Source organism: Natronorubrum halophilum (assembly GCF_003670115.1).
Taxonomy (GTDB): Archaea; Halobacteriota; Halobacteria; order Halobacteriales; family Natrialbaceae; genus Natronorubrum; species Natronorubrum halophilum.
In genome coordinates, this window is sequence record NZ_QQTY01000002.1 from 952,960 (window position 1) to 1,009,637 (window position 56,678).

Sequence of the window (56,678 nt, forward strand, 5' to 3'; positions counted from 1 at the left end):
CAGATGGCTCGCGGCCTGCGTCAGCGCCTCGCGGTCGCGGACGAACCCGGCGTTGGAGACAAGGTGACTCCCCTGAACGTCGCGGTTGGCGATGGCCTCGGCGAGGACGTCCAGCGTCTCGGGGGACATCGACGGCGACTCGACCTGCTCTAAGGTGTCGTGGTTCGCGAACGGGTAGAGATACGCCGCGGCGGTGAGATCTGCGGGGGTAGTATCGCGTTTGAAATCCAGCGTCTCAGCCCGTATACCGTAGAGGAGTGCGGTTGCCACTTCCTCGGAGACGTTCATATCGAACTCCTGGATGTACTTCGTCATGATCGTCGACGTCGACGACATGTTGGGGCGGATGTCGACGAACTCGGGTTCGTACTCCACCTCGGGTTCGTGGTGGTCGACGATGATGTCGACCGGGAGATCCATCTCGCCCGACGTCGCGTGATCGACCAGCGCGACCGTGTCGTACACCGAGAAATCGTCAATCTCGTCCCACTGGACCAGATCGATTCCCAGCAGGTTGACGAACGCGCGGTTTTCCTGGTGGCCCACGTCGCCGAGATAGATGATATCCGACTCGATGCCGAGATGCTCGGCGATGGCCTGCAGCGCCGCCGCGCTGGCGATCGAGTCCGGGTCGGGACTGTCCTGGGTGACGATCGCCAGACGTTCGGACGTCTCCTCTAACAGTTGGGCGAGTTTCCCCGCGTTGTACTCGAGCTCGCCCGACTCGAGCGCGCGGAGTGCGGATTCGGCGATCACCGACGACGGATTGATGACGATATCCGCGCCGAGTGCCTCGAGTTCGTCCCCGGAGACGGGGTCGCTCGCGCGGGCGACGACGAACTGGGTGTCGTCGACGGCCCGAATGTGTTCGACGGCCTGCTTGTTGGATTCGACGTCCGAGGCCAGGATGAGGACGACGTCGCGGTCGGCGACGAGTTCCGCGGCCTTGGGTTCGCGGATATCGGAGGTGCGGGCGTCGAGGTCCTGGTCGCGAAGCGACTCGACGCGGCTCTCATCGCGGTCGATGATCAACACGTCCTTGCCCTGTTCAACGAGTTCCTCCGCAACGGCGTAGCCGACGCTCCCACAACCCAGAATAGCGTAGTCAGAGATCGACGAGATAGTAACTCCCGTACTCATTGACTGTGTGGTCGGACCGACCACACTTAACGCTCCCGAAGATTGGAACGTTTCGAAAGACCATCCGCTCGGTGGAGGTGTCGATCTGTGAGACGACGGAGGTATGACCGTCGCTGTCACGACGCCGGCCAAGGGAAACGTATTTGACCGTTCATCGAAAAGTCGCAGGTACAGGGCCGGTAGCTCAGTCCGGCAGAGCGTCTGACTCTTAATCAGACGGTCGCGTGTTCAAATCGCGCCCGGCCCGCTTTTGCCACGAGCAAATCCGCGAGCAGCAGGTCGTGCCCGGCCCGCTCACGGACCGCTCGAGCGCCTCGGCTTTCGTTCCGCCACGGAGCCCACTCGTTATCGCACCATTCTCGAGTCGTCCCGTATCGGAGAGAGGCTGGGACCGGCCGGCAGCGTACTTCCAGCGCGGTAGACGGAGAGCGTGACCGCTGACGGATCGTATCCAGTAGGATCAAGCGTACGGAACTGCATTCTCCACACAGAGGGATATCGAATGGAAATCTCTGAACAACTCCGTTGTCTGTTCTCTGGGCGAGTCGAAGAGCGAGACGAGTCGTACGTGATCGAGGTTCCGGAACGAGAGATCCGGCTCGATGAGATCGAGGAGGGCGGGATCTACCAGATCGCGCTGTTGTCTACTCCCACCGAATCGGCCGAGGAGTCGGACCAGAAACAGGATCGGACTCGAGAACGAGGTCGGGAACGAGACCGCAAATCCGAGCGAGAGCACGACTCGCTGAAGCCGCCCGTCGACGAGGGTGAAACGCGGACGGTGGAAATCGAGAGCGTCGGTGACCAGGGTGACGGGATCACGCGCGTCGAGCGCGGGTTCGTCGTCATCGTGCCGGATACGGACAAGGGAGAACGAGTCCGGATCGAAATCAGCCAGGTGCGAGACACCGTCGCGTTCGCCGATGTAGTAGAGCGGATCGATTACTACGAGTAACGATCGACACCGGTGTGACGTCCGGTTTTCTCGCGTTCCGTCGACCGCCGGAAACCGACAACTGGACAGGGTTCGCTGTACCGGCGTTCGAACCGCAGCTACCCGGAGCGCTGGGCGAGTACTGCACCGCCCCGGACGAATCCCGTTACGTCACCGATCGTCGCGCACGCCGTCGGGAAACTCGTTGTCAGCGAGGGAGACGGACCCGGAGTCGCCGATGATGCGAAGGGAGTAGCCGTCACCAGTGGACCGCCCGTAACAGTCCTCGATTCTGACGTCGTCCGCGCCGTTGACCACGATCGGTGTGTGCGTCGTCTCGAACTCGCTGTCGGAGACCACGTAGTCCTCGCCGCGGAGCTCGAGACCGCGCCGTTTGTCGGGACCCGGCTGATCGACGGAGAGGTCCGTGAACTGACAGCCGTTTCGCTCGCAGTAGATCGCGTGACGAAGGCGAGTTCCGGCCGCGTCGCCGGTGATTCGAACGTCCTCCAGATCGACCGCACCGGCGTCATCGCCGAGAATTCGAACTGCGTTGGCACTCCCGTTGATCTCGATATCGACGTTTTCGATGGACGTTGGCCCCGCGCCAGAGTCGATCTTAATTCCGTTGTTCGGACGGTTGCCGACGGAGATCTGTGAATCCGTGATCGAGGCGCTCTCGACGTCGTTCATGATCCTGATCGCGTCACCGTTCGGATCGGGAGTGGCGACGGTGACGCCGTCGATTTCGATCTGATCCCCGCCATCGAGGCGAATCGCGTGCTGTCCGTTCGAATCGTGCGGATCGTCGTTGACGACAGCGACTGCGTCCGTGATCGTCCCGCTCGCTCCGTTGAGGCGGATCGAGGCGGTACCGCTGTTTTGGTACCAGCCACGCTCGACGTCGACCCGACCCATCTCGCTCGACACGTACAACCCGTTGTCCGGGAATCCGCCCAGGCTGCAGTTCCTGAAGACGAGCGACCCACGGTGGTTCGGGTTGACGACGATGCCGGTTGCGCCGCGCCACATGCTCCCCTCGTTCGGCGTCTCGTCGATGTGGGCGGCACCGTCGGATGCGCGGAAGCACGTGACGAGACCCTGTCCATCAGCGTCGAGAATGTTGAACAGAGCTGGCCCCCACGTCCCGCTGTCGTGGACGCCGCGAACAGTAACGTTCCGGACGACGAGACCGTCCTCGACCTCGGCGTTGATGACCCGGATGCCCGTGTGCGTGGCGGTTTGATCGATGTCGAAGTTCTCGAACCGGAGGTCGCGACCGGGGTTGTCGCTGGTCCCCAGTCGGAACAGACGATACTGCGGTCCATCGAAATCGTAGTAGTTCGCCGGAACCAGGGTCGCATCCTCGCCGACGAACCCGACGTTCTCGAACCCGGTAAATCGCAGCTGTTCGTCCATGTAGTACCGTCCCGGCGGGAACTTCAGAAGCGTGTTGTCGTCTACGTTCGCTTGCAACACCGGGGTGATGGATTCGTTCCCTTCGGGATCTGCACCGGCTTCGACTACGTCGATCACGGTCTCGTATTGTCCGTTACCTTCATCCGCTGCGGCCGCACCAGCGGCGCTCAGCGTCGCTCCGAGTCCGACGAGACAGCCTTTCATGTACGATCGTCGACCGAACCGCCGACTGTGTGAATCGTTCGAAGTCACGTACGTCGTTCAACAACGGGGGTGTTTACGTATATTCGACGTAATCCGTTCCGAAACCGTCGCAGTGTTTCAACGATCCACGCAACCCGTCCTGTCGCGGTAACGGACGGATGTGATCGGTATCGCTACGACGGCTGTTCGAGCACTTAGCGGACCGTTAAGCGACTCGTTCGATAGAATCGGCGAGTGAAACAGTTGTATTGACGCGGAGTGCGTCTTCGAATCGATTCTACTGAACGATATCGCTCTCGAGAGAGGGTCAGCGCGGATGTGTCGCTCGTTTCGGTGGTTCTGTAGCCTGGTCTACAAGTCGATCTGCAGCGTACCCTCGAGCGACCATGACGATCACCTACGAGGGGCTCACATTCGAGCGACTCGGCCACGCGAGCAAACGACTCGAGACCGCGGACGGTCTCGTCATCTACGTCGACCCCTGGGGCGAAGTTCTCGAGGACGAACTGTGCGACGGCGATATCGTGCTCGTTACGCACGACGACTTCGACCACTACGACCCGGACGCGATCGAAGCCGTTGCGGGACCGGACGCCACCGTCGCGGCCTATGAGGCCGTCGATACCAGCGACCTCGCGTTCGACGTCGTCGGGCTTCCCCACGAGGGCGAGACGACCGTCGCCGGAATCGACGTGTGGACGGTTCCCGCGCACAACGACCCCGAAGGCGACCACGTCGACGACGCGAGGGATCCGTTCCACGCCGAGGGCGAGGTAATCGGGCTGGTGCTGACGCTCGAGGGAACGACGATTTTCTTCCCGTCGGATACGGACTTCCTCGAGCACCACGAATCGATCGGTGCTGACGTGTTCGTCCCGCCGATCGGCGGGCACTACACGATGGATCGCCACGAGGCCGCCGACTTCGCCCGGAGCGTAGATCCCGACCTCGTACTGCCGGAACACTACGACACGTTCGAGGCGATCGAGACTGACGCTGCGGCCTTCGCCGAGGACCTCGAGGACGACGGAATCCGCGTCGAACTGTTCTGAAACACGCGACTCGGGACGGCGGTGGATGTGCAAATCGCCGATGATGGGCTGATAGCTACCGAATTACGAGAATCGATTCCGGAATCTCTACCAATTTGTGTTGGAACAAGTCTCTTCCCCGGACAGTCGTACACGGTAATATGGTCCACCACAACCACAGCCGTCGGAGCGGCGACGACCGTGTGGAGATTCGGACCGTGCGTGGCGAATCGGAGTCGGTGACACACACGATCCTGCGGGGACTGGCGACCATCGAGGACGTCCCCGTTACCGAACTCGATCCCCTGTACGAACAGGTCGAGACGGAGGCGTTAGACGCCCTCCTCGCCCACGCGAACGAATCCGATGCCGCAGTCAGCGTCGAGTTCACGACCCCCAAATACACAGTCGTTGTCACTCACGGTGACCGCGTCTGTATTCACGACGGAGAGTCAGCCGTCTCCACGGTGGGCGGGGTGTGTTAACAGGCCTTCTTCCAGACGATCTCACCGCCGACGGAACCGGCATCGGCTTCGAAACGACACGTGTCAGGCGCTCAGTACCCGAGTTTCAGTTTGACGTGTTCGAAACCAATTTCAGTTATTTCCAGTTGCATTAGGAACGGGTAACAGTTATATCGTTGCCGTGGGTCGAATGCGTATGCGCAGTCACGACGGCACGTCCGATGGATGGCGTGGAAGCCGTCGATCGTTTCTCGCCGTTGCAGGCGTCGTGACGGGCGGCGTCGTCGGAGCGGCGGGCTGTCTCGGCGCGGGAGACCGCGTTCGAGTCCTCTCAGCCGGAAGCCTCGCCGTCGCCCTCGAGGAGTACGTCGGTCCCGCGTTCGAGTCCGAGACGGGGATCAGTTACGAGGGGGAGTATCACGGGTCGAACGTCGTGGTGCGAATGATCGAAGAGGGAACCAAACATCCGGACGTCGTCGTCAGCGCCGACGTCGAGTTGGTACGCGACCAGCTCTACCCCGACCACGCTGAGTGGGACGTCGAGTTTGCGGCGAACGAGGTCGGGATCGCCTATGCACCCGAAACCGAACTCGGCGCGCGCCTCGCGGCCGACGAGCCGTGGTACGAGGTCTTCGCCGACGCCGAAGCTAACGAGATCGCGATCAGCGATCCCAACCTGGACCCGCTCGGCTATCGAGCCGTCCACCTGTTCGAACTCGCCGAACGACGGTACGATCTCGAGGGATTTTGCGAGACGCTGCTCGAACGGGCGTACCGGGAGCCCGACGAGCCGAAGTTACTCGCCGGCGTCGAGGCGGGAAATCGGGCCTGTGCGGTCGCCTACCGCAACATGGCTCTCGACCACGACGTCCCGTTTCTCGCGTTACCCGACGCGTACAACTTTGGGAACCCGACCTACGCCGACGAATACGCGACCGCGAGCTACACCACCGAAGCTGGATATTCGACCGAGGGAACGCCGGCCGTCTACAACACGACGGTTCGGACTGCTGCCGACAACGCCGACGCCGGTCGGGCGTTCGTCGACTTCCTGCTGGAGCGGCCATCGCTGCTCGAGGACCGCGGCTTGCGCGTCGACGACCCGTTTCCGCGGGAGCACGGACTCGTACCGGAGGCGATCGAAGCGTGACCGAAGCCGAGACGGATACCGATTCGAACGGTTTCGGTGTCGGACTCGAGCGCCTGACGGGCGGCATAGCCGTGCCGGTACTGCTGGGAGGCGTGTTGGTCACTTACTTCGTCGTTCCGTTCGCGTTCTTTTTCGGCCAGATCGGATCAGTCGGGATATTCGACGGGCTCGCCGACTCGGCGACGCAGGATGCGATCAGCACGTCGCTGTTGACGGCCCCCGTCTCGACGGTCATCGCGACGGTGTTTGGCGTCCCACTCGCGTACGTCCTGTCGCGGGCGTCCTTTCGCGGAAAACGACTCGTCGAGGCGGCCGTGTTGTTGCCGCTGGTGTTGCCGCCGATCGTCGGCGGCGTCATGTTGTTGACCGTCGTCGGCCGCTACTCGCCGATCGGATCTGCGGCCGCGAGCCTAGGAATTCCATTGACCGATAGCCACGCTGGCGTGATCCTCGCCCAGACGTTCGTCGCCGCGCCGTTTCTGGTCGTTACCGCTCGAGCAGGGTTCGACGGCGTCGACGAACGGCTCGAGGAGGCGGCTCGGACGATGGGCTACACTCGCCTCGAGACGATCCGACTGGTCTCGTTGCCGCTCGCGCGAAACGCCATCGCAGCCGGCGTCGTCCTGACCTTCGTGCGGGCGATCGGCGAGTTCGGCGCGACGACGATGGTCGCGTACAACCCGCGAACGATGCCGACCCGAATCGAGGTGTTACGGATCTCCCGCGGTCTCGAGTCGATCGTCCCGATCGCGCTGGCCCTGCTGGGTATGACGATCGTCGTGGTCGTCGCCGTGCAGTTACTGATCGGGACGCCTCGTCGTCACTGACGGCACTCAACCGGACCCGTACGTATTGGCTAACGCGAGAAAATTATCAGTACCTGTGTAATACCCTACTGTCAATGCTAATCTCTTTGGAAGTGGGGTTATTGGGATCCTCGTTCTACCATTGTTTGAGAATCATGACATCGATCGCAGACATCGAAATTCAGGCCGACGGAACCGGAACCGGCGAGCTATTCGAGGCCGTTCCCTCCCTCACCTGCGAGATGGAGCGAGTGATCGCCTCGAGCGGGCACGGACTCTGGCTGTCGGGTCCCTCGAAGGACGCGATCGAAACCGCGCTCGGGGACGCTTCCGCAGTCGGTGCCTACTCCCTGATCAACAGCGACGAGGATCGCTGGCTGTACGATATCGAATTCAAACCCGATATCCTGGACTTCTTCGAGGTGGTTATCGAAGAGGGCGGAACGGTACTGAGCGCCTCGGCCTCGAGTGGCACGTGGCTGTTGAGTATTCGATTCGTCGACCGGGAGAGCGTCAGCACCCTGTACGATCGACTCGACGACGAGGGAGCCACGCCGACGATCGTTCGACTGTTCGATCTGGCCGAGGAGACTCAGTCCCAGTGCGGGCTCACCGCCCGACAGTACGAGACCCTCGTTGCAGCGATCGACCACGGATACTTCGAGATCCCGCGCGAAGTCTCGATGCAGGAGCTCTCGGAGGAACTTGGAATCTCCCATCAGGCCCTCTCGGAGCGACTCCGTCGGGCCTACCGCGCCCTCGTCACGGCGGAGTTGAACGTCTCCGAAGAGGAGACCGTCGCACCACCGGTTCCGTCCAGTTGAGCCGACGCGATCGTGACCGAATCGAAACCGAACTCCGGTACCGTCTCTCCGACGGAGTACGCGTTTTCACGCTGTGCTATCCTGCTATTCAATCGTCGTCGGAGTGAGACACGCGTGGCCGCATTGTTCGCTGAAGAGGCCAGTGTAGAATCGGTAGTGGCCCGTCTGAGATGTACTGGATGGGGAGATTCGATCGAGTTGAACGCGGATTCGCAAACCATCTCGGTACGAATCGAGTACTGAGTCGATGCGTACGTTCTTCCCGTCCGAGACTCGAGGGGACGATAACACAGTCATGGCTCCGAAGTCGACGACGCGCGATTCGGCGATCTCCCTCCCGCCAGTCGTCGGGTTCGGTCTGATCGTTGCGATCACGCTGACGGCAGGGATCGCTATCGGCCTTCTCGCAGTAACGATCGTCGGGTGAACGAGGCGATTCTGTTCGACGCCACCGTGTTAGAGCACCTCGAGAGCGTTACTCGGGACGACACGAAGCGGGAACGAGTATCGTTATGTGTCGTGCCAGTAACCGTTACTGCATGAACATCGACACCGAGGACGGCGTTCTTCGGGTTGCGTTCGACCGACCCGACGCGCTCAACGCCATCACCGAAGAGACCGTCGTGGAGTTGGCCGAGACGATCGAGAACGCCTCCGTCGACCGGCACGACGCGATCGTGATCACCGGCGAGGGCGACGCCTTCAGCGCCGGCGGCGACCTCGAGTCGCTGGCCGACTCTCCCGACACGACGCGGGAGGCCTACGAATCGGTCACCGACAGCTTCGGCCGCGTCGTCGAGGCGATGCTCGAGTGTCCCGTACCGATCGTCGCGAAGGTCAACGGCGACGCAATCGGCGCCGGACTGGCGATCGTTGCGCTCGCGGACATCGCGTACGCCGCCGAGGACGCGACCTTCTCCTGTGCGTTCGTTCGGATCGGCCTGATTCCGGACACCGGCGGCACGTTCATGCTGCCGCGCATCGTCGGGCTGCGAGCCGCGAAGAAACTCGCGTTTACCGGCGAGTTTTTCGACGCCGAGCGAGCGGCCGACCTCGAACTCGTCAACGAGGCGGTTCCCGCCGACGAACTCGACGACCAGGTCGAGGAGACCGTCGGCAAACTGCGCACGCACCCGACCGAGATCATCGGAACGATGAAACAGGCCATGCACGAAAACATGGCCCGTCCGTGGTCCGAGGCGCTGGACTACGAGAACCTGTTGCAAGTACAGGCGCTTACCTCCGACGCCCACGAGGAAGGCGTTACCGCCTTCCTCGAGAACCGGGAACCCGAATTCGAGACGTAACGGCCGCCGGTCACTCGCTCACACGTCGGTTTCGAATACCGGCGCGACCATCGCAAGCCAACGCAAGCACCACCGTCTTGCTTTTCTTCGGTGCTAGTTATATTGCAATGTCCCAAGAGTTTACCGACGACGACATCGGCAAGAAAGTTGTCAACGCAAACGACGAAGAGGTCGGCATCATCGTGGACGTCGAACACGGAACCGCTCACGTCGAGCCGGATCCCGGAATCGCGGACACGATCAAAGCCAAACTCGGCTGGGGGGGTACCGACGACGACACCTACCCGCTCCAGGAGGGCTCGGTAGCTCGGGTGACGAACGATCAGGTCCACCTCGAGAGCGACCTCGCCGGGAGCTCCGGCGGTGGGTCGACCAGTGCCGGTGGCACCAGAGATCTGGACGCGGAGACGGGTACGACGACCGGAGCCGGTTCGGGTGCCGGGACGGCAACCGACGCTGGAACCGGCCGTGGCACCGATACGGGTACTGACGACGATCTGATCGGTGACGACGATACCGGCAGAGGTGACGATAGCGGGCTGATGGATGACAACGACGATGATGGTCTGATCGGTGACGACAGTAGCAACGATGACGGTCTGATGGATGACAGCGACGATGACGGCCTGACGAACGACGATAACGACGATGACGGCCTGCTCGGAGACAACGATGACGACGACGACGATATCGTTGGCAACGACAACCGGTAACCACGGTTGTCGTTCGGGCTCGAGCCGACGGCTGTCGGTCAATTCCCGAATTTCTATCGCAACGGTGCGATTATCCGGCAGTGTCGGGAGACGTTACACGACCGGTACAGCCGAGAGTACGGCACTCCGTCCGTCAGCACGATAGGAGATGGTCGAAGGGGACTGAATCGACGCCGTTACTCGGAGTGATCGTCGTCGGTGTCGTCCGACGTTTCCTGCGATCGTTCGGATGACGTATCCGTATCGTCTTGTGATATCTCGTCGTGGTCGTCTGGGGAGTCTCGTTCGGATCCGTCGGTCCGTTCGGAATCCCGTGGAGCGGATTCACCGCGACCGCTCCGTTCCTGCGTGATCGGCTGGCGCTGTTGGCGTTGCTCGTGCCCGCGCTGTTCGGTGCCGATCCGCTGTGAGTACTGGTCGTGCGAACGTCGCTGTTCGGAGTGGGACTGTGGCGTCTGTCCTCCCTGAGTCGGCTGACCGGACTCCCGACCGCGGTTGCGCTGTTCCCGCTGTCGGTCTCCCGCCGGTCGGTCGGACCCCTGTTGGTCCCACTGTGGCCGGGACTGGCCGTGCTGGTGGGGCCGCTGGTGCTGTGGCTGCGACTGGGAGTGGCCCTGCTCTGGGCCGCGCCCGAACTGCGATCGTGGCGATCGTTCCTCCCCGATCGAACCGGACGCTTCGCCACCGTACCCGCTCGCCTGTGAAACCCACTCGCCGGTCTGTGAGTACCGTTGTGTCGGCTGTCGGGTCCGCGATTGGGACTGCTGGGATCCCGTTTGCTGGCCCTGGCCGGACTGGGGCTGTGACGCAGCCCGCATTCCGTTCTCCATCGCGCGTTCCATCTCCGGCGCGACGGCCTCGAGACCCTGCAGATAGCTCCGCATCATCGACTCCGTGAACTGCTGGCCCGGGACGCCCTGCAGCATCGACTTCGTGATCTCGAGTCCCTGTTTCTGGGCCGTGTCTTGCCACTGCATCGCGCTCAGGGTCATCTGCACGATGTTTCGCTGTAGATCGATCGCCTGCTCGAACGCTTCCCGTCCCTGATCGATCGTCGTCTGTTGGATCTGTGCGGTCGGCTCTTGCGGCGGTTGCTGTTGGTCCGTCATTGGATTCACTCGAGGATGCGTCCGCTATCCTCGTCATCACGCACGGTTACGGAGAGTACAATAAACGCCGTCGTCAGTTGCACTCGGAAGGGAATGATCAACTCCGGAAACGACGACGCGGCGCGACCGACGCCGTAGAACGACCGACCGTAGCTGGACTCGCGCACCGTTCGTGTCCGTCTGCGCGCGAGATCGAGATCGAACCTGCCGTCGCCCGAGTAATCAGCCGCCGAATCGTCCACGAATAGGTAACACGCTGTTAGCGGTGCGGTTCGTGACGCCTCAGGACCCCGGTTCCGGGTCGCCGTGAGTCACGCCCTCGCGTTCGTCCGCCCGCATGCGACGCAGCGCCCCTCGAGCGTTGCTCGCCTCGTAGCCGAAGAACACGTCCTTCCCGTAGGCCTCGGCGACCTCGGTGGCGTGGATCAGGTTGTCGATATCGATGTTTACCGCGTACAATTCGATATTAAACGGCGTCTCGAGCGCGCTCTCGAACCCTCGAGCGATGATCTCGAGCCAGTAGGTCGTTTCGTACGCCGTGTCGTACAGCGGAACGACGAACTCGTCGACGTGTTCCTCGACGGCCTCGAGGTCGATGCCGGCCCGTTCGTAGAGGTGACCGGGATAGGGATCCGGATAGAGCGTCATGTAGACCCGTCCCGGAATGCGATCGACGGCGTCGGCGACGAAGTCGGTGATGACGCTGGCGCGCCACTCGTAGCGGTCCTCGTACTCGCTGGCTTTGAACGATTCCTCGCAGACGCCACAGCGACAGTACTCGGCCCGAGGAAAGCCGATATCGTCGAGCCGAACGTCCTCGTTCGCGTCGACGCAGTCGTCGATAACGTCGAACAGGCCCTCGCGGTAGTCTTCGCGGGAGGGGCAGACGTAGGCCCAGTCGAAGTACGACCGGTCTCGAGTCGCCGGTCGGCCGAGGTCGTCGACGGGAACGAGCGACGGGTCGGCGTCCGCTGCGGCGTTATCTCCGAAACAGGACACCATGTTCACGCCGTCTTCGATCGGTTCGGCGGACCGGCCGGTCACGTCTTTGACCTCGTAGAATCCGCGATCGAACTCCGGCCACCGGACTTCTTCAGCGTTACGCGTGACGACGCCGTACATAGCTTACAGTACGGCGCCGTCTCCGTAAGCCGTTCGGAATCGGACGTTGCCGTTGGAGGACCGTCAGCGAGCACCCGACCAGCGGCGAGGGCTGTCACCGGCGACAGCAACTGAAGCGCGGTCGCGCGCACCGTCGCTAACAGTTGATTATTCGGTCGGTTCGTACTCGACCTCTTCGATATCGACGTCCGAGGAGCCGCTGAGTACGACTTTCCAGAGGACGGCGATGACGAACAGGCCAATCAGGATTTTGACTGTACGTGACATGTACGTATGAAGGGTACATCGGCGACCACTTAGATATTCTGGATACTCCTCTAGGAACGAAGAACGGATTTTCGGTTTTACCGGCTCGCAATTCCCACGCCGATCAGGTGTCGATCAGCGACGCGATCTCCTCGCGGACGATCGTATCGCAGTACGAACACCGAACGCCGTCGTCGAGCACCTCGAACTGAGACGTGACCGGTTCTCCGCCGGTCGTGATACACTCCGCGTTCGGGCAGGACAACACGCCTTCGACGACGTCGGGACGCTCGACGCGGTGTTTCTCGACCACCTCGTACTCGCGAACGATGTTGATCGACGCGTCCGGCGCGATCAACGAGAGCACGTCGACTTCGTCCTGACTGAGTTCGCGACCCTCGACTTTGACGATGTCCTTGCGGGCGAGTCGATCCGACGGCACGTTCATCCCGACGGAGACCTCCTCGCCGTCGCTGCCGTCGATTCCGAGAATCGCCAGGACGTTCAGCGCCTGCCCGCCGCGAACGTGGTCGATGACCGTCCCGCTGCGGATCTTGCTGACCCGCAGTTCGTGGTCGTCGTGACCGTCGTGGTGGTCGTGATCGTCACTCATCGTGGTCACCTCCGTTCTCGCTCAACAACAGATCGAGCAACGCCATTCGAACCGGGACCCCGTTGTGCGCCTGCTCGAAGTACGCCGCGTGGTCGGTCTCGTCGATCTCCGGGGAGATCTCGTCGACCCGTGGCAGCGGGTGCATCACGGTCAACTCGTCGCTCGCGTCCTCGAGCGTCTCGAGATCGATCTGGTACTCCCCGGCGATCTTCTGGTACTCGTTCTCGTCGGGGAAGCGCTCGCGCTGGATCCGGGTCACGTAGAGGACGTCCAGCGACGGCAGGATCTCCTCGAGCGAATCGTGTTCGCGAACCCTCACGCCGTCGTCGGCCTGATGAAGATCGTAGACGACCTCTCGGGGCAGTTGCAGGCTCTCCGGGCTGATGAAGTGCTGGTGTGCATCGAAGTTCGTCAACGCGTGGGCCAGCGAGTGGACGGTCCGGCCGTACTTCAGGTCGCCCATGATCCCGATGGTGAGGTCGTCGAGCCCGGCATTTTCCCGGATCGTGTAGAGATCGAGCAGCGTCTGGGTCGGATGGTGGCCCGCACCGTCGCCGGCGTTCAACAGCGGCACGTCGACTAGCTCGTTGGCCATCGTCGCCGACCCCTGTCTGGGGTGGCGCAAGACGAGCGCGTCGGCGTATCCCTCGATAACGCGGACGGTGTCCGCGAGCGTCTCGCCTTTGGTGACGCTCGAGGACTCGACCGAGCCCATGTCGATGACGGTGCCGCCGAGTCGTTTCATCGCGGTTTCGAAGCTCATCTTCGTTCGCGTGCTCGGTTCGAAAAAGAGGAGGCCGAGCACCGCGTTCGCGTGGCGGTCGGCGACCGCGGCGGGATCGGCGTCGATCTCGGCCGCTCGATCGAGGACGGTCTCGATGTCCGCCCGCGAGAGTTGTTTGCTCGTGATGAGGTGATCGTGACGCATTCGTTCGTGTTGGCTCTTGCCGGCCCCTTGAATCTCTCCATTCGAAGTCGAGGGGCCGATCCGGTCTCCGCTCCGGCTCGACCGGGTCGGGATGGAGCCGTAGCTGATCGCCTATCCCGAAGCCGTGATTATCTTTTATTCAAACTAGTTCGAAGCCAAAGAGTTATGCGGGCGCTGCGGTAACTTGTCACAATTATATGGCCGGCCGGCTAGATACTGGGATCGACGTGCTGGATCGAAAGCTCGACGGCGGGCTCCCGCCGGGGTGTATCGTCGCGTACACCGCTGAGGCGGCCAGCCAGTCCGAGCTACTCCTGTACGAGTTGACGGCCGCCCGCGGAACCCTGTATCTCACGACCGAACGCTCCGACGACGCCGTCCGTCACGCGATCGAATCCTCCCCGTCGGAGGTCGGCAGCCCGACCGTTAGACACGTCAGCGGGGACGACCCGCTCGAGGAAGCGACCCGACTCATCGGCGCGTTACCCGACGGCGCGAACCTCATCGTCGACACGGTGGACGTCCTGGAGCGCACGGACACCGACGAGTACATCGAATTCTGTAACGAGCTCAAATCCCACATGCTCGAGACCGGGTCCATCGGGGTGCTACACTGCCTCAAAGGCAAGGGCGTGCCCACCAACCGGTCGCGGACCTTCCACGCCGCCGACGCCGTCTTCGACCTCCGGACCAAAATCACCGGGTCGGAACTCGAGAACCACCTCACGATCCCCAAGTTCCGCGGCGGCGCGCAGCCGACCGAGGCGATCAAACTCGAGCTCACGGAGGAAGTGGCGATCGACACGAGCCGGGACATCGCCTGAGTACCGTTCTCCGCTTTGCCCCCGTACGGCGGTGCCCCGCCAACGGCCGGCGGGACCGACGTTCCTCGATCGTTGGGGAGCGTTCCGCTGAACACCCCTCAGTTGACGGCCAAAAAACGCACGCGATCGAGTCGGTCTCGAGTTACTCTTCCGCGCCTTCGAGCTCTTCGACGATCTCGTCGGCGTCGACGTCGGCGTCCTCGAGGGCTTCCTCGATGTCGCCGCCGCCCATGCCACCCATACCGCCCATCATGCCGCCCATTCCGCCCATGCCCATCCCGTCGATGGTCTCCTGGACGATGACGCGGTCGACGCCGATCTTGTCGATGATGTCCTGGCCGATCTGCTGTTTGCCCATCATCCACTGCTGGTTCATGGTCATCTGGGGCGTCGCCTCGAGGTAGACCGTCTCCTTCTCGACGGTTTCGGTCTCGAACTCGGGCTCGGCATCCTCGTCGTCTTCGTCAGGTTCGACGGGAACCTCCTCTTCGACCTCGTCCGTCTGGATCCAGAGTTCGGGTTCCATCCCGAGGTACATCTCGAATAGGCCGGCGGCCTGCTGTTCGCGGTCGTCGACTTCCTCGAGAATCTCGTACTCGTACTCGACGTCCTCGCCGGCCAGCGGGTGGTTGAAGTCGACGCGGGCGCGGCCGCCGATGATCGTGCTGATGTAGCCCTGCTGGCCGTCGATCTGCACGTTCGCACCGGGGTAGCGGTCGTCCTCGTCGATCTTCTCGGCGCTGACGGTCTGGACGTCGTCGGGGTCGTGCTCGCCGAAGGCCTCCTCGGCGGGAATCGTCACGCTACCGGAGTCGCCGGGTTCGCTGCCGGTGAGTGCGTCTTCGACGCCCTCGAAGATGTGGCCCTCGCCCAGCACGATCGTCCGCGGCTTGAACTCCTGACCTTGGTCGTCGACACCCTCCTCCTCGGCGACGTCGGGGTCGGTCGTGTCGACCAGCTGGTCACCGTCCGCGGTGTAGGCGGTGTAGTCGATCTCGACGAAGTCGCCGTGTTGAAGCCCCTCGGCTTCCTCGGCGCTCTCGTCTCCTTCTGCGTCGGCGTCATCGGCCTGCTCCTCGAGCTCGGCCTCCTGTTCCTCGGTCATACGTTGTACGTCCCGCCGTCTACATTTAAGGTACACGTTTTCACGCGAGACGGAGAGCGACCGATACTTACGACCGGTTCCCGTGGCCTCGGCCATGTACGAAGTCGAAGTGAAGGTTCCCGCCGCCCTCGAAGCCGTCAGGACGCGACTCGAGGCCCTCGACGCGGACCGAGAGCGGGTCATCAGTCAAGAAGACACGTACTACGACGCGCCCCACCGCTCGTTCGTCGAGACCGACGAAGCGTTGCGAATCCGCCGAGAGTCGGAACCCGAATCGGGCGACGACGAGACCCGAATCACCTACAAGGGTCCGCTGCTCGACGACGAGTCCAAGAGCCGCGAGGAGTTCGAAACCGCGGTCGAAGACGATGCGACGATGGACGCCATCCTGACGAACCTCGGCTTCGAGCCCGCCGCGACGGTCCGGAAAGAGCGCGAGCGATTCGGTCTCGAGGGCTACACGATCACGCTCGACGCCGTCGACGGCGTCGGCGAGTACGTCGAGGTCGAAACGGCGGTCGAGGCGGAATCCGACCTCGAGTCGGCCCGCAACGGTGCCTACGAGGTCCTCGAGCGGTTGAACCTCGACCCGAACGATCAGCTCCGAACCTCGTATCTGGGGCTGTTGCTCGAGTCCTGAACCGCGCTTGTCGTCGCGAGTCGGATCCGGTTCGTCGACTCGAGAGAGCGATCTATCGCGCGTATTACTAACGGGTATTTTTCGCTCGAGTTCTGTTTCCGCAAGTTATAGAACCACGGTCCGCCAACGTCCGGTAATGAGCGAGCGGAACATCCGGGTCGAGCCGATCGACCGTCAGGCAGTCGAAGATCAGGAAGTCGAAATCGTCGAACGAAAAGGAATCGGACATCCCGACTCGATCAGCGACGGGATCGCGGAGGCCGTCGCCGGCGCACTCGCCCGAACGTACCTCGACCGCGTCGGCAAAGTCCTGCACTTCAACACCGACGAAACGCAACTCGTGGCCGGCGAGGCCGCACCCGCGTTCGGCGGCGGCGAGGTCGTCGACCCTATCTATCTGCTGATCGTCGGCCGCGCGACCAAACACTACGAGGGACAGACCATCCCCACCGAAACCATCGCGTTGCGCGCCGCCCGCGAGTATCTCGAGACGACCATTCCGCAACTCACGTTCGGCGAGGACATCATCGTCGACGTCAAACTCGGCGAGGGCAGCGGCGACTTACAGGAGGTCTTCGGCGAGGACGGCGAGGCGTCCGATACGGACGCCTCGAATTCGGCGGACGGCTCGTCGCCGTCCGCCCCAGTGAGCGTCCCGATGGCCAACGACACGAGTTTCGGCGTCGGCCACGCGCCCCTGACCGAAACCGAGCGGATCGTCCTCGAGGCCGAACGCCGCCTGAACGGCGAGTACTCCGTCGAGCATCCGGAGCTGGGAACGGACGTCAAGATCATGGGCAAACGCGAGGGCGACGAGATCGACGTCACCGTCGCGGCGGCGATGGTCGACGAACACATCGCCGATCTCGACGAGTACGCCGATGCCGTCGACTCCGTCCAGGCGTTCGTCGAAGACGTCGCGAACGACCACACCGACCGCGCGGTAACCGTCCACGTCAACACGGCCGACGACTACGAGGAGGGCTCGATCTACCTGACGGTGACCGGCACGTCCGCCGAGCAGGGCGACGACGGCTCCGTCGGCCGGGGAAATCGTGCGAACGGACTCATCACGCCCAATCGCTCGATGTCGATGGAAGCCACGAGCGGCAAGAACCCGGTCAACCACATCGGAAAGATCTACAACCTGCTCTCGACCGAGATCGCCCAGGAGGTCGTAAGCGAGGTCGACGGCATCCGCGACATGCGCGTGCGCCTGCTCTCCCAGATCGGTCGTCCGATCGACCAGCCACACGTCGCCGACGTTCACGTCGTCACCGAGGAGGGCGTCGCGCTGGGCGACGTCGAGGACGAGGTCGAAGCCATCGTCGACGCGGAACTCGCGGACGTCACCGGGATCACGCGACGCGTGATCGACGGCGAGCTCTCGACGTTCTGACTGTCGAACCGATGGGACGGGTCTCGTATCCCTACTCGAACAACCAGTCGTATCCCTCGAGAACGGCCGCTTTTCCTCCCGAGTCGACGATCTCGCCGTGGCCCGGGACGACGCGGTCGAAGTCCCACGCGAGGACGTCCCGGATCGACCGCCGGAACGACGCCTCGTTTGCGATCGTGAGCCGCAGTTCGATCGGCGGGCCGATCCGCTCGTAGATTCGCAGGGCGCGAGCCACGAGGCGGGTCGTCAGCGGGCTGTGCTCGCCGATGTGGAAACCGACGTCGCCGAGGATCAGGGTCCGACTCGGTCGGTGAAAGTAGGCGATTTCGGTGAGCCATCGGTGGCCGACGACCGCGACCTGATCGATATCGGTCCCCCACCGCGGATCGGGCGTGTCGCCTAGCAGGTGATCGAATTGTAAATCGGTCCGACGTGCGGCGAGACCGGGGGCGGCCAGCAGTTCGACGTCGGGGTAGGCGGCCGCATACTGCTCCATGTACACGTGTCCGTGAAGCTTGCTCGCCGGCGCGACGAATCGGACCTCCCCGAGGTCGTCCAGCGCCGATTTCAGTTCGGGGGTCAACTCGGCCGGCGACTGGACGAACAGACCGCCGCTCGAGAGCCTCATCACGGACATGATCCGGCCGATATCGATGCCGAAAAACCGGAGCGATTCTTCGTGCGTCCAGAGTCGCTCTCCGCGCTGTCTGAGCATGGGCGGTTCCGTCAACGCACGGAACCATATACCCGACAGTCGAGTCCGAGTCCCCGAGAGCGGACGCGTCGAACGACCCGGCGTGTCACGTCGCGTCGCAAGCGGTACGGAGCGAGTGCGTCGACTCGCTACCTTCGAATCACCGCTTTCGATAGACCCTTTAGCCACACTCCTATGCTAGCAACCTAGCGAGTTGCGAATCGAACTCCCCTCGAGATCGATCGTCAGTGAATCTTCCCTCAGCCGGTTCGAATCGGATCGTCCTCGCCGTCGTCGCGAGCACCTTCTTCGTCGGATTCGGCGGCGGCGTCATCTTTCCGATCCTGCCGAACCTGGGCGAAGTGCTCGGCATCTCGGCGTTCATGGTCGGCCTGATTCTGAGCGCCAATCGCTTTACCCGGCTCGTCGCCAACGCGCCGGCCGGCATCCTCGTCGACCGGATCGGGACCCGGAAGCCGTTCATCGCGGGACTGGCGATCGAGGGCGTGGCGACGTTCATGTACGTCGTCGCGATGCTCTCGTCGATCCCCGAGTTCTGGTTCATGGTCGCCCGCATCCTCTGGGGGGTCGGTAGCGCGCTCGTCTTCGCGACCGCGTACACGATCACCGCCGACGTGAGCGAGGCCGACTCGAGGGGAACGAGTATGGGTATCGTTCGGGCCGGCATCACGTTCGGCTTCCCCGCCGGTCTCGTCCTCGGCGGGATCGTCAGCGACGTCTGGTCGAACACCGCGGCGTTCGCCCTCGCCGCGGCGTTCGCCGGACTCGCGAGCGTCATCGCCTCCCTGATCGTGCCGGAAACCCACGTCGAGGGCGAACAGGACTCGGTCAAACCGTGGGATCTCGAGACGAGCGTCCCCGCCCTGACGATCGGTCTCGTCAACTTCGGGCTCTACTTCGCGTACATCGGCGTGCTCTTCTCGACGCTGGTCCTCCTGCTGGGCGAGCGAAGTATTTCGATCTTCGGGCTCGACGCGCAGGGTTCCTCGGGGATGTTGATGGCCGTGACGGTGCTCTCGGGCGCGGTGTTCACGCTCGGTGGCGGCGCGCTGAGCGACTCGGTCGGCGCGCGCGTTCCCGTCATGATCGCCTTCCTGACGACCTCGTGTCTCGGGTTCGTCGTCCTCGCTTTCGGCTCGAGGTTCGAAGTACTGGTCCTCGCGTGCGTGCTGATCGGCGCCGGACAGGGCGGCGTCGGCGGCCCGCTGACGGCGCTGCTCGCGGACCTCACGGCCGAGGAGCGCGTCGGCCGCGCCATGGGGACGAACAACGTGCTCGGCGACGTCGGCGGCGGGCTCGGCCCGCTCGTTTCGCTCCCGCTGGTCGACGCGCTCGGTTTCGAGTTCATATACGCGGCCAGCGCGATCGTGCCGATGCTCGCCGGCGTCGTGCTCGTCGTCGGAATCTACGCCCACACCGGACGCGTGAGTCCGACGATCAGCGAGTCGATCAACTGACACGGTCCGTTGTGATTCTTTACCGGTGATCGCTAGCCCGATCGAGCGACCACCGGTAAAACGTTACAACGATCCGTATGACGGCGGCCGTCCTCCTCGAGTCTCGAGCGCGCCCCTCGTAATCCCCTTATAGCTCCGACCGTCTATCCCCGTTCATGCACCCGCCAGGAGCTGATACCGTCCTCCTCCGTCACGGGGACGTCAATACCAAGAGCAACACCGTCAAGCGGTACATGGAGGGGATCCTCGTGGAGAATATCGAGGCGCTCCTCGCGGACCGCTCGGTTCCCGGCGAGGTCGAACGCCGCTGGAATCGACCGCTGATTCACACCTCCGAAGCGGCTATCGAGGAGGCGACTGCGGCTGCGACGGACGCCTTCGGCGTCGTCTCCGCGAGTCCCGCCCTGATCGTCAGCACCGAGAAGGAACGAATTCTCGAGGCGCTCGTCGAGACCGCCCGCGAGCACTACGACGGCGGCACGTTCGCGGTCGACGCCCGTCGGGCGGACAAAACGCTCGCCTACGACAGCGAGGACCTGGCTCGCGAGGCCGGAACCGCCATCTGGGAGGCCGTCGAGGACGCGTTCGATCCCGAGGTCGATCTCGACGACCCCGATATCACCTTCGGCGTCGAGGTTCGCGAGGATCTCGCGTTCGTCTACCTCGAGTCCATCCCGGGTCCGGGCGGTCTGCCGCTCGGTGCGCAGGACCCGGTCATCGCGCTGATCAGCGGCGGGATCGACTCGCCGGTCGCGGCCTACGAGATGATGACGCGCGGAAGCCCGGTTGTTCCGGCTTACGTCGATCTCGGTGCCTACGGCGGTATCGATCACGAGGCGCGCGCGATGGAGACGGTTCGAACCCTCTCGCGGTACGCGCCGAACTTCGACATGCAGGTGTACAAGATCCCCGGCGGCGAAACCGTCGACGTGCTCGTCGAGGAGATGGAACAGGGCCGGATGCTCTCGCTGCGGCGATTCTTCTACCGCGCCGGCGAGATACTGGCCGAGCGCGTCGATGCCAACGGGATCGTCACCGGCGAAGCGATCGGCCAGAAGTCGAGCCAGACCGTCCGGAACCTCGGGGTCACCAGCCGCGCCGCTCGCCTGCCGATTCACCGGCCGCTGCTCACCTGGGACAAAAAGGATATCGTCGCCGAGGCCCGCGAGATCGATACCTACACCGATTCGACGATCAACGCCGGCTGCAACCGCGTGGCTCCTGATCGGGTCGAAACGAACGCTCGACTCGAGCCCCTGCTCGCGGCCGAGCCCGACGACCTGCTCGAGCGCGCCGAAGCGGCCGCGAAGAACGCGGAACTGGTCGACCCCTGATCGTAACCCACATTACACCGACGCACCGACCACAGACTAGTGACCCGCGTCTGCCTCATCGGGAAGCCTGACTGTAACCTCCAGTACGAACTCCTCTCCCGGGAGACGTCCCGCGAGGCCCTCGCGACGTACGACCTCGAGCGCCCGTTCGAGAACTCGCTTTCGCTCCACACGGTCAGCGTCGGCGCTGCCGTCTCGCTGCTGAACGACCTGAACTGGTACCTGACGCGATTCGTCGACGAGGCGCTCGTCCAGGAGCCGAGCGTCAGCGAGGACGAGTGGCTCTCGCGCTCGCTCGCTCGAGCGCTCCGCAACGGGTCCGTCGAACCGGACGAGACCGCCGAGTTCTGCAAGATCTACGGCCTCGAGCGGGTCGGTGCGGATTCGGCCGACAGTGAACAGTCGAACACAAACACGAACGAAAACGCGAACGGGCCCGGAAACGAGGGACGCGTGAACGAGCCCGGTTCGGCGACACCGCCGAGTCGGCCGGACGGCTCGGGACGTGTGACCGACTCGAGCGGTGCGGACGGGTCGGACGACGGAACCGAGTCGGGGCGTAACGCCGAGACGACCGTGCGACTCGTCGAACCGCTGTACGTCCGCCGGACCGACGGTGATCTCCCCGGCTACGATCTCAGGGACGTCGAGGAAACGCTCGTCGTTCGACTCACGGAAGCCGAACACTCTCCCTGAGAGGTCCCGAGGGCGCTTTCAGCTCTCGTCGTTCTGGTTGGCGTCGGACGCCGATTCGCTCTCGCTATCGGCGGCCACTCCCACGCTGTGTTCCTGTCCATCGCTGTCAACGATCGTCACGGACGCGCTGGTCACCGGCTCGCTCTCGAACGTGGCCCGCACGAGCTGGCCGACGGTGATTACCTGCGTTCCGCCCACACTATCTGACTCCGCCGACGTCTCGCGTACTGCCGCTTCGACGACGAGCTGTGGATCGCTGTCGTCCTCCTGTTCGACGGTCACAGTCTCGAGATCTAGCTCGTAATCGAGGCGCGGCGCTTCGGCCTCGAGTGCGAACAGGGCGCTTTCCTCGAACAACGTTTCGTCGACGAACTCGGCCAGCGTCTCGTCGTCGAATTCGCGGTCGTCGAGCCAGCTTTCGGTGCGGTCGGCGCTCACGAAGAGCGTTACGTCCGGCTCTTCCAGAACGCCGGAATGGCTGAACGAGACGGTCTCGGGCGTTTCGTCCGTCTCGTCGGTCGTGCTCTCGGGATCGCTATCGTCGTCATCGGAACCGTCTGCTCCGAGATCGCCGTCGTCGTCCTCGTTGTCGCCGTCATCCGCACCGGTTTCGTCGAGACAGCCGGCGCTCAGAGCGAGCAGTCCGGCGGTACCATACAGGATCGTTCGTCTGGAGGGGTCGCTCATCACGCGACACAAACACGACACTGGATAAAGATCGTTGCCAAGCTAAAAGAACGATTTTCCCCACCGAAACAATTGAAACGGCGTCCGTCCATCACGCAGCCGTCGTGTGATCAGGCGCGCAGTGCGGTCGGTGGCTCCGATAGCCGTCAATCGAACAGCCCCGTCGAGAGGTACCGTTCGCCGCTGTCCCAGAAGACGGTGACCACGAGCGGACAGTCGTCGACCGTCTCTCCGCCGTCCGGTTCGGGCGTCGCTATCGGTTCGTCGAACGCGCCGGGGACCTCCGGGCACTCGAGCGTCGGTTCCGCGATTTCGGTGGCGATCCGCTGTGAGACCAGGCTCGTCGCGCCGCTCGATTGGCCCACGAGGACGCCCTCCTCGCGGGCGAGACGACGACACTCGTCCTCGGCGTCCTCGAGCGTCACCGTTTCGACGCGGTCGATCAGGTCCAGATCCAGGTTGTCGCTGACGAAGCCGGGACCCATCCCCTGGAACTCGTCGGTTCCGGATTCGCCGGTCGAGAGGACGGCGTTTCGCGCCGGCTCGACGGCGATGACGTCCATCTCCGGAAACTCCTCGCGGAGTCGGCGGCCGGTTCCCGAGATCGTGCCGCCGGTTCCGACCCCGGCGACGAAGGCGTCGATCTCGCGGTCGCCGACCTGTTCGAGGATCTCCGGCCCGGTCGTTCGGTAGTGCGCCTCGGGGTTGGCCGGATTCTCGAACTGGCCCAGTTGGATCGCCCCCGCGTCCTCGAGTTCGTCGGCGCGGGCGCGGGCGGTCTCCATGTCGCCGTCGACCAACTCGAGTTCCGCGCCGTAGGCCGCCATGATCCGACGGCGTTCCTCGGACTTGTCCGAGGGCATGACGATGGTCAGGTCGTAGTCTCGGGCCGCACAGACCAGCGAGAGACCGATACCGGTGTTTCCGCTGGTCGGTTCGACGAGCCAGTCGCCGGGTTCGATCGCGCCCTCGCGTTCGGCTGCGCGGATCATCTGGAGGGCCGGCCGGTCCTTGGCCGAGCCGCCGGGATTGAAGGATTCGACCTTTGCGGCGACGGTCGCGCCCTCCGGCGAGTCGACCTGGACGAGCGGCGAGCCGATCGTGTCCAGGATGCTCCCTTTCATTGACAACCCCTAGTGAGTCGAGCCATATACTGTTTGTTGTACCGAGTGATACGAATCCGCCGGTGTGTAAGTTCGTTCACCGACGTACCGTAATCGGCGTTAAATCGGTAGTTACGACGGAACAGTCGGCGTCCGCTTGCCAGCCTCGATGCGACGTTCGGCGTACGCGTCGGCGGCTTCGAGCACCGTCGTGTCCCGTTCGTCGGCAAGTTCGATCATCTCGAGCAGCCGGTCACCGACCGCGGCCGCCTCCTCGAAGGCTTCCGCCCGCGTGCCGCCGAGGTACTCCTTTGCGACCGTGATCAGACCGGCACCATTGATCACGTAGTCCGGAGCGTACAGGACGTCCCGCTCGCGGAGGGCGGCCGCGTGTCGACGGTCGGCGAGGACGTTGTTCGCCCCGCCCGCGACGATATCGCAGTCGAGTTGTGGAATCGTGTCGTCGTTGATCAGCCCGCCGACGGCACAGGGTGCGAAGGCGTCGCAGGATTGGCTGTAGACCGCATCCGGTCGGACGGTTTCGACGTCGTACTCCTCAGCGAACGCATCGACAGCATCCCGGTCGACGTCGGAGACCGTCACCGAGGCCCCGTCGGCGAGCAGTTCTTCGGCGAGCGATCGGCCGACCTTGCCGAGCCCCTGAATCACGACGTCGCGACCGTCCATCGACGGCGCTCCGTAAACGGACTCCGCACAGGCCCGAATCCCGTGAAAGACGCCGTGGGCTGTGATCGGTGACGGATCGCCCAGCCCGCCGCTCGTACCGACGACGTGGTCGGTTTCTCGAGCGATGACGTCCATATCCTCGACGCCGGAGTTGACGTCGACCGACGTGATGTACCGGCCCGCGAGACAGTCGACGGCCCGGCCGTACGCCTCGAACAGCGCTTCGCGTTTGATCTCGTCGGGATCACCGAGGACGACCGCTTTTCCGCCGCCCAGCGGGAGGTCGGCCGCTGCCGCCTTGTACGTCATGGCGTGGGAGAGTCGCAGGACGTCCTCGAGCGCGTCGTCCTCCGAGTCGTAATCCAGAATCCGCGTTCCGCCGAGGGACGGTCCGAGCGTCGTATCGTGGATCGCGACGATCGCCCGCAGCCCGGTTTCGGGGTCCGTGAAGTACGATACCTGCTCGTGATCCGAGTGAGCGGTCGAGTCGAATACCATAGTTATAGTAGTTGTGGTTAGTGTGAAAATTGCTTCGGAGACGCGATCGAGTCGTCATCGCCTTTCATCGCCGGACAGCCGTCCAAACCGTGTTCGAGGACGGCCGGTTTTAGTACTAAACGATCACTGCGGCTCGAGCGAACGTACTGCCAGAAACATCGCGGTTAAGCCCCCGGGTCCGCTATCCATGAATATGAGTCTCGAGACCATGCAGCCAAACCCGACGTGGGACGCCGCCTCCTACGAGGACGCCGTCAACACGCTCGAAGCGCACAACGACGAGGTCGTCTACACGGTCTGGGCTGGTGACTGGTGTAAGGACTGTCGAAAACTGCTACCGGACTTCGGGGCCGCACTCGAGGCGGCGGCCGTTTCCGACGACCGGATCAACGAAATCGCCCTCGATCAGGACAAACAGGGGCCCATGGTCGAGGAGTACGACATCGAGTACATCCCGACGATCGTGGTCGAGAACGACGACGGCGAGGAACTAACGCGGTTCGTCGAATCGGAAGACCTTCCACCGGCGATTTGGCTGGCAGCAGAACTCGACGAACGCCTGTAGTCAGACGACGGTGGACGCGTTCCACGCGACTTCAGGCGTGCTGTCCGTCCGCGCTACCGGCGTCGCCGGGGAGTCGGAATCGCCGTCGACGGTCGGGCTCAGGATTTCAGTTGTTCGATACGATCGGCGAACGCCGGATAGATGGACACGAGTTCGTCGTAAATCCGTTCGTTCGTCACGTCGATCCTCTTCGCAACGGTGCTCAATCGCTCGAGCGGCGGTTCGTGGTCGTGCGTCCACCACACCGGATGCGTCAATAGCTGGAACGTGTCGACATCCGACGCCGTGGATACCGTTCTGATCGGCGATCCCTCACGCCATCGGCCCCGGGAGTCTGAGATGTAGGATGACAACAGCTCCGAACTGTACGCGTTGACCATTCCCGCAACGGTCGGTGGGCCGCCGAGCAACCGCTCCGTCGGCTGGTGAAACGAGAGCGATTCGATCGGACCGACGCCGATCGACTCGAGCCGGTTTCGCGCCGCTTCGATCTGCGTTCGCTCTTCTGGTAAGAGTCCGCTACCGACGGAGTTCGTACCGTTCCGGCTATCTGACGGCTCTGAATCCAGGTCACAGTGGAGACCGATTTCGTGGCCGAAGTCCTGGATCGTGATGAGGCTGTCCCGTTTCGCTTCGAGATCGTACAGCGACGTCTCCGGCAGGATCATGTACGTCGAACTGATTCCGAGCTGGTACTCGACCTGCGCCATCGTGACCGCTTCGTCGAGACAGACGTCGACGTCGTGGCGTACGAACGCTATCGGCTCGTTCGACGAGCGGCAGTCCGGGTACTCCGAGAGCGTCCGAACCTCGAAGCGAGACTGGAGCGAACGGAGGAGCGTTCGATAGAAGTCGTAGCTGAAGTCTCCGCTCCACCCGTTCGACTGAACTCGATCCATTCCGCTCATGGGTCGTCGATCGCGTGAATCAGTTCGTTCGTCCCGTCCCAACCGACGTTCATGAGCACGTCGACGATGGACAACTGCGGAACGAACTCACCGAATCGTTGTTCGTACTGCGGATGGTCTATCGACTGATACTCGAGCGTGACGTCCGCCGCCTCGAACCGCGTTGGACTGAGATAGGAGCGGGCGCCAGTCCCGGAGAGATACCGGTCGGCATCGAGTTCGTCACAGAGACGGACGATCCGTTCCGTTTTCGTCGCGTCGACGTCGAGGTTCGACGAGCGGACGAACTGGCACTCGAGCCCGATTCGATCGGTCAGTTCTCGAATCACGTGGACGTTTAGTTCACACAGCGAGGTCCACGAGCGTTCGAACACGGTCTCGAAGAAGTCCCCGACCTCGTCGAACGACGCCGCTTTGCCGTAGTTTTGTTGCAGACTCTTCCGGTGGACGTTACGCCAGTCCTCGTTTGCGATCTCGACGGTTTCGATCGGTCCGGTAGAGCCGTGAACGGGAACGGTGAGCCACGTCCAGCCGTCCGGCGTCTTGATCTTGTTCCGGTTTATCCAGGAGTTGGCCGTGTACTCGACGTCGTCGAGAAAGACGAACGTATCACTGTGGTGTATCTTGTGGAAGAAACCGATCCAGGGCAGATAGTTCGGCTGGTGGATCGCGACAGTGCGTTCGGCCTGTCGACCGGCATCCGCCGAATCGGTCCGTGACTGGGACGTGGCGATTTCGGACCCGGCCCGGGCCGTGGTTCGCTGTTCGGAATCGTCATCCCGCGCAGTCTCGTTCCCGGCTAGATCGCTCACGGCTGTTCACCCCCGTGTGATTCGCACGCGTATTTGAACGCCCGATACGTATCGCGAGTCCTCCCGTCGTTCACTGCCTCGTTCGGACTGTCTCCTGGTGACGACATTCAGTGGGAGAGAAGTAACTAACGATCATTGTTAAGAACAGTAATACGATTCGTGTTTTTCTCTTTCCGCGGTCGCCGTCGGAGCGACAAAACGGGTTTCGACCCGGAGGTGTAACACCACTGTACCGATCCGGATTCACGCTCGAGAAGGGAGTTCCAAACGACCTCACGGATCGACTACCAGCCTATCCTTCGCCGATTCGAACGCCTCGAGGGCCCCGAGGTACTCGGTCAAGCGCCGGTGATCGATCGTTCGATACGCGGCCAGTAGTCGGTTATTACCCACGTCGACTGCGACCGTCGGTCGGGCAGAGACGGATACTCGAGCGGGCGGCGTCGACAGTGCTCGGGTGTGAACGATACCGCGGGGCCGACAGGGCCCAGGAAGCGAGGCTAGAACGGACTCTCCGATTCGTCGAGCGTGGTCTCGCTCGAGTCTCTCGGTTCGCCGTTGTCGCCCACCCACTCGAGCGCGTCCTCCACGTCGTGCGTCGGCGGCGAGCACGTCCGATCCCGGCAGACGTACAGCGTCGGTTCGCCGTCGCGAGCCTCGCGCCCGGCCCAGATCGCCGGTGCCTCTTCGAGACCTAACTGGCGGAGCCAGTCCTCCAGCCCCTCCTGGGTCGGCGGACGCAACGCGAACAGCCGGTCGGGGTGGTACTCCTCGGCGAAGCGGTCGCGCCACTCGTCGGGTAACTCGTCGGCGGCGACGGTGATCTCGAGTGCGCCCGCCTCGAGTCGATCCGCGGCGAGACAGAGCGAGGCGTGTTGGAGCGCGTTCGCCTCGATGCGGTTCGCGTGGGTCTCGAGGACGGTCGATGCGATCGTTTCGAACTCTTCGTCGTCTGCAAAACCGTCGAGCGCGAGCAGCATCTCGGCCGCGACGCCGGTCGCAGAGGGCGTCGACTGGTCGTTCAACTCCTGAGGCCGGGTGACGAGAGACTCGCCGCTCTCGGGGGTGAAGTACAGCGTTCCCCGCTCTGCGTCCCAGAACTCGGCTTCGATGGTTCGCGCGAGATCAAGCGCGAACGCGAGGTGGTCGACATCGCCCGTGGCCTCGTAGCACCCCAGCGCGCCGCGAGCGAGGAAGGCGTAGTCCTCGAGGTAGCCGTCGACTTTGACGTCCCCGCCGTGAGATCCGGTCTCGCGACCCTCCGAGCGCTGCTCGGAGACGTCTTTGTAGCGCCGGGAGAGTCGCTGCTCGTCTTCGTTCCAGAGTCGGTCCCGAACGAACTCGAGAGCCCCGACGCCCATCTCGGCATACTCGTCCTCGCCCAGCACCAGCGCTGCCTCCGCGCAGGTAGCGATCATGAGTCCGTTCCAGCCCGCGAGCACCTTCTCGTCGCGGTTGGGGCGCGGACGCCGTTCTCGAGCCTCGGCGAGTCGTTCGCGAGCGGACTCGAGTCGCCGTTCGATCTCGTCTGCTGCGAGGTCGAACTCGTCGGCGAGCGTCGAGACGGACGTCACGCGATTCGGCTGGTTCGCTCCCTCGAAGTTGCCCGACTCGGTGATATCGTAGCGGGCACAGAACAGCTCCGCGCTGGTCTCGTCCTCGAGCACCGCGGCGACCTCGGCGGGCGTCCAGACGTAGAACGCCCCCTCTTCGTGCTCGCCGGTCTCGGGGTCCTCGCTCTGGGCGTCTAACGTGGCGAAGAAGCCGCCCTCGTCGTGGGTCAGTTCGCGGTCGACGAACTCGAGGGTCTCCTCGATGACCTCGGCGTAGCGCTCCTCGCCCGTCAGCTGGTAGCCGGCGAGGAACGCCCGCGGAATCTCGGCGTTGTCGTAGAGCATCTTCTCGAAGTGGGGCACCGTCCAGTCCCGGTCGACGCAGTAGCGGTGGAAGCCGCCGCCGACGTGGTCGTAGAGCCCGCCCGCTGCCATCGCGTCGAGGGATTCCTCGAGCACCTCGAGGTACGCCGATCGACCGGTCCGATCGTACGCGCGGGCGAGCACGTGGAGTCTCGAGGGCTGTGGGAACTTCGGTCCGCCGGAGCCGAAGCCGCCGTGTTGCCGGTCCGCACTCCGAAGCGCCGCGTCGGCCGCCGTCTCGAGGACCTCGCTGGATGGCGGCTCCGCCGCGGCGACGGAATCCGGGGTCTCCTCGAGGCGGTCTTTCACTGCGTCCGTCCACTGCTGGGCGCGATTCTCGACTTCCTCGCGGTCCTGTTCCCAGGAGTTGGCGAGTTGCTCGAGGATATCGAGGAAGCCCGGCTGGCCCCGTTTCGCCTCCTTCGGGAAGTAGGTTCCGACGTAGAAGGGCTTGCCCTCGGGCGTGAGCCACGCCGAGAGGGGCCAGCCACCCTGTCCGGAGACGAGCTGGCAGACGGTCATGTAGATGCTGTCGACATCGGGGCGCTCCTCGCGGTCGACTTTGATCGGGACGAAGTTTTCGTTCAGGAGTTCGGCGACTTCCTCGTCCGCGAAGCTCTCGTCGGCCATGACGTGACACCAGTGACACGCCGAGTACCCGATCGAGAGGAAGATCGGCACGTCGCGTTCCTCGGCCGCCTCGAGGGCCCGTTCGTCCCACGGCTGCCAGTTGACGGGGTTGTCCGCGTGTTGGCGCAGATAGGGACTCTCCTCCTCGGCGAGCCGATTGCGCTGGGTCGGTTCGGTCATGGAAGTACCTACGAACGGCGGTTGTAAAAACGCGGGGTGCGCAGACGCTGTCCGGATAGTACCGACGGAGTCGGTAACTCGATCGAAACGAACGGAATCGGGCGAGAAACGGATACCGATACGGTCTCGAAATCGAACGTAACGAAACGGAACCGCGAAATCGGACGCTCAGGCTTTTCGCGATTCGGCCATGCCGGCGTCGAAATCCCGCTGGGTTCGGCGACCGGACATCGAGACGAGGACCATCGAAAATCCGGTCATGAGCAGGCTCACGCCGACGAGCAGGCCGACGACCCAGGTCGCATCGGCGGGGAACCCGGCCCAGAGAAGTACGGCGAGGACCAGTGAGAGAACGCCGCTGGCTGCGACGTAGCCCCGCCCACCCTGGCTACCCATGCGGACGCTCGCAGCGAGTTCTACGATCCCGTCGACGACCAGGTAGGCGATGACGAGTATCGTGAGCGACGCGAGCCCCAGGACCGGGTTTGCGAGGAGGATGAGGCCGGCGACCACGGCAACGGCAGCGAGGATGAGTTGCCACGCCGTTCCGCGCCATCCGCGGTTCGAGAACGCGGTTGCCACGTGGACGATGCCGCTAATGATGAGCAGCGCACTCAGCACGTACGTTATCGAAATCCCCGTCACGAGGGGAAACGCGATCGCAAGAACGCCGAGCAGCGCGATGATACCGCCGGTGATCCCGATTAGCTGCCAGTCGACGTCGAGCGGGAAGCCGTCGTAGGTCTCTTCATTGGTTGTTGTTGTCATTGTTCCTCACGTAGTACAAACGACAGGAGCTGTTATATACTCCACTCATCATTTAGTAATAAATCAAAAAAACGGACCGGTCCGGTATCGTGACGAACTGTGAATCGGTCGGTGCGACAGAACCACAGTTTCCATCGCGCGGATGTTCAGCAGGTCTGTGCTCTTGGCCGGTCCAGTCGCGGCTCGAGCGGAAAAACGGAAACAGCCCGACTCTCTTACTCCGTGAGCAGACGCCGGAGCACGAGGTGGAGCACGCCGCCGTTCTCGACGTACTTGACGGCTGCAGGCGTCCCAACCTGCGCGGTCACGTCGAATTCGGTGGTTTCACCCGCATCGTCTTCGGCGACGACGGTGAGTTCGGCGTTGGGCTCGAGGCCGTCGTCCAGCCCGTTGATCTCGAAGTACTCGGAGCCGTCGAGGCCGAGTTCCTCCCAGCCCTCGCCCGCTTCGAACTGCAGGGGCAGGACGCCCATGCCGAGGAGGTTGTCGCGGTAGATCCGCTCGTAGCTCTGGCCGATGGTCGCGCGGATACCGAGCAGGTCAGTTCCCTTCGCGGCCCAGTCGCGGCTCGAACCGGTCCCGAGTTCCTCGCCGGCCATGACGATCAGCGGGGTATCCTCCTCGCGGTAGCGCTCGGAAGCCTCGAAGACGGTAGTCTCCTCACCGGTCGGGTGGTGAATCGTGTAGCCGCCCTCCTTGCCGTCTAACATCTGGTTCTCGATGCGGACGTTCGCGAAGGTGCCGCGCATCATGACCTCGTGGTTCCCGCGGCGGGAGCCGTAGGTGTTGAACTCGTACGGTTCGACGCCGCGTTCGCTTAGCCACTGACCGGCCGGCAGATCCTCGCTGAACGGCCCGGCCGGGCTGATGTGGTCGGTCGTAACCGTATCGCCCAGCGTGAGCAGACAGCGAGCGTTCGCGATGTCCTCGACGCCGGGTTCCTCGAGCGGGAAGTCCTGGAAGAACGGCGGTTCGCGGATGTAGGTCGACTCCGAATCCCAGTCGTAGACCTCGCCGGTGGGTGCGTCGAGCGCCTCCCAGCGGTCATCACCCTCGAAGACGCTCGCGTACTTGTCCTTGAATAGCTCGGAGGAGACGCTGTTGTGGATCGTCTCTCTGACCTCTTCCGGATCCGGCCAGATGTCCTCGAGGAAGATCTCCTCGCCCTCGTCGTTCGTGCCGATCGGTTCGTTCTCGAGGTCGATGTCCATCTTGCCCGCGAGGCCGTAGGCCACCACGAGGGGTGGGCTGGCGAGGTAGTTCGCGCGGATCTTCGGGTGGATGCGCGCCTCGAAGTTCCGGTTGCCCGAGAGGACGCTCGTCGTCCAGAGGTCGTGTTCGTCGATGGCGGCCTCGATCGGTTCGGCGAGCGGGCCGGCGTTGCCGATACAGGTCGTACAGCCGTAGCCGACGACGTGGTAGCCAAGTCCCTCGAGGTCGTCGAGCAGGTCGGCCTGCTTCAGGTACTCCGTGACGACCTTGCTGCCGGGTGCGAGGCTGGTCTTGACGTAGTCGGGGACGTCGAGTCCCTGCTCGAGCGCGTTGCGCGCGAGCAGTCCCGCGGCGACCATCACCGACGGGTTCGAGGTGTTCGTACAGCTCGTGATCGCGCTCACTAAGACGGAGCCGTGGCCGATCTCGACTTCGGTGCCGTCCTCGAGCGTGACGGGGATCTTCTCGTCGAGTCCGGGCTGTCCCTTGGCAACGAGTCCGCCGTCGCTCTCTGCGGCTCCGGAGTCGATGACGCCCTCTTCGGCGAGCAGCGTCGGGAAGTGTTCGTCGAGATCGCCCATCGGAATCCGGGCGTGGGGTTTCTTGTGACCCGCGAGGCTGGGTTCGACGGAGCCGAGGTCGAACTCGACCGTCTCGGTGAACTCCGGGTCGTGGTCGCCGAACAGGCCCTGCGCTTCCAAGTACTCGCGGACGAGTTCGATGTGGTCCTCGTCGCGGCCGGTGAGTTCGAGGTAGTCGAGCGTCGCGTCGTCGACGGGGAACATCGAGATTGTACAGCCGTGCTCGGGCGACATGTTCGAAATGGTCGCGCGGTCGGCGACCGAGAGCTGAGAGACCCCGTCGCCGTAGAACTCGACGAACTTGTCGACGACGCCGACCTGTCGGAGCTTCTCCGTGATGTGGAGCACGAGGTCCGTCGCGGTTGCGCCCTCAGGGAGTTCGCCCGTGAGTTCGACTCCGACGACCTCGGGGAGGGTCATCGTGATTGGCTGGCCCAGAAGGGCCGCTTCGGCCTCGATCCCGCCGACGCCCCAGCCGACGACGCCGATGCCGTTGATCATCGGGGTGTGGCTATCCGTGCCGACGAGGGTGTCGGGCAGGAGCCACTGCTCGCCGTCCTCTTCGCGTGCGTGAACGACTTTCCCAAGGTGTTCGAGGTTGACCTGGTGAACGATCCCCGTTCCCGGCGGGACGACGTTGAAGTCCTCGAAGGCCTGCTGAGCCCACTTGATCGCACGATATCGCTCCTCGTTGCGCTCGTACTCGAGTTCCACGTTCTGTTCGTAGGCGTCCTCGCTGCCGAAGTAATCGACCTGCACGCTATGGTCGATCACGAGGTCACAGGGGACTTCGGGTTCGACGATGGACGGATCCTTGCCCGCGCGGTCCGCGGCCGACCGCAGCGCGGCCAGGTCGACGACCGCCGGAACGCCGGTCAGATCCTGCAGCACGACGCGGGAGGGCTGGAAGGGGACCTCGACGTCCGGGACGTCCGGCTGCCAGGAGGCCGCGTTTTTGACGTCCTGTGCCGAGACCATGTCGCCGTCGACGTTTCGGAGCACCGCCTCGAGAAGCACGCGAATGCTTACCGGTAGTTTCTCGAGGTCACAGAGGCCCTGCTCCTCGAGGACCGTCAGATCGGCCATCTTATATGTTTCGCCGTCGTGTTCGAATTCCCGGATCGCCTCCGAGAACGCATCAGTTGCCATAGGTGGACTTCGGACCGGGGGGATTTGAAACTCCCGAGAATCGTCTGTAGAGCTAGCCTACTCGCGTATTTGTCGGAAACGTATTATTAATCATGTATTAGGTGTTCTAAGTGTATCCCATCACACTAGCGAACAGCGATGAATATCCGCAGCCGACAGAGCGAGTACGGTTCGTGGCTTACGGCGTCCGAACGTACTCGAGAAAGGCGAATCCCTCGCGTTCGTCGCGGGAGACCTCCTCGAACGCGTCCCGATCCCACTCGGGAAAGTACGCGTCGCCGTCGGGATCGTCGTCGATTTCGGTCACGATCAGCCGATCGATCGCGGGCAGGAACTGTTCGTAGACGGTCGCGCCGCCGGCGACGAAAACGCGGTCGACGTCGCCGTGGTTCTCGCGCGCTGCCGTCTCCGCCCGCTCGAGTGCCTCCTCGAGACTGCCCGCGACGACCACGTTTTCACGGGTATCGAGATCCTGGCCCGTCAACACGACTGTCGTTCGTCCCGGAAGCGGTTCGCCGAGCGCCTCGAGAATGCCCTCGTAGGTGACCCGACCCATGATCAGGGGGTGATCCATCGTCGTCTCCTTGAAGTGTGCGAGATCTTCCGGAACGTGCCACGGCATGTCGCCGTCCTTGCCGATGACGCCGTTTTCGGCGACGGCGACGATCCCGACGAGTTCGCGGTCGGTCTCGAGGGCCGGTTCGTCGGTCGATCCGTCGCCGCTCATTCGGCCACCGAGAACTCGAGTCCATCGTGGGAGTCGTACGCCTCAAGCGCGACGTCGTCGTACGAGAGGGTGTCGATCGTCGCCCCGTCCGCGACCTCGAGCGTCGGTCGCTCGAGGGGCTCCCGGGACAGTTGCTCGAGCAGTCCGGGGACGTGATCGAACCGTTCGTCGCCCTCGGCTTCGGCGGGCGCTTCGGACTCGAGCCACTCGCGAACGTCGAGGTAGTCCTCCCGCTCGTCGGCGTCGACCAGCCGGGACTGGAGGGCCCGGAGGTTGTCGGCGTACCACTCCCCGCGCGCGCCGCGACCGCAGTAGACGTGCGTGTCGACGACGGTGTGTGCGAACGTCCCGGGTTCGAAGCCGGTCTGTTGAGCGATGACCTTCGTCAGGAGCGCGTAGGCCGCGATGTTGAACGGAATGCCGAGCGCCGTATCGCCCGAGCGCTGGGTGAGATGGCAGTTCAGGCGGTCGCCTTGCACGTTGAAGACGAACGAGTAGTGACACGGCGGCAACGTCGAGACGGCCGCGTTGGCCGGATGCCAGGCGTTGACGACGAGTCGACGGGAGTTCGGACTGTCCGAGAGCGTGTCGACGACGTACTGCAGTTGATCGAACGTGCGGCGGCCGTCCGCTTCCTCGGTGACCCACCGGTGGGTCTCGTCGGGCCAGGATTCGCCCTCGAGTTGCGCCTCGTCGTCCGGAATCGGGTACCGCCGCCAGAACCGACCGTAGGCGGTGTCGAGTCGTCCCTCCTCGTCGGCCCACGCGTCCCAGATTTTGGTCTCGTCGCGCAGCGTTCGAATGTGTTCCTCGCCGGAGAGATACCAGCACATCTCGTGGAGCATCGAGTTCCAGCGGTAGCCGTCCATCCGTTTGGTCGTCAGCAGGGGATACCCCTCCTGTAAGTCGACCTCGTAGTGCTCGCTAAACGACGAAATCGTGTCGACGCCGGTCCGGTTTGGCTTGTACGTGCCCTCGGAGAGGACCGCGTCGACGAGCTCGAGGTACTGTCGCATTACTCCCTGTTGGATCAACGGGGTATAATATGCACCGATACCCGAAGTACGCGACCGGCGGGCGGGCGTCGGTCACGGAGACCGGAGCGCGAAGAGCGCGGCGATACCGACGACGACTGCGGAACTCGCACCGACGATGAACGTCGGCGTCCAGCCGATTTGAGTGGCGAGCAGGCTCGTTACGATGCCACCGAAGACGCCGCCCCACAGTTTCGCCGTGAGCAACACGCCGTAGTTTTCCGAGGCGTAGCGCTCGCCGAACGTCTCGTTAACGACTCCGGGCAGGATACCGAACGCCGGACTCCGAAACGCCATCGTGACGCCTGCGAGGGCGACGAACGCCCAGCCGATTTCCAGTCGACCGACCAGGACGGTCGCACAGAGGGCGAGTCCGCAGAGTATCAACGAGATAGAGACGGTCCGTTCGGCGCCCAGTCGATCCGACGCAGCGCCGCCGATCACCACGCCGGACGCCTGGCCGAGCGCGACGACCGCCGCGGCGGTGATCGCCGTCCCCGTCGAGAGACCGAGCCGACCCGCGTAGGTGACCACCTTCTCGAGGAGCATGAGCCCGACGCCGTTGACGACGAAGACGGCGTACAGCAACCAGAACCGTCTCGTCTCGATCATCTCTCGCCACGAGACCGCTCCGTCGTCCCCACCGTCGCTCGCGAGTTCGTCGGGCGTGGTCGCAGACTCCGGACTGGGATCTCTGATGACGAAAGTGGCGACGAGCGTCGCGATCCCCGTCGCGGCGGCCAGCACGAGCAGCGTCGTCGTGAAGTCGGTATCGGCACCCCATCGGACGAACGGAATGAGCAGGAAACTCGTCAGGCTGAACGCCATACTCACCGCCCCGGTCGTCAGCCCGCGCCGGGTTCGGAACCACTCGGATGGAGTGTTGATCCCGACGTTGTAGGCGATTCCGACGCCGGCGCCGCCGATCCCGAACCAGAGATAGAGTTCGGGAACCGACGGCACGAGTGCGACGCCCGCGTACCCGACGACGAGAAAGAGGGTGGCGACGAGCAGCGGCACTCGCGGTCCGTACTGGTCGCGGATCCAGCCGGACGGAAACGACGCGAGCGTCTGGGTCACTATCAGAACGGTGAACACCGCCCCGATGGTAGTTTCTGACGCGCCCGACTGTGCGCCGATCGGATCCCGAAGCACCGGCCACGCGAACTGGTACGTCCCTGCGAGCCCGACCATGAGCGCTGCGGTGACGACGAACCGCCACCGAGAGCGTCCGGGAATTCAGTCGACCATACACCGACCACGCCGAGCAACGAGATGGTCTGCGGGGGATCGTTACGCGCCGGTGGACAGTCAATCGATCGCGACGGTACGGCCGAGGCGACAGCGATTTTATCGGGTCTCGAGACCGAGGCTCTCCACGAGCGTGACCAGTCGTCGGTTCGGAAGGCGTCGCGGACGGACGGTTCACTTTCACCCCGGTGTCCAAATCCTCTTTATCACGCCGCGCGTTCCGACGAGCGATGACCGCTCGAGACGGCTCGCGTCTTCTCGCTCTCCCACCGTCGGCGCTCGCCGACCGGCCCGTCGCGACGCTCGAGGACCTCGACCGGACGCTCGACGCCGACGGCCTCTGGGTGCTCGGTCCGTCTCGAGACCCGCAGGCCTTCGCGCGCGCTCGCGGGCTGTTCGACGCGTCGGCGTTCCATCCGCCGCTCGAGACCGGCGACGACGGACCGATTTCTCGGCAAGCGATCGGCAGGACGGCCGACGGAGACGCCCTCGAAATCGCCGTCGCTCAGGGGCTTCCCTCGCTGCGGACGACGCCGAATGCCGTCTCGAACGAGCTCCGTGAAAACGAGCCGACCATCACCGCACTCGTCTGCGACGACGTCACGACGACCGTTCGGCCCACCGCTCTCGAGACCGCGCTCGAGGGCGCGGGCACGCTCGCCAGCGCACTCCCGTCCGGTCGGGTCACGACCGTCCTGACGGGCGGCGAACCGGCCGGGTACGACGAACTGTGGCACCTCGACGCGGACACTGGTGCGGTTCGGGCCGTCGACCACGACCTGCTCGGCGGCGTCGAACCGCTCGCCGACGACTGCGTCTCGGTCCGAATCCAGGGCGCAGGCCCGGTCGAGGGCTACAGCCGGCGGCAGTCGATCGCGAGCCTGACGCTCACCGGCGACGGTATCGAGCGCGTCGACACCCACGAGATCACCGACTTCGGTCTCGAGGCCGTCTCCGGAATCGGCCCGAAAACGGCCGAACGACTCGCCGAGCGCGGGGTGACGACACGCCCGGAACTCCTCGAGACGGACCTCGAGACGCTGGCCGACCTCCCCCACGTCGGCCGCGAACGGGCCCGCACGATGCACCGGCACGCGAGGGTGCTCGAGACCGGCGAACCGAGACGGCTTACCGACGACTCCCTCCCCGGCGAGAACTGGTCGACGCCGCCGCTCTGTCTCGATATCGAGACCGACGGGCTCTCGCCGACGATCATCTGGCAGGTGGGCATCTACGACCCCGCGACGGACGAGTACCGCGCGTTCGTCGAGCGCGCCGACCCGACCGACCCGGGGCCGGTGCTCGAGGCCTTCTGCGACTGGCTGCTGGGCGTCCACCCCGACCGCGCCCTGCTCACGTGGAACGGCTGGCGCTTCGACTACCGCCACCTCGGGTCCTTCATCGCCCGCCACCTTCCCTACTACGTCGACGAGTGGGAGTCGATCCCCAAATTCGACCTGTATCTCTGGGCCGCGAGCAACGAGAACGCGTTGCTCCCCGGGCGGACGAACGAACTCGGGACCGTCTCGGACGCGCTCGGTTACGAGAGCGCGGGAACCGGACTCGACGGCGCGCGAACCGCGGCGGCCTACCAGCGGTTCATGCGGACGGGTGCACCGCTCGAGTGGGGCCGTCACGAGGCCTACTGCGAGGACGATTGTCGAGCGCTGTGGCACGTCTACGAGCGGCTCCGGGACGCACCACGGGCCGAGTCCTGGACGGATTCGAACCGCAGTGACTCGAGTCGGGTAGCTGCGGACATCCCAGACACGGAGCCGTCAAACGAGGAGTCGACGAGTCGGCGAACGAACCGGCGTACCTCGCGTGAGACGACCACCGGCGAACAGACTGGACTGAGTGATTTCTGAACCATGAGCGAACGACAATCCGACGAACGGGCCGCCGTCCCGGTCACCGGCGACGAACTGATCGAAACCTTCCCCGGGTATCGGAACCCCGACGATATCTCGCTCCTCGAGCGTCCCGGCCAGCCCGCATCGACCGTTCCGAGCGCGGACGTGCTCCGCCCGGAACTCGCGGCCCCGCTCGAGCACGACCTCTACACCCATCAGGCCGACGCCCTCGAGGCGCTCGCGCGCGAGGAACACGTCTGCGTCGCGACGAGCACCTCCTCCGGGAAGACCCGGATCTACGCGCTCCAAATAGCGCGACACTACCTCGAGGCGACGGCTCGAGGCGACGCGTCCACCGCGTACCTGCTCTATCCGACGAAGGCGCTCTCGCGGGATCAAGAGCGGAGTCTGAACGATCTCTACGACGATCTGGGGCTCGAGATCACGGTCCGAGTCTACGACGGCGATACCGAACGCGGCCGGAATCGCAAGCGGATCCGCGAGGAGGCCGACGTCATCATCACGAACTTCGCGGGCGTGAACACCTACCTGCACGACCACGACCGCTGGGCGCGATTCCTCTCGAGGTGCGAACTCGTCGTGCTCGACGAGTCCCACACGTACACGGGCGTCCACGGAATGCACGTCGCCTGGATCGTCCGTCGGCTCAAGCGCGTGCTCTCCTACTACGACGCCGATCCGCAGTACGTCCTGACGAGCGCGACGATCGGCAACCCCGGCGAGCACTCGAGCGCCCTGATCGGCGACCCCGTCACCGTCGTCGACGAGGACGGTTCCCCGGCGGGGCCGCGGGATCTGGTCCTCTGGAACCCGCCGCCGCAGGCGCACGACGATGGGGACGAACGCGACGGCTGGAACGACGGTCCGGGCGGCGAGGGCGACCGGGGTGGCGACGGGATCGGAGCGGGCGACGACCTCGCGGACGACGCCGTCGTCGAGCGGCTCCCCGCTACCGTCGAGGCCCCGCGGCTGCTCTCGCACCTGACGTATCGGGACGCCCAAACGCTGCTGTTTACCCCCTCGAGAAAGCTCGCCGAGCTCTCGATCAAGCGGGCGTCGAAACACCGCCACGACAACCACTACTACACGAATCCTACCCGAGGGAGCGCGATCGAACCCTACCACGCCGGTCACTCGCGGAAGAAACGCCACGGCACCGAACACCAGCTCAAGACCGGCGTTCTCGACGGCGTCGCCTCGACGAACGCCCTCGAGTTGGGGATCGATATCGGCGCGATGGACGCGACGGTCCAGCTCGGCTACCCCGGCCAACGGCAGTCGTTCTGGCAGCAGATCGGTCGCGCGGGCCGCGGTTCGAAGCGAGCCCTCTCGGTACTCGTCGCCGAACACCGCACGCTCGACCAGTACGTCGTGAACAACCCCGACTACCTGCTCGAGAACGACGTCGAGGACGCCGTCGTCGATATCGAGAACGACGCCGTCTTCGCCCAGCACCTCCGCTGTGCGGCCGACGAACTCGCGCTCGACGAGTCGGATGCGGGGACGTTCGCCGAGCGCGACCGACTCGAGCGCGCCATCGAGATGTGGCGTCGCGCGGGTCGGTTAACGGGCGCGCTCGAGACCGGCGTCTCCTACGTCGGTCCACCGCGGCCGCAGGGGTCGATCTCGCTGTACGCGACGACGGGCGAGGAGTACGAGGTCGAACTCGCCGAGGGCGTCGACTCGTCGGAGAACCCGGAGATGGAACCGCTCGCGACGGAGCGCGTGCTGCGGGATTTCCACGAGGGCGCGGTGCGGCTCCACCAGGGTCGGCAGTACGAGGTCACGGCCGTCGACCACCGCCCGTCGCGGCCCTCGGTGACGCTTCGCCCGACGAACGTGGAGTACTACACGCGAACGCGAACCGACGTGACCGTTCTCGACGCGGTTTCCGAGGAGTCTCGAGCGATCGGCGACTTCACGCTGCACTTCGGCCGCGGGCGAGTGCTCGTCTACCACGGCACCTACGACGAGGTCGCGATCCACGGCGGCAAGAAAAAGGCGCAGTCGATTCCGACCGAGAACCCGCCGCTGTCGATGGAGACGCAACTGTGCTGGCTCGAGGTGCCCCAGGACGTCGAGCGCGCGCTGATAGAGAAATACCGCTCTCACTCCGTGCCCGAACTTGAGGACGGGCTTGCGGAGACGGCCCATCTGGGCTACGCGGGCGGACTTCACGCCGCGGAGCACGCGACGATCGGCGTCGCACCCCTCGAGTTGATGGTTGACAAGCGCGATCTGGGCGGCCTCGCGACGCTGACGATCGACTCCCACCTCGATCGAGCGGTTGTTTCGGACGACGGTGCCGAACCGGGTCCGGGGCCGGGGGCCGGACCCGATACCGGAGCGGGCGAGGACGCACCCCAAAATATCGCCGCCGCCGAGGCGACCGTCAGGGAGATCGCGATGGATCTCGAGCGCACCCCCGCGAGCGGCTGGTTCATCTACGACGGTATCGAGGGCGGGCTCGGCTTTGCGCGGGCGATCTACGAGAACTACGAGGCCGTCGCCCGGCGGGCGCGGGACCTCATCGCGGATTGCGACTGCGGCAACGTCGGCGGCTGTCCCGCCTGCGTGATGGACGAGCAGTGTGGGAACGACAACCAGCCGTTGCACCGCGGCGCGGCCGTGGACGTGCTGGATCAGTTGCTCGGCGATGAGGACGTGGAGACACTCGAGGAACATCTCCCGGAGGACGAGTACGGTGGTGACCGGCGACCGCCGCTGTTCTACGCCTGAGTCGCCCGCACGTTCTGACAGTACTCGGACACGTGCTCTCGATTCCTAGATGTTACGCGTTCGCTTTGTCCCGGCTCTCGTTCGAGATATTCAGCGGCAGATCGACCTCGATCGAGTCGTACCAGACGGTCGGCCGCTTGCGCCGACCGTCGTCTTCGAACTCGAGCAGATGGAGCGACTCGAGTTCCGCGAGATTCGTGTGCACCTGTCGAACGTCACGTCCGACGAGGCGGGCCGTCTCTCGAATACTCTCGGGTTCGTGCTGGACGACCGACCGGAGTAGCTCGAGATTCTTTGGACGGGTGACGCGGTGAACGTCGTCGGGATCGCCAAAGATCACTTCGAAGTGCGGATCCGCCGTCTCACCGCGATCGAGGTCTCGGAGTGCATCGCGCAGTCCGTCCTCGTCACCGCACCGGAAGCGGATGTGCATCGTGCGACCGTCGTCTGTCGAGTTACCAGTGTTCGCCATGATTGCGTACCTCCTGTTTGAATCGATCGTACAGCGCTTCGAGACCGGTGAAGTCGGTGTCCTCGACGCCTCCGTTCGGCAGATGCTTGTGGTGCCGCGCAGCATCTGGATGATCCGGAAAGTTGTCGTATCGAACGATCGTCTCCCCGTCGCTCGTCCCGTATTGCATCGAGTACTTCACTCCCTCCGGATATCGATCGGACGACGGGACCTCCCAGGCACGGATCTCGGCGAACGTCCCACCGAAATCCTTCGTCACGTGATGATTTCCACAGCCTTCTCGTCATCGCGATCCGACATCATCTGTTGTTTCTCGCCACAACATAATAAATGATGTGCTCAACCACAACACGGGCGAGGACCGACGACCGCCCAGTTCTACGCCCGAAATGAGAGTATTAAGTTAATATCTCTGCAGGAACGAGTACGGGATATGTCCGCCCTTGGAACCGCGCTGCTCGAGTGGGACGCGGACCGAATCGTCAGGATCCTCGTCGCTGGCGTGTCGGTCTTCCTCGCGGTGCGTGTGACTGACAGCGTTCTCGTCGGGCTCGGAGCCGCTGTCCTCTTCGTCGTCGCTTTCAACTGCCTGTGGGTGATCGCAACCCGAATCAGAGGTCGTTTGCGAGCGACATACTGATCGCCGACCGACTCAGTTCCGCGTTCCATCGCCGCCGTCACAGACGCCGACCTCGTGCCCGTCGAGTTCGGTCGACTCTCCCTCGAGACGGTACGTAAACCCGTAGGCTGCGCTGCCGCCGGAGGCGTGAACGACCGCGGTTTTTCCGGTGCGTTCGTCGCCGTCACAGTCGGTCGGAGTAGCGCCGTCGGGAAACGCGAACGGGGCGTACGTCGTCTCGAACGGTTTCGTCTCGCCCGCCGGGACGACGAGATCGGTTCTCGACGGTGAGAGCGGACGATTCTCCTCGATACCGATGATACCCGGCCCCTGATTGAAAGTCGAGGGGTCGAACGAGTCCGCCTGCGGATTGACTGTCGGGTTCGGAACGTCGCCGTAGATCGCAACGAAGCGCGCGAGAAGCGGCGCATCACCCTGGTTCTCGAGCGTGAATCTGGCGCGACCGTCCGGGAGCGGTTCGACGGCTCTCGTCGCGCCGTGGATCGGTTCCGAGACGGAGAGGCGCGCCGTCCCGTCCGGCGTCTCGGCTCGGACGCGAAGTCCCAAGTAATTGGTGAGAACCGTCTCGAGCCGATCCGGGAAGACCACGGGGAAGCGGACGGTTCCGACCGGTCCCTCGACGCGATCGAACTCCTCGTCGCCCGAGGAATCGAGGAGGATCGCCTGCTCCACGTCGACGTCATCGTGGAGCTGGACGAGGAGATCCGTCCCTTCGAACCAGTACTCCTCGAACACGTCGTCGGTCTCCAACTGCGTCGCGGTGAGCGGAAGCGACTCGGTACAGCCGGCCGCAAGGAGGGCCCCACCGGTGGTGAGGGCCTGAAGGAACGGGCGACGGTTCATGAACGAGATATTACAACCGAGACGTATATATTTTCCATCAATCCGATCGGTGCGTTCTCCGCCGTGTAGCCACGATCGTGCATACGTTCGGCTCGAGGAAAGAGCAACGCTTACAGGTTCGTGCGTTCCGCTATCGAGCATGCGAGAGAACGTGCTCCTGATCGGCGGCGGCGGCCGCGAACACGCCATCGCCCGCGCGCTCGAGGACAGTGAGGCGCTACGCGCCTCGGGTAGTCGGGCGCAGTCCGACGACGGCGAGGCCGACCTCTACGCCTGCGCCGGCAACCGAAACCCGGGCATCGCCCGCATCGCGAGCGAGTTCGAAACGCTCGAGACGACCAACCCGAAGGCCGTGGTCGAGTACGCCGAGGAGGTCGACGCGACGATCGCCGTTATCGGCCCCGAGGCTCCCCTCGAGGCCGGCATCGCGGACGAACTCGAGGATGCGGGCATCTACGCCTTCGGTCCGAAAAAGGAAGACGCCCGCATCGAGACGGACAAGGCGTTCCAGCGCCGGTTCATGCGAGAACACGACATTCCGGGCTGTCCGGCGTTCGAGACCTTCGACGACATGGACGCAGCCTGTGAGTACATCGACGAGTACGACGGCGATCTCGTGATCAAGCCCGCCGGACTGACGGGGGGCAAGGGCGTCAAGGTCATCGGCGACCAGGTCACCGCCGAGGAGGGCAAGGAGTACATCCGCGACTCCGACTACGACCGGATCGTACTCGAGGAGCGGCTGATCGGCGAGGAGGTTACCGTCCAGGCGTTCGTCGCCAACGGGGCGTTCGAGACCGCACCCGCGGTTCAGGACCACAAGCGTGCCTACGAGGGCGACGAGGGACCGAACACGGGCGGCATGGGAAGCTACTCCGACGCGAGCGACGAACTGCCGTTTATGACCGAGGCCGACTACGACGAGGCCGTCTCGATCATCGAGGCCACCGTCGACGCTCTCGACGATTATCGGGGTATCCTCTACGGCCAGTTCATGCTCACCAGCGAGGGGCCGAAAGTCATCGAGTTCAACGCTCGCTTCGGCGATCCCGAGGCGATGAACACGCTGCCCGTCCTCGAGACCGACTTCCTCGACGTGCTCACGGCTGCCCGGGACGGCGACGCGCCGCCGGCCCTCGAGTTCGCCGACAAGGCCACCGTCTGTAAGTACGCCGTGCCGGAAGGCTACCCGACGAATCCGGAAGCGGGAGCGAAAGTACAGGTTAGTGAAGAGAGCGCCGGTGACGCGCTCCTCTATTACGCCAGCGTGGACGAACGCGACGACGGTATCTACACCACGACCTCCCGATCGTTCGCGCTCGTCGGCGTCGCCGACTCGATCGGCGAGGCCGAGGAGATCGCGGAGAACGCACTCGCGGTCGCGGGTGAAGAAGGTCTGCACGTGCGCCACGATATCGGCAAAGCCGACCTCGTCCAGCGGCGGATCGACCACATGAACGAACTGCGCGGCGAGTAGTTCGAACGGCTGTCGGTGTCGTCTCGGGGCCGTCGAGCCCGACTATTCTGCGCTCGAGTCCGCCGGATCCGGCTCGGAGTCGTCGCTGAACCCGTCCGTATCCTCCGACACCGACGACTGGACGTCGGTCACGGCCTGTAACCCCTCCCGATCGACCGCGTTCGTGATCGATTCGGCATCGATAGCCGAATCGAGCGTGGTACCGTCGGCGTTGGTCGCCGACTGCAGGGCTCGTCGAACCGCAACGTATCCTACGAGTGCGATGCCACCCGACGCTATCGCCCCCGGAATACCGTAGCGTTTGTAGCCGAATGTCACCGCTTTCTTGCCGACGGTGAGTGCGCCAATCATCGTACGTCGGCTTGACTAGGGAGTGGAAAGAGGCTGGGGCTTTCGTACGACGACCGCTGACGAACTACGTCGTAACCGCTTCGATCGACTCGAGCAGCAGGTCTACGCCGAGATCGATCTCTCGTTCGGTGACGTCGAGAGGCGGCAACAGTCGCAGGGTCTTGTAGCCACAGCCGAGGGTGAGCAGTCCGCGCTCGAACGCCGCCTCGAGAACGGCCTCTCGGCGCGCTTTGGTGTCGAACTCCACCGCGAGCATCAACCCGCGCCCGCGGATGTCGACGATCGCCTCGAGATCGTGTTCCTCGAGTCGGCTCCGTAACTGCTCGCCGCGCTCACGGACGTTCGCGAGCAGGTTCTCCTCGTGGATGGCGTCGATCGTGAGGACGCCCTGCATCGCGGCGATGACGTCCCCCGCGCCCCAGGTCGAGGAGATTCGTCCCGTCCGTTCCGGGAACACGTCCGATCGAGAGATGGTCGCACCCACGCGCAATCCCTTCCCCGCTGTGATGACGTCCGGCGTGAGATCGAGGTGGTCGACGGCCCACAGTTCGCCCGTGCGGCCGAGTCCCGACTGAATTTCGTCGGCGACGATCTTGAGATCGTAGCGCTCGCGCAGCGCCTCGAGATCCCGCGCGAACTCGGGGTACGCGGGTCGATATCCGCCTTCGCCCTGGATCGGCTCGAGGATGAGAAAGGCGACCTCGTCGGGATCGATCACGCCTCGTTCGGGGTGAAGGCTATCGGCGACGACGTTGCCGCCGGGACCGTCGGTCAGCCAGCGGCGCTCGTACGCGTCCCGGCTCGAGGGGAACGGGACGCTGACCACGCCGGGTATTTCTGGAAAGCCGCGGCGGTGGACGGCTTTCGACCGGTTGAGCGAGAGCGCGCCGAGGGTGCGGCCGTGGAACCCGCCGTCGAAGGTGAACGCGCGGTGGCCGCCCGCGGCGTAGCAGATCTTGATCGCGTTCTCGACGGCTTCGGCTCCCGAATTCGAGAGAAAGACCCGATCCATGTCGTAGTGGTCGGTCATCGCGACCAGTCGGTCCATCAACTGTGTCGGGCCGGGAAGGTCGGGATCTTCGGGCGAGCCGCCGTTGCTCACGTAAAAGTCCTGTCCGGCGATCTTTAGCGGGTCGACGAGGTCGAACTCGCGGAGTTTCTCGCGGATCGCGGGATTGTTGTACCCCAGCGGGGCGGCGGCGACGTGGCTCGTGAAATCGAGCAAGACGTTGCCGTCGACGTCGATACAGAACGGTCCGATCGCGTCGGCGCTCGTATCCCAGACGAACTCGTAGACGTACGTACTCGGGGCGGCAAACTCATGATGGTACTTGGCCCACTGTCTGGCTCGTTCTCCGGGAATCGTCTCGACCTCGGGTTCGACCGTGGCGCGGTCCATACGACATTCATTGGTATGCTCGAGTGAAATACCCGCCGCCCGTCAAACGAATAGCCGCCGTTTCCGCCTAGATAACGATCACGACCGACGCCAACGCCCCGCCGAGCAACAACAGCCCGCTGTAGGCTGCGACCTGATTGCGAAAGCCGTGGTTCGGCGACGTCGACGCGAGCACGGCCTTGACGATGATGCTCGAGACCGTCGCGAGCAGGATGGCGATCGTCGCCTCGGCGGGACCGAGTTGGCCGCCGCGATAGAGCACGACCGCCGACGTGGTCGCGCCGGCGCTCGAGACGAAGCCGCTCGCGACCGCCGTCGCGTAGAATCCGAGGGTGCCGAACCACGTTTCGGCGACCGATCCGAAGACGAGGACGACGAGGAAGACGCCCCCGAACGCGAGCGCGTTCTTCATCGAGAACGGGCTCTGGAGTTCGATCGGGCCGGATTCGCTCCAGTCGGCGGTTTTGGCGGCGACGGCGAACGCGACCAGAATAACGGCACCGAGCGGAACGATCGCCTCGAATAGAACTTCAGTGTCGCTCCCGAGCGTAAAGCCGACTGCGATCGCGAGGTTCCGCGCGGCCATCGCCGCGTTGGCCAGCAAGATCGCCGCGACGGCGTAGGAAGCGGCCTCCGGTCGCTGGCGGACGTGATCGAGCATCGTCCCGACGACGGCCGTCGAAGACGCGAGTCCGCCGAAGAAGCCGGTGACGGCGATCCCTCGGCCGCCGTACGTCGAGACGATCGCGTAGTTAACGATCCCGATTCCCGCGACGGCGACGACCATGAGCCAGATCACCTGTGGCTCGAGCGGGATCACGATGCCGGCGATTTCGGGGTTCCACTCGGCGGGTAACAGCGGATAAATGACGAACGCGAGGATGGCGAACTCGGTCGTCGAGCGCATTTCCTCGTGGGAGAGCCCCCACGCGAACTCGTGGAGCTCTCGTTTGAGGACGAGCAACAGCGAGGAGAGGACGGCGACGGTCACGCCCTCGATGATGAAACCGGCGGCGACCAGCGCGCCGACGCCGTAGGCGACGAGCATCGAGACCGAGGTCGTCAGCGAGAGGCCGGCGTCGTCCTCGCTCAGTAGACCCTGGACCGCCAGCAACACGCCCTGGACGATGACGAGCAGCCCGCCGAGGACGAGGAGCGCTTCGCCGATCTCGGTCTCGAAGACCAGTATCGTAAAGACGGCTCCGAGGAGGCTGATCAACGAGAACGTCCGGATACCGGCGGACTTCTGTGACCACTCGCGCTCTAATCCGAGGAACATGCCGAGCGCTCCGGCGAGGGCAATTCGGACGACCGTTTCGTCTAGTGGTGCGTCGACGATCTGCAGCGTGACCCCGTTCACTGTGGCCACTTCATCGCGGCCCTACATAAGCGGCGTGCCGGAACCGACGATCTGAACTCTCTGGCGCTGCAGATCGCCGGTAGCTATATAACTCGCAGATCGCCCGAAAACGGGCCGGAGACGTTCAGGCTATCGTGAACGACCCAGTCGCGACGCGCCGATGAGGTGTCCGTGCAGGCGGCGACCGTCGCGCGGACCGCACCCGCGCCGACTCTCCCGCTCGAGACGTACACCGCGAACTGTGCCTCCCTGACAGCTTCCGGGACTGCTCGTTCGACTCCGGTGACCGCTCCCAGCAGGCGGAAACCCGAAATGGGTGGGAGGAACGGAAACAGTACCGGGATACTGCCGGCTGTCTCCCCGTGGGATCCGCCGAAGCCGTCCGCGGGATTCGTCACACCGGCGTCCAACCGGCGGCGTCTCTTCGGTCGGCGACTCCTCGCGACGGGTCCGAAACGCAGTCCCGTGAGCGCGGTAGCCGAGCCGTGGCCTACAACTCGACGTACTGTTCTTCCCAGTCCCGGCGCGCCTCGAGTTCCCGGCGGCCGCGACGGGTGAGCGTATAGAAGTTCGTCCGACGGTCACGGCGCCCCTTCTCGACGAGCCCCTTGTCGACGAGCGTGTCGAGGTTGGGATAGAGCCGTCCGTGGTGGATCTCTTTTTCGTAGTACTGCTCGAGTTCTTCTTTAATTGCCAGTCCGTGAGGTTCCTCCTCGCCAGCGATGACGTACAGCAGGTCCCGCTGAAATCCTGTCAGGTCGTACATTGGGAAAGTACCACTCGTACTTACTGTCGAATTTTAATAAGGCTATCGGGTTGTTTCGATGGAAACAGGGATATTACCAACGAAGCGCGTCATTTGGCTTTCTGTCGAATGATAATAGCCATGAGGGTTCCGGGGTGGGTCATACATAATGAGGCGGTCATGTTTACAGTCCGTCTAAACCAGTTCGGCATTATTATATGAGGGAGTTACGGTAGTGTCGAGTCATTCGAAGACAAACAGTCGAAAAGCCGCCGCTCGTAGTATTGTACGCGAAACAGGAAAGCAGATCGCGTGACGGAAAAATGTCACGCGAATGCTTGCCGCCCTGAATTGGTCCCCGCTGACGCTTCGGCCCTCCAAGCGAAGCGTCACCTGAAAGGTTCTGCCGAGTGTACTTAAAGGTAACGACACTGGTGAGACTCGTGAGACTGTTCAGGTGACCTCACATATGCTCTTCTTCGAGGACCCAGCCGATGGCGCGCTTGTAGTAGGTAAACATCTGTCTGACGCCGTCGTGTCGCATGTCCTCGCTCTCGAGATGCTCCTCGAGGAACTCGTACTGCTCGCGGATCTCTTCTTCGTCACGCATGCGTGGCGGTATGCGTCCCAACAGGAAAAAGGTCGCCGAGTCGCTAACCGGGGATTGGGACGTTCCGTTCACACCGTCTCGTCCGCTTCCAGCGATAAGCCACGAGTTTCGACCGACAACTATCCGTCCTGTTATGTTGAACCTCGGTTCGCTCGCTGCCGTGTGTCACTGACAGATCGCAGTCGATCCGGTGAATGCAGTTGCTACGGGATCATAGCAAAAAACCGATTGGAAAACGGTCACAGCTTAGTTGTCCGTCTTTCGTACCGACACCGCGGGTCGCACTCGAGCGACGAGTACCGCTGAGTTAGAGGTCGCTCTCGTTGGACTCGTTAGACTCGTTAGACTCGTTAGACTCGGTTTCGTTGCCGCTTCCGCCCTCCTCGCCGAGAGTCAGCGTGAGCTCTTCGTCGGCGCCGTCGATCTCGACGTCGTCTTCGGCCTCGTCGCCTTCGTATTCGGCCATGACGGTGTACTCGCCGTCCTCGAGTTCGTCGAACTCGACTTCGCCGTCCTCGTTCGTCTCGTCCTCGAGCGGGAACTCTTGGACGTCTTCGAGGCCGTTTTCGGTTTCGTTGCCGGTCTCGTTGGTCTCGTTGGTCTCGTTGGTCTCGTTCGTCTCGTTAGATTCGTTGTCCTGGATGAAGGAGCCGGTTTCCGTCTCGTTGGTCTCGTTCGTCTCGTTGTCGGACTCGTTACCGTTCTCCTCCGTCATATTGCCGTCATCGCCCATCATGCCGCTATCGGCCTCGTCGAGTTCGACGGTGGCTCCCTCGACGGGCTCTCCCTGGTCGTCCTCGACGGTGACTGTCAGCATGTACGTCTCGTCGCCGCCTTCGGTCTCGTTGTCTCCGGTCTCGTTGTCTCCAGTTTCGTTATCTCCGGTCTCATTGTCTCCGGTCTCGTTATCGTCACCGCCGGGGCCGCTGTCGGAACAGCCAGCCAGGACGAGTGCACTTGCAGTACCTGCGGTAACGACGAACTTGCGCCGGTTGAGTCTTGGTTCGGACATATACCTGGATAGGACGTTTCCGCTGGTTTCAGTGCGGCCTGCAACTGCCGTCCGTTAATCACCCGTTGAACGTCACCCCAAAATGCATGACCGTCACTGATTGCGCACTGTTCGACAGGTAAATTCGTTGTAGCACCTGTAACCGTCTACCCTCTGTGGGTTTTCCACTGACACCGACTCATAACATTGTTGGAATGTACACGTAATGATCAGCTCATGATACGACCGGCTGCCTTCTGGTTCGCGTTCGTCGTCCCCCTCCTCGTCCTTCTGATAAGGGCCGTCGTCGCACTCGGAAAGATAGGCGCTATCGTCCCCAACCCGGTCATACCGTGACGTCGCGGTCGTTGTTATGATCGAACTCACTAGGCCCCGGTACCTCGAGCCAGCCGCCGCGTTGACCATCGCGCAGATCATCGCGCTCCTCCCCCGGGCCCGCGCGGACTGGTTCACGGTCTGCATCGGCACGTCTGGGCTGTGGGTTTGCTCGTCACGAACCTGTAGCCCGACTCCGGTGTGACTTTTGGGCTCCAACGCGTACCGTCTTCCATGAAAATTCGGGGTGAGCGCGAGTGTACGGAGTGTGGGACCCGCTGGTCGTACTACGAAACCGGCAGCGTCGGCTGTCCGGCCTGCGGAAACCTTCGCAGCGTCGGTATCGACGACCGAACCGAACACACCGATCTGCAAGCGGAGTTCGACCTTACGTCGGTCCGAAACGCCATCGACGAGGTCCCGACCGACGATCTCGCCCAGCGGGCTAGCGAAGCGTGCCGCGAGTACGTTCGTCGCCGCGGCTTCGTCAACGCCGGCACGCTTCGAGAGCTCGACGACACCTATCTGGCCGCCAGCGAACTGCGCCACGTCGCCGACATCGTCGGTCGGGATAGCCGCCTCGAGGAGCGCGAGGAGCTCTATTTCCTCTCCTTGCTTCGCGACGCCGACGACGGCGAGCGCCCGCCAGCCGCGGAGCTCCCACCCTCCCTGCGAGGGGCTCGCGGGATCGCCTCCGCCAACGCCGTCCGAGAATACCGTCGGGACGTTCGCACCTGGGCTGCGGACCGCGAACTCACGGCCGCCGAGCGCGCCGCCTTGGAGACGCTCGGCGAACACGTCACGCGGATTCGAATGCTCGACGGCGACATCGAGCCGCAGTTGGCCGACCGTCTGATCGCGGCGACCCGCGATCTGGCGAACGGACTCCGCGGCGACGAACTGGCCTTTACGCGGGCACAGGACCGACTCGAGGAGCTCGAGTTCACCGGTTCGGAGTAGAACGAACGGAACGTGGCGAAATCGGACGCGATGAGTGCGTCACAGATCCGGACTTCGTTTCAGGGGAGATCGACGTCGACGCCGTTTTGCAGGCTCGCGGCCTTGACCGTGTTGTACAGGAGCATCGCGCGCGTCATCGGGCCGACGCCGCCCGGAACGGGCGTGATCGCGCTCGCTCGCTCTTTCGCGCTCTCGAATTCGACGTCGCCGACGAGTTCGTACCCCTTCTCGTTGTCGGCGTCCACGCGGTTGACGCCGACGTCGATCACGACCGCACCATCGCCGATCATCGAGCCGTCGATAAGTTCGGGCGCGCCGGCGGCCGCGACCACGACGTCCGCGCCGCGAGTTTTTGCCGCGAGATCCGTGGTTCGGGAGTGACAGACCGTCACCGTCGCGTTTCCGTCGTCGGCCTTCTGGATCAACAGGTTGGCCAGGGGTTTGCCGACGATGTCCGACCGACCGACGATGGTGACGTCCTTCCCCTCGAGGTCGATAGCAGCGTCCTCGAGCAGCTTCTGGACGCCGTGGGGAGTACACGGTCGGAAGCGGGCGTCGCCGGCGACGAGGCGGCCGACGTTCTCCGGGTGGAACCCGTCGACGTCCTTTGCGGGATCTACCCGTCGGATGACTTCGCGGTAGTCGACGTGGTCGGGGACGGGCGCCTGAACGATGTAGCCGTGGATCTCGGGATCGGCGTTGAGATCGGCGATGGTGTCGTACAGGGTCTCGGGCGGGGCGTCGCCGGCGACGTCGACGTGGTGGCTCTCGATGCCGACCTCCTCGCAATCGCGCTGTTTCATGTTCACGTAGGTCTGGCTGGCGGGGTCGTCGCCCATCAACACGGTCGCCAGTCCCGGTCGCGAACCCGCGTCGGCCAGCGTCTCGATCGCGTCCGTCAGATTATCTCGGATTTCGCTCGCAACAGCGTTGCCATCGATGATCTCCGTCATTACTCGAACGGGTGACCGCGAGGCTAATCAACCCTCGGGTTCGTGCTCAGAAATAGCGTTGAAACGCGGAAAAAACACATGTTTGTGCATACCCTCCGAGTGTACTCGCTCGTCGAGGACCGTCTCGGCGACAGTGATACTCGAGAGTGATGCCGATCTCGAATACGGACTCAGTGGCGGGAGCGGCTGGGACAGCCGAACCATGAAACCGATCTTGCGACGATATCCTTTTGTTGACGTAATTCGAACATGTAGGGTATCATAGTCCGCAGATGGACTTCCAGATCACCCGACGGAACGCTATCGTCGCGGGATGCGTGTTGGGAGGACTTGGCGGCTGTGCCTCCCTCCCTGCGTCCGACGAACGATCCCAGTCACCCGGCGCTGCTGGGTTCACCGCGGGAACCGTTCCTGCGGAGAGCGATCCACTTCTGGTGATCCATCCGGAGGAGACGCACCACAACCCCGCCACAACGGCACTCGCAAAGCGGCTACTCGGTGGTTCTTCCTTCGCTGGAATCGCGACAGCGATAGCCGATTTCTCGGATGGACCGTCGTCGGATGTCGTTTCCGCCGACGTCGGAAAGCTAGCTGTTATCGGGTCAAATACGGGTTATGGGAGCGGTGCCGTCGTTTGGGCTGAGTGGTCCGAAGACGACCTGCGTGAAATCCTCGAGCGGCCCGGCCGAGACGAGCCTGAGCCCGGGACGTACCACGGACGAGCCATCTACGAGACCGACGAACTCGGCGCAGCAACGCTGGCCGACCAGGCCGTCGCCATCGGTACCGCTCGCGTCGTTCGGTCCGTCGTCGACGTCTGGCACGGCGATACCGATCCCGTCGCCGACGCCGTCTTACGGCCGTTCGAACGTACCGATCGAGACGCGCCAGTTCGGTTCGCAACGACCGGACTTGCGTTCCAGGCTGACTCGCCATCACCACGAACGGCGGAGTATGATCCGGTGGCCAACACGTCGGTGTCAATCGCTACAGAAGATCGCGAGGCGATCGTCGACGTCGCATACGAAGTCGAAGCGAGTGACGCCGCCGACCCGCTCGCCAAAGCGCTCGAGCGAGATCTCGGTATCGGTTCCGCGTCCGCGGCAGTCGAACCGGTTCTTCCTCGAGGGATCCGAGGTGACCTCGCGGTAGATCGAAATGCGACGGTCGTAACCGTCAGGTACCGAGGTTCGGTTGACGCGGTGGCTGAGCACGTCGGCGACGTCGTGACGACTTTCGGGACCGCGACCGGTCAGCAGTAAGCCGTCGAAACCGAGCGAAACGGTGCGGTGATCGGGTCGGTTATCCTTACTCGTCCGCGTACAGCGGGTTCTCGTCACACAGCGACTGCACTTCCTCGCGGACGTCGGCGATAACGGCCTCGTCCTCGGGAGCGTCGATGACGCGGGTGATCAGGTCGCCGACCGTCCGGCAGTCGTCCTCGTCGAAGCCGCGGGTCGTCAGCGCCGGCGTACCGGCGCGAATACCCGAGGGGTCGAACGCCGAGCGCGTCTCGCCGGGGACCGTGTTCCCGTTGAGGACGATGCCGGCCTCCTCGAGAGCCTCCTCCGCGTCCCCACCGGACGTGTCGGGGTGGCTCTCGCGCAGGTCGACGAGCACGAGGTGGTTGTCGGTACCCTCGGAGACCAGCGAGAAGCCGTTCTCGACGAGGCTCTCACCCAGGGCCTTCGCGTTTGCGACCGTCTGGGAGGCGTAGTCTTCGAACTCGGGCTCGAGGGCTTCTTTGAAGCCGACGGCCTTGCCGGCGATATTGTGCATGAGGGGGCCGCCCTGCCCGCCGGGGAAGACAGCCGAATCGATGTCGTCGGCGTACTCCTCGTCGCACATGACGATCCCACCGCGGCCGGAGCGGATCGTCTTGTGGGTCGAGCCGGTGACGAAGTCGGCGATGCCGACCGGCGACGAGTGAACGCCGGCGGCGACGAGGCCGGTGATGTGAGCGATGTCCGCGAGGTGGAGCGCGTCGACGTTGTCGGCGGTCTCCTGAATACGCTCCCACTCGATTTCGCGCGGGTAGGCAGAGTATCCCGAGACGATGACGTCCGGTTCGAACGCTTCGGCGTGCTCGGCGAGGCCCTCGTAGTCGAGGTAACCCGTCTCGGGATCGACCTCGTACTGCTCGACGTCGTAGAGCTGGCCGACGAAGTTCGCCGGGTGACCGTGGCTCAGGTGGCCGCCGTGGGTCAGATCCAGCGAAAGGATCTTGTCGCCGGGCTCGAGCATCGCGAAGTAGACGGCCTGATTGGCCTGCGTGCCCGAGTGGGGTTGGACGTTGACGTGCTCTGCGCCGAACAGCTCCTCGGCGCGGTCGATCGCGAGCTGTTCGACCTCGTCGGCGAACTCACAGCCGCCGTAGTAGCGCGAGCCGGGATACCCTTCGGCGTACTTGTTCGTCAGTGCGCTCCCCTGGGCGTCGATGACCGCCCGGCTGGCGTGGTTCTCGCTCGCGATCATCTGGAGCGAGTTCCGCTGGCGGTCTACCTCCCCCTCGAGTGCATCGGCGACGGCGGGATCGACGTCCCGAACGTGCTCGTGTTCCATGTTCGATGTGCGGTCTGGCGGCTGCATAAATGTACCCGTCTTCGGCAAGTGGAGCCACTATCCGGTGCCGTCGAGGATACCGAGAACTGTCGACCACTCGCACGGTTGTGAGACCCGAACGATGTCGATTATCGGGTCGGTCCCCGGCAATTCACCACCCGTGTTCACACACCACACCCGATACAACTAACTTCACGGAGTGATATTCAGCGTACCGAATGCTAGAGTGGGTAGTAGACGACAATACGCTCCGTGTCACGGACGCCGATAACACCGCGTTGTCGGTTCACGGTGCCGATATCGTCGTCGAGGAGTCGGCTCCAGATATTCCCCGGCCGGTCGAGGAGACCCTCGTCGTCACGACGGACGAACTCGAGTTCCCACACGCGGTCGCCTACGCCTTTTCGCTCGCGGTGAACGAGCAGTACGAACTCGATCCGAACGGCGAACCGCTTTCGCTGCCTCCCGACGAGTACATCCTCGATATCGATACGGATATCAAAACGTATCTGCAGTTTTCCGGCGCGGCGACGATCGAGAAAACCGACGACTACGAATCAATCGTCGTCTCCTTTCAGGACCGCGTTCGCGTGGTCGTCGGACTCAGGAGTCATCACGAACTCCCGACGGGGACGATCACCGTCCCCGACTCCCCCGAAGGAATCGCAACGGCCGTCAGTCACCTCTCCGCGTCCTACAAGACGGACACCTCGGACCGCACGTACCCCACCCTTCGTGGCCATCCATCACTCGTCGAGCAAGGCGACAGCCTCGACATCCCCGATCACCTGCGGAACGAGGGCGACAGATCCGGAATCGAGATCGTCGTTCCGCCCGACTACGAATCGCTGTTCGTTGCGTCGCCGCTGGCGTACTACCTGCAGGCCACCCTCAAAACCAGCGACTGTCGGCGAACTGGTCCAACGCGCCCGACGCTCCGCCTCCCCGCCCTCGACATCGAGACGCAACTGTCGCCAATGCCCGAGTTCGAGCGCGACGTCGAGCGACTGCTGCGCAAGTCGTTCTTCCTCGATTGCCTCGTTCGCAACGCGGGTCCCTATCGGACGAACCTGGCGGAACAAACCATACTCGAGACCCTCGGACTCGACGCCGGCGCCCTGTACGATGCCAGCCCGCAACGACGACTCGCGACGTATCTCGACGTCAACTACGCCGCGATCGAACACCGGCTTCCGGACTGGCACCTCTCGACGTACGTCACGCCCGAGTACAACAGCATCGAGATGCTGCCCTTCTTGCTCGACCGGCTGAGCATGATCTACATGCCCCGAACCTCCGAACTCGAGGGCCGGGAACTGGTCGAGCGGTCCTTAGCGGACTTCTATCGCGGCGGGAGATCCGATAGCACCAGCCGCGACAGGGCGAGCACCGGGACGGTCGCCACGGTCGACATCGTCAAACCCGAACTCCGGAACGGACGGGCCCACGGCTGGCTCGCGGACGGCGTCCCGATCGAC

55 protein-coding genes and 1 tRNA gene (2 of these 56 only partly in view) are annotated in these 56,678 nt (G+C 63.8%); 24 read left to right on the forward strand and 32 right to left on the reverse strand.

Annotated elements, in window-relative coordinates; translation table 11 throughout:
- Positions 1-1,140, reverse strand: the 5' portion of a protein-coding gene (locus DWB23_RS10825) for a DHH family phosphoesterase (RefSeq protein WP_121742805.1). It extends 309 nt beyond the left edge of the window; only the first 1,140 of its 1,449 coding nucleotides appear in the window; its start codon is at positions 1,138-1,140; the stop codon falls past the left edge of the window.
- Positions 1,141-1,313: 173 nt separating this feature from the next.
- Here DWB23_RS10825 and DWB23_RS10830 point away from each other — a divergent pair.
- Positions 1,314-1,387: transfer RNA gene (locus DWB23_RS10830), tRNA-Lys, on the forward strand.
- Between the two features lie 255 nt (positions 1,388-1,642).
- On the forward strand, positions 1,643-2,095 hold the full coding sequence (locus DWB23_RS10835; RefSeq protein ID WP_121742806.1) for a TRAM domain-containing protein: 453 nt from the start codon (positions 1,643-1,645) through the stop codon (positions 2,093-2,095).
- 150 nt (positions 2,096-2,245) lie between these two features.
- Here DWB23_RS10835 and DWB23_RS10840 read toward each other — a convergent pair whose 3' ends face one another.
- Positions 2,246-3,697: a hypothetical protein gene (locus DWB23_RS10840; RefSeq protein WP_121742807.1), complete on the reverse strand. Its 1,452-nt coding sequence runs from the start codon at positions 3,695-3,697 to the stop codon at positions 2,246-2,248.
- Positions 3,698-4,083: 386 nt separating this feature from the next.
- On the opposite strand from DWB23_RS10840, the gene DWB23_RS10845 reads away from it, so the two are divergent.
- From DWB23_RS10845 to DWB23_RS10875, 8 genes are all read left to right on the forward strand, one after another.
- The gene (locus DWB23_RS10845) at positions 4,084-4,749 is read left to right on the forward strand and encodes an MBL fold metallo-hydrolase (RefSeq protein WP_121742808.1); all 666 of its coding nucleotides are present in this window, start codon (positions 4,084-4,086) and stop codon (positions 4,747-4,749) included.
- A gap of 140 nt (positions 4,750-4,889) precedes the next feature.
- Positions 4,890-5,213, forward strand: coding sequence for a HalOD1 output domain-containing protein (locus DWB23_RS10850; protein WP_121742809.1), 324 nt, complete (start codon positions 4,890-4,892; stop codon positions 5,211-5,213).
- Between the two features lie 175 nt (positions 5,214-5,388).
- Entirely contained in the window at positions 5,389-6,342 is a 954-nt protein-coding gene (locus tag DWB23_RS10855) for an extracellular solute-binding protein (protein WP_121742810.1), read from the forward strand.
- Positions 6,339-7,169 carry an ABC transporter permease gene (locus DWB23_RS10860; protein WP_121742811.1) on the forward strand — a complete coding sequence of 277 codons (831 nt, stop codon included), beginning with the start codon at positions 6,339-6,341 and terminating at the stop codon, positions 7,167-7,169. Before DWB23_RS10855 ends, DWB23_RS10860 begins: the two co-directional genes overlap by 4 nt.
- Positions 7,170-7,303: 134 nt before the next feature.
- Positions 7,304-7,972 carry a helix-turn-helix domain-containing protein gene (locus DWB23_RS10865; RefSeq protein ID WP_121742812.1) on the forward strand — a complete coding sequence of 223 codons (669 nt, stop codon included), beginning with the start codon at positions 7,304-7,306 and terminating at the stop codon, positions 7,970-7,972.
- Positions 7,973-8,219: 247 nt separating this feature from the next.
- Positions 8,220-8,399, forward strand: a complete 180-nt coding sequence (locus tag DWB23_RS23010) for a hypothetical protein (RefSeq protein WP_162989761.1) — start codon at positions 8,220-8,222, stop codon at positions 8,397-8,399.
- A 112-nt stretch (positions 8,400-8,511) separates the two neighbouring features.
- The gene (locus DWB23_RS10870; protein WP_121742813.1) at positions 8,512-9,279 is read left to right on the forward strand and encodes an enoyl-CoA hydratase/isomerase family protein; all 768 of its coding nucleotides are present in this window, start codon (positions 8,512-8,514) and stop codon (positions 9,277-9,279) included.
- Between the two features lie 107 nt (positions 9,280-9,386).
- Positions 9,387-9,992: a hypothetical protein gene (locus DWB23_RS10875; RefSeq protein ID WP_121742814.1), complete on the forward strand. Its 606-nt coding sequence runs from the start codon at positions 9,387-9,389 to the stop codon at positions 9,990-9,992.
- A 176-nt stretch (positions 9,993-10,168) separates the two neighbouring features.
- Here the strand turns inward: DWB23_RS10875 and DWB23_RS10880 are convergent, their stop codons facing one another.
- The 5 genes from DWB23_RS10880 to pyrB all read right to left on the reverse strand — a co-directional run bounded on the left by DWB23_RS10880 (position 10,169) and on the right by pyrB (position 14,010).
- Positions 10,169-11,101, reverse strand: coding sequence for a hypothetical protein (locus DWB23_RS10880; protein WP_121742815.1), 933 nt, complete (start codon positions 11,099-11,101; stop codon positions 10,169-10,171).
- 5 nt (positions 11,102-11,106) lie between these two features.
- Complete coding sequence (locus DWB23_RS10885) at positions 11,107-11,268, reverse strand: hypothetical protein (protein ID WP_162989797.1); 162 nt, start codon at positions 11,266-11,268, stop codon at positions 11,107-11,109.
- A 115-nt stretch (positions 11,269-11,383) separates the two neighbouring features.
- A complete protein-coding gene (locus DWB23_RS10890; RefSeq protein WP_121742817.1) occupies positions 11,384-12,223 on the reverse strand; it encodes a hypothetical protein in 840 nt (279 codons plus the stop codon).
- 370 nt (positions 12,224-12,593) lie between these two features.
- Positions 12,594-13,082, reverse strand: a complete 489-nt coding sequence (gene pyrI, locus DWB23_RS10895) for an aspartate carbamoyltransferase regulatory subunit (protein ID WP_121742818.1) — start codon at positions 13,080-13,082, stop codon at positions 12,594-12,596.
- Positions 13,075-14,010: an aspartate carbamoyltransferase gene (pyrB, locus tag DWB23_RS10900; protein ID WP_121742819.1), complete on the reverse strand. Its 936-nt coding sequence runs from the start codon at positions 14,008-14,010 to the stop codon at positions 13,075-13,077. The genes pyrI and pyrB overlap by 8 nt, the downstream gene beginning before the upstream one ends.
- A gap of 197 nt (positions 14,011-14,207) precedes the next feature.
- On the opposite strand from pyrB, the gene DWB23_RS10905 reads away from it, so the two are divergent.
- On the forward strand, positions 14,208-14,834 hold the full coding sequence (locus DWB23_RS10905; protein ID WP_121742820.1) for an RAD55 family ATPase: 627 nt from the start codon (positions 14,208-14,210) through the stop codon (positions 14,832-14,834).
- Positions 14,835-14,976: 142 nt separating this feature from the next.
- On the opposite strand, the gene DWB23_RS10910 is transcribed toward DWB23_RS10905, so the two are convergent.
- On the reverse strand, positions 14,977-15,939 hold the full coding sequence (locus tag DWB23_RS10910; protein WP_121742821.1) for an FKBP-type peptidyl-prolyl cis-trans isomerase: 963 nt from the start codon (positions 15,937-15,939) through the stop codon (positions 14,977-14,979).
- A gap of 94 nt (positions 15,940-16,033) precedes the next feature.
- Here DWB23_RS10910 and cyaB point away from each other — a divergent pair, with 94 nt between their 5' ends.
- Positions 16,034-16,579 (forward strand): class IV adenylate cyclase, encoded by a 546-nt coding sequence (gene cyaB, locus DWB23_RS10915; RefSeq protein ID WP_121742822.1) that lies wholly within the window; start codon positions 16,034-16,036, stop codon positions 16,577-16,579.
- Positions 16,580-16,715: 136 nt separating this feature from the next.
- Positions 16,716-17,978 (forward strand): methionine adenosyltransferase, encoded by a 1,263-nt coding sequence (locus DWB23_RS10920; protein WP_121742823.1) that lies wholly within the window; start codon positions 16,716-16,718, stop codon positions 17,976-17,978.
- Positions 17,979-18,009: 31 nt separating this feature from the next.
- Here the strand turns inward: DWB23_RS10920 and DWB23_RS10925 are convergent, their stop codons facing one another.
- On the reverse strand, positions 18,010-18,693 hold the full coding sequence (locus DWB23_RS10925; RefSeq protein WP_121742824.1) for a DUF4336 domain-containing protein: 684 nt from the start codon (positions 18,691-18,693) through the stop codon (positions 18,010-18,012).
- A 227-nt stretch (positions 18,694-18,920) separates the two neighbouring features.
- Between DWB23_RS10925 and DWB23_RS10930 the strand changes: the two genes are divergently transcribed.
- The 3 genes from DWB23_RS10930 (at position 18,921) to DWB23_RS10940 (ending at position 22,180) form a co-directional block, all read left to right on the forward strand.
- Positions 18,921-20,150, forward strand: coding sequence for an MFS transporter (locus DWB23_RS10930; protein ID WP_121742825.1), 1,230 nt, complete (start codon positions 18,921-18,923; stop codon positions 20,148-20,150).
- A 155-nt stretch (positions 20,151-20,305) separates the two neighbouring features.
- Complete coding sequence (locus DWB23_RS10935; protein WP_121742826.1) at positions 20,306-21,484, forward strand: tRNA sulfurtransferase; 1,179 nt, start codon at positions 20,306-20,308, stop codon at positions 21,482-21,484.
- Between the two features lie 39 nt (positions 21,485-21,523).
- A complete protein-coding gene (locus DWB23_RS10940) occupies positions 21,524-22,180 on the forward strand; it encodes a DUF5804 family protein (protein WP_121742827.1) in 657 nt (218 codons plus the stop codon).
- Between the two features lie 18 nt (positions 22,181-22,198).
- Here the strand turns inward: DWB23_RS10940 and DWB23_RS10945 are convergent, their stop codons facing one another.
- The 3 genes from DWB23_RS10945 to DWB23_RS10955 all read right to left on the reverse strand — a co-directional run bounded on the left by DWB23_RS10945 (position 22,199) and on the right by DWB23_RS10955 (position 25,155).
- Complete coding sequence (locus DWB23_RS10945; protein ID WP_121742828.1) at positions 22,199-22,867, reverse strand: hypothetical protein; 669 nt, start codon at positions 22,865-22,867, stop codon at positions 22,199-22,201.
- 146 nt (positions 22,868-23,013) lie between these two features.
- Positions 23,014-23,991, reverse strand: coding sequence for a PLP-dependent cysteine synthase family protein (locus DWB23_RS10950; protein WP_121742829.1), 978 nt, complete (start codon positions 23,989-23,991; stop codon positions 23,014-23,016).
- 111 nt (positions 23,992-24,102) lie between these two features.
- On the reverse strand, positions 24,103-25,155 hold the full coding sequence (locus DWB23_RS10955) for a Leu/Phe/Val dehydrogenase (RefSeq protein WP_121742830.1): 1,053 nt from the start codon (positions 25,153-25,155) through the stop codon (positions 24,103-24,105).
- A gap of 193 nt (positions 25,156-25,348) precedes the next feature.
- Here DWB23_RS10955 and DWB23_RS10960 point away from each other — a divergent pair, with 193 nt between their 5' ends.
- Entirely contained in the window at positions 25,349-25,720 is a 372-nt protein-coding gene (locus DWB23_RS10960) for a TlpA family protein disulfide reductase (protein ID WP_121742831.1), read from the forward strand.
- 98 nt (positions 25,721-25,818) lie between these two features.
- Here DWB23_RS10960 and DWB23_RS10965 read toward each other — a convergent pair whose 3' ends face one another.
- The 8 genes from DWB23_RS10965 to DWB23_RS11000 form a co-directional block, all read right to left on the reverse strand.
- Positions 25,819-26,619 (reverse strand): polysaccharide deacetylase family protein, encoded by an 801-nt coding sequence (locus DWB23_RS10965; protein WP_121742832.1) that lies wholly within the window; start codon positions 26,617-26,619, stop codon positions 25,819-25,821.
- A gap of 5 nt (positions 26,620-26,624) precedes the next feature.
- Complete coding sequence (locus DWB23_RS10970) at positions 26,625-27,440, reverse strand: WbqC family protein (RefSeq protein ID WP_238717389.1); 816 nt, start codon at positions 27,438-27,440, stop codon at positions 26,625-26,627.
- Positions 27,441-27,940: 500 nt separating this feature from the next.
- Entirely contained in the window at positions 27,941-30,166 is a 2,226-nt protein-coding gene (locus DWB23_RS10975; protein ID WP_121742833.1) for a thioredoxin domain-containing protein, read from the reverse strand.
- A gap of 168 nt (positions 30,167-30,334) precedes the next feature.
- On the reverse strand, positions 30,335-30,934 hold the full coding sequence (locus DWB23_RS10980) for an HdeD family acid-resistance protein (RefSeq protein WP_121742834.1): 600 nt from the start codon (positions 30,932-30,934) through the stop codon (positions 30,335-30,337).
- Between the two features lie 215 nt (positions 30,935-31,149).
- Positions 31,150-33,876 (reverse strand): aconitate hydratase AcnA, encoded by a 2,727-nt coding sequence (gene acnA / locus DWB23_RS10985; RefSeq protein WP_121742835.1) that lies wholly within the window; start codon positions 33,874-33,876, stop codon positions 31,150-31,152.
- A 178-nt stretch (positions 33,877-34,054) separates the two neighbouring features.
- Positions 34,055-34,603, reverse strand: a complete 549-nt coding sequence (locus tag DWB23_RS10990) for a dihydrofolate reductase (RefSeq protein ID WP_121742836.1) — start codon at positions 34,601-34,603, stop codon at positions 34,055-34,057.
- Positions 34,600-35,619 carry a thymidylate synthase gene (gene thyA / locus DWB23_RS10995; protein WP_121742837.1) on the reverse strand — a complete coding sequence of 340 codons (1,020 nt, stop codon included), beginning with the start codon at positions 35,617-35,619 and terminating at the stop codon, positions 34,600-34,602. Before thyA ends, DWB23_RS10990 begins: the two co-directional genes overlap by 4 nt.
- 72 nt (positions 35,620-35,691) lie before the next feature.
- Positions 35,692-36,831, reverse strand: coding sequence for an MFS transporter (locus tag DWB23_RS11000; RefSeq protein WP_121742838.1), 1,140 nt, complete (start codon positions 36,829-36,831; stop codon positions 35,692-35,694).
- Positions 36,832-37,118: 287 nt separating this feature from the next.
- Between DWB23_RS11000 and DWB23_RS11010 the strand changes: the two genes are divergently transcribed.
- Positions 37,119-38,756, forward strand: coding sequence for a ribonuclease H-like domain-containing protein (locus DWB23_RS11010; protein ID WP_121742840.1), 1,638 nt, complete (start codon positions 37,119-37,121; stop codon positions 38,754-38,756).
- A 3-nt stretch (positions 38,757-38,759) separates the two neighbouring features.
- Positions 38,760-41,501 (forward strand): DEAD/DEAH box helicase, encoded by a 2,742-nt coding sequence (locus tag DWB23_RS11015; RefSeq protein ID WP_121742841.1) that lies wholly within the window; start codon positions 38,760-38,762, stop codon positions 41,499-41,501.
- 52 nt (positions 41,502-41,553) lie between these two features.
- On the opposite strand, the gene DWB23_RS11020 is transcribed toward DWB23_RS11015, so the two are convergent.
- Together DWB23_RS11020 and DWB23_RS11025 are read right to left on the reverse strand one after the other, a co-directional pair.
- Positions 41,554-41,973, reverse strand: coding sequence for an HVO_A0114 family putative DNA-binding protein (locus DWB23_RS11020; protein ID WP_121742842.1), 420 nt, complete (start codon positions 41,971-41,973; stop codon positions 41,554-41,556).
- Complete coding sequence (locus tag DWB23_RS11025) at positions 41,957-42,232, reverse strand: toxin-antitoxin system TumE family protein (protein WP_121742843.1); 276 nt, start codon at positions 42,230-42,232, stop codon at positions 41,957-41,959. Before DWB23_RS11025 ends, DWB23_RS11020 begins: the two co-directional genes overlap by 17 nt.
- Before the next feature lie 174 nt (positions 42,233-42,406).
- On the opposite strand from DWB23_RS11025, the gene DWB23_RS11030 reads away from it, so the two are divergent.
- Complete coding sequence (locus DWB23_RS11030; protein ID WP_121742844.1) at positions 42,407-42,613, forward strand: hypothetical protein; 207 nt, start codon at positions 42,407-42,409, stop codon at positions 42,611-42,613.
- 12 nt (positions 42,614-42,625) lie between these two features.
- On the opposite strand, the gene DWB23_RS11035 is transcribed toward DWB23_RS11030, so the two are convergent.
- The gene (locus DWB23_RS11035) at positions 42,626-43,456 is read right to left on the reverse strand and encodes a hypothetical protein (protein WP_238717390.1); all 831 of its coding nucleotides are present in this window, start codon (positions 43,454-43,456) and stop codon (positions 42,626-42,628) included.
- 139 nt (positions 43,457-43,595) lie between these two features.
- Between DWB23_RS11035 and purD the strand changes: the two genes are divergently transcribed.
- Positions 43,596-44,933 (forward strand): phosphoribosylamine--glycine ligase, encoded by a 1,338-nt coding sequence (purD, locus tag DWB23_RS11040; RefSeq protein WP_121742845.1) that lies wholly within the window; start codon positions 43,596-43,598, stop codon positions 44,931-44,933.
- Positions 44,934-44,975: 42 nt separating this feature from the next.
- Here the strand turns inward: purD and DWB23_RS11045 are convergent, their stop codons facing one another.
- From DWB23_RS11045 to DWB23_RS11070, 7 genes are all read right to left on the reverse strand, one after another.
- The gene (locus DWB23_RS11045) at positions 44,976-45,284 is read right to left on the reverse strand and encodes a hypothetical protein (protein ID WP_121742846.1); all 309 of its coding nucleotides are present in this window, start codon (positions 45,282-45,284) and stop codon (positions 44,976-44,978) included.
- Between the two features lie 64 nt (positions 45,285-45,348).
- Positions 45,349-46,683 carry an aminotransferase class III-fold pyridoxal phosphate-dependent enzyme gene (locus tag DWB23_RS11050; RefSeq protein ID WP_121742847.1) on the reverse strand — a complete coding sequence of 445 codons (1,335 nt, stop codon included), beginning with the start codon at positions 46,681-46,683 and terminating at the stop codon, positions 45,349-45,351.
- 67 nt (positions 46,684-46,750) lie between these two features.
- Entirely contained in the window at positions 46,751-48,043 is a 1,293-nt protein-coding gene (locus tag DWB23_RS11055; RefSeq protein WP_121742848.1) for an MgtC/SapB family protein, read from the reverse strand.
- An 83-nt stretch (positions 48,044-48,126) separates the two neighbouring features.
- Positions 48,127-48,441 (reverse strand): hypothetical protein, encoded by a 315-nt coding sequence (locus DWB23_RS11060; protein ID WP_162989798.1) that lies wholly within the window; start codon positions 48,439-48,441, stop codon positions 48,127-48,129.
- 92 nt (positions 48,442-48,533) lie between these two features.
- A complete protein-coding gene (locus tag DWB23_RS11065) occupies positions 48,534-48,809 on the reverse strand; it encodes a PadR family transcriptional regulator (protein ID WP_121742850.1) in 276 nt (91 codons plus the stop codon).
- Between the two features lie 442 nt (positions 48,810-49,251).
- Positions 49,252-49,398 (reverse strand): hypothetical protein, encoded by a 147-nt coding sequence (locus DWB23_RS23015; RefSeq protein WP_162989799.1) that lies wholly within the window; start codon positions 49,396-49,398, stop codon positions 49,252-49,254.
- A gap of 307 nt (positions 49,399-49,705) precedes the next feature.
- On the reverse strand, positions 49,706-50,410 hold the full coding sequence (locus DWB23_RS11070; protein WP_121742851.1) for a hypothetical protein: 705 nt from the start codon (positions 50,408-50,410) through the stop codon (positions 49,706-49,708).
- A gap of 549 nt (positions 50,411-50,959) precedes the next feature.
- Here DWB23_RS11070 and DWB23_RS11080 point away from each other — a divergent pair.
- Complete coding sequence (locus DWB23_RS11080) at positions 50,960-51,685, forward strand: DUF7117 family protein (protein ID WP_121742853.1); 726 nt, start codon at positions 50,960-50,962, stop codon at positions 51,683-51,685.
- Positions 51,686-51,744: 59 nt separating this feature from the next.
- Here the strand turns inward: DWB23_RS11080 and folD are convergent, their stop codons facing one another.
- Positions 51,745-52,638, reverse strand: coding sequence for a bifunctional methylenetetrahydrofolate dehydrogenase/methenyltetrahydrofolate cyclohydrolase FolD (folD, locus tag DWB23_RS11085; RefSeq protein WP_121742854.1), 894 nt, complete (start codon positions 52,636-52,638; stop codon positions 51,745-51,747).
- Positions 52,639-52,910: 272 nt separating this feature from the next.
- Between folD and DWB23_RS11090 the strand changes: the two genes are divergently transcribed.
- Positions 52,911-53,900, forward strand: coding sequence for a hypothetical protein (locus DWB23_RS11090; RefSeq protein ID WP_121742855.1), 990 nt, complete (start codon positions 52,911-52,913; stop codon positions 53,898-53,900).
- A gap of 46 nt (positions 53,901-53,946) precedes the next feature.
- Here DWB23_RS11090 and glyA read toward each other — a convergent pair whose 3' ends face one another.
- The gene (gene glyA, locus DWB23_RS11095) at positions 53,947-55,200 is read right to left on the reverse strand and encodes a serine hydroxymethyltransferase (protein WP_121742856.1); all 1,254 of its coding nucleotides are present in this window, start codon (positions 55,198-55,200) and stop codon (positions 53,947-53,949) included.
- A gap of 218 nt (positions 55,201-55,418) precedes the next feature.
- Here glyA and DWB23_RS11100 point away from each other — a divergent pair, with 218 nt between their 5' ends.
- Positions 55,419-56,678, forward strand: partial view of a hypothetical protein gene (locus tag DWB23_RS11100; protein WP_121742857.1) — the 5' portion only. The gene runs 846 nt beyond the window's last position; the window shows 1,260 of its 2,106 coding nt (coding positions 1-1,260); it begins with the start codon at positions 55,419-55,421; its stop codon lies off the right edge, out of view.

Bases quoted from the DNA above. Each gene is read 5' to 3' on its own strand.
- DWB23_RS10835 (WP_121742806.1), top strand. From the start codon at position 1,643: ATGGAAATCTCTGAACAACTCCGTTGTCTGTTCTCTGGGCGAGTCGAA.
- DWB23_RS10840 (WP_121742807.1), bottom strand. From the start codon at position 3,697: ATGAAAGGCTGTCTCGTCGGACTCGGAGCGACGCTGAGCGCCGCTGGT.
- DWB23_RS10845 (WP_121742808.1), top strand. From the start codon at position 4,084: ATGACGATCACCTACGAGGGGCTCACATTCGAGCGACTCGGCCACGCG.
- DWB23_RS10850 (WP_121742809.1), top strand. From the start codon at position 4,890: ATGGTCCACCACAACCACAGCCGTCGGAGCGGCGACGACCGTGTGGAG.
- DWB23_RS10855 (WP_121742810.1), top strand. From the start codon at position 5,389: ATGCGCAGTCACGACGGCACGTCCGATGGATGGCGTGGAAGCCGTCGA.
- DWB23_RS10865 (WP_121742812.1), top strand. From the start codon at position 7,304: ATGACATCGATCGCAGACATCGAAATTCAGGCCGACGGAACCGGAACC.
- DWB23_RS23010 (WP_162989761.1), top strand. From the start codon at position 8,220: ATGCGTACGTTCTTCCCGTCCGAGACTCGAGGGGACGATAACACAGTC.
- DWB23_RS10870 (WP_121742813.1), top strand. From the start codon at position 8,512: ATGAACATCGACACCGAGGACGGCGTTCTTCGGGTTGCGTTCGACCGA.
- DWB23_RS10875 (WP_121742814.1), top strand. From the start codon at position 9,387: ATGTCCCAAGAGTTTACCGACGACGACATCGGCAAGAAAGTTGTCAAC.
- DWB23_RS10880 (WP_121742815.1), bottom strand. From the start codon at position 11,101: ATGACGGACCAACAGCAACCGCCGCAAGAGCCGACCGCACAGATCCAA.
- DWB23_RS10890 (WP_121742817.1), bottom strand. From the start codon at position 12,223: ATGTACGGCGTCGTCACGCGTAACGCTGAAGAAGTCCGGTGGCCGGAG.
- pyrI (WP_121742818.1), bottom strand. From the start codon at position 13,082: ATGAGTGACGATCACGACCACCACGACGGTCACGACGACCACGAACTG.
- pyrB (WP_121742819.1), bottom strand. From the start codon at position 14,010: ATGCGTCACGATCACCTCATCACGAGCAAACAACTCTCGCGGGCGGAC.
- DWB23_RS10905 (WP_121742820.1), top strand. From the start codon at position 14,208: ATGGCCGGCCGGCTAGATACTGGGATCGACGTGCTGGATCGAAAGCTC.
- DWB23_RS10910 (WP_121742821.1), bottom strand. From the start codon at position 15,939: ATGACCGAGGAACAGGAGGCCGAGCTCGAGGAGCAGGCCGATGACGCC.
- cyaB (WP_121742822.1), top strand. From the start codon at position 16,034: ATGTACGAAGTCGAAGTGAAGGTTCCCGCCGCCCTCGAAGCCGTCAGG.
- DWB23_RS10920 (WP_121742823.1), top strand. From the start codon at position 16,716: ATGAGCGAGCGGAACATCCGGGTCGAGCCGATCGACCGTCAGGCAGTC.
- DWB23_RS10925 (WP_121742824.1), bottom strand. From the start codon at position 18,693: ATGCTCAGACAGCGCGGAGAGCGACTCTGGACGCACGAAGAATCGCTC.
- DWB23_RS10935 (WP_121742826.1), top strand. From the start codon at position 20,306: ATGCACCCGCCAGGAGCTGATACCGTCCTCCTCCGTCACGGGGACGTC.
- DWB23_RS10945 (WP_121742828.1), bottom strand. From the start codon at position 22,867: ATGAGCGACCCCTCCAGACGAACGATCCTGTATGGTACCGCCGGACTG.
- DWB23_RS10950 (WP_121742829.1), bottom strand. From the start codon at position 23,991: ATGAAAGGGAGCATCCTGGACACGATCGGCTCGCCGCTCGTCCAGGTC.
- DWB23_RS10955 (WP_121742830.1), bottom strand. From the start codon at position 25,155: ATGGTATTCGACTCGACCGCTCACTCGGATCACGAGCAGGTATCGTAC.
- DWB23_RS10960 (WP_121742831.1), top strand. From the start codon at position 25,349: ATGAGTCTCGAGACCATGCAGCCAAACCCGACGTGGGACGCCGCCTCC.
- DWB23_RS10965 (WP_121742832.1), bottom strand. From the start codon at position 26,619: ATGGATCGAGTTCAGTCGAACGGGTGGAGCGGAGACTTCAGCTACGAC.
- DWB23_RS10975 (WP_121742833.1), bottom strand. From the start codon at position 30,166: ATGACCGAACCGACCCAGCGCAATCGGCTCGCCGAGGAGGAGAGTCCC.
- DWB23_RS10980 (WP_121742834.1), bottom strand. From the start codon at position 30,934: ATGACAACAACAACCAATGAAGAGACCTACGACGGCTTCCCGCTCGAC.
- acnA (WP_121742835.1), bottom strand. From the start codon at position 33,876: ATGGCAACTGATGCGTTCTCGGAGGCGATCCGGGAATTCGAACACGAC.
- DWB23_RS10990 (WP_121742836.1), bottom strand. From the start codon at position 34,603: ATGAGCGGCGACGGATCGACCGACGAACCGGCCCTCGAGACCGACCGC.
- thyA (WP_121742837.1), bottom strand. From the start codon at position 35,619: ATGCGACAGTACCTCGAGCTCGTCGACGCGGTCCTCTCCGAGGGCACG.
- DWB23_RS11000 (WP_121742838.1), bottom strand. From the start codon at position 36,831: ATGGTCGGGCTCGCAGGGACGTACCAGTTCGCGTGGCCGGTGCTTCGG.
- DWB23_RS11010 (WP_121742840.1), top strand. From the start codon at position 37,119: ATGACCGCTCGAGACGGCTCGCGTCTTCTCGCTCTCCCACCGTCGGCG.
- DWB23_RS11015 (WP_121742841.1), top strand. From the start codon at position 38,760: ATGAGCGAACGACAATCCGACGAACGGGCCGCCGTCCCGGTCACCGGC.
- DWB23_RS11020 (WP_121742842.1), bottom strand. From the start codon at position 41,973: ATGGCGAACACTGGTAACTCGACAGACGACGGTCGCACGATGCACATC.
- DWB23_RS11030 (WP_121742844.1), top strand. From the start codon at position 42,407: ATGTCCGCCCTTGGAACCGCGCTGCTCGAGTGGGACGCGGACCGAATC.
- DWB23_RS11035 (WP_238717390.1), bottom strand. From the start codon at position 43,456: ATGAACCGTCGCCCGTTCCTTCAGGCCCTCACCACCGGTGGGGCCCTC.
- purD (WP_121742845.1), top strand. From the start codon at position 43,596: ATGCGAGAGAACGTGCTCCTGATCGGCGGCGGCGGCCGCGAACACGCC.
- DWB23_RS11045 (WP_121742846.1), bottom strand. From the start codon at position 45,284: ATGATTGGCGCACTCACCGTCGGCAAGAAAGCGGTGACATTCGGCTAC.
- DWB23_RS11050 (WP_121742847.1), bottom strand. From the start codon at position 46,683: ATGGACCGCGCCACGGTCGAACCCGAGGTCGAGACGATTCCCGGAGAA.
- DWB23_RS11065 (WP_121742850.1), bottom strand. From the start codon at position 48,809: ATGTACGACCTGACAGGATTTCAGCGGGACCTGCTGTACGTCATCGCT.
- DWB23_RS23015 (WP_162989799.1), bottom strand. From the start codon at position 49,398: ATGCGTGACGAAGAAGAGATCCGCGAGCAGTACGAGTTCCTCGAGGAG.
- DWB23_RS11070 (WP_121742851.1), bottom strand. From the start codon at position 50,410: ATGTCCGAACCAAGACTCAACCGGCGCAAGTTCGTCGTTACCGCAGGT.
- DWB23_RS11080 (WP_121742853.1), top strand. From the start codon at position 50,960: ATGAAAATTCGGGGTGAGCGCGAGTGTACGGAGTGTGGGACCCGCTGG.
- folD (WP_121742854.1), bottom strand. From the start codon at position 52,638: ATGACGGAGATCATCGATGGCAACGCTGTTGCGAGCGAAATCCGAGAT.
- DWB23_RS11090 (WP_121742855.1), top strand. From the start codon at position 52,911: ATGGACTTCCAGATCACCCGACGGAACGCTATCGTCGCGGGATGCGTG.
- glyA (WP_121742856.1), bottom strand. From the start codon at position 55,200: ATGGAACACGAGCACGTTCGGGACGTCGATCCCGCCGTCGCCGATGCA.